At 69.8% G+C, this 55,668-nt stretch carries 50 protein-coding genes and 7 pseudogenes (1 of these 57 only partly in view); 24 read left to right on the top strand and 33 right to left on the bottom strand.

All coding sequences use genetic code 11. The features are described 5' to 3' along the window. Window positions 1–43 carry the 3' end of an NAD(P)-binding domain-containing protein gene (locus ACFYYH_RS18360; protein WP_388551793.1) on the top strand. It extends 1,208 nt beyond the left edge of the window, so only the last 43 of its 1,251 coding nucleotides appear in the window; its start codon lies beyond the left edge, outside the window; it ends in the stop codon at window positions 41–43. Next, complete coding sequence (locus tag ACFYYH_RS18355) at window positions 40–1,254, top strand: cytochrome P450 (RefSeq protein ID WP_388551791.1); 1,215 nt, start codon at window positions 40–42, stop codon at window positions 1,252–1,254. Before ACFYYH_RS18360 ends, ACFYYH_RS18355 begins: the two co-directional genes overlap by 4 nt. Window positions 1,255–1,544: 290 nt before the next feature. Here ACFYYH_RS18355 and ACFYYH_RS18350 read toward each other — a convergent pair whose 3' ends face one another. The 3 genes from ACFYYH_RS18350 to ACFYYH_RS18340 form a co-directional block, all read right to left on the bottom strand. Then, the gene (locus ACFYYH_RS18350; RefSeq protein WP_388551789.1) at window positions 1,545–2,087 is read right to left on the bottom strand and encodes an RICIN domain-containing protein; all 543 of its coding nucleotides are present in this window, start codon (window positions 2,085–2,087) and stop codon (window positions 1,545–1,547) included. 136 nt (window positions 2,088–2,223) lie between these two features. After that, window positions 2,224–2,721: a cupin domain-containing protein gene (locus tag ACFYYH_RS18345; protein WP_388551787.1), complete on the bottom strand. Its 498-nt coding sequence runs from the start codon at window positions 2,719–2,721 to the stop codon at window positions 2,224–2,226. A 310-nt stretch (window positions 2,722–3,031) separates the two neighbouring features. After that, window positions 3,032–4,786: a beta-galactosidase family protein gene (locus ACFYYH_RS18340; RefSeq protein ID WP_388551785.1), complete on the bottom strand. Its 1,755-nt coding sequence runs from the start codon at window positions 4,784–4,786 to the stop codon at window positions 3,032–3,034. 126 nt (window positions 4,787–4,912) lie between these two features. Here ACFYYH_RS18340 and ACFYYH_RS18335 point away from each other — a divergent pair, with 126 nt between their 5' ends. Together ACFYYH_RS18335 and ACFYYH_RS18330 are read left to right on the top strand one after the other, a co-directional pair. Further along, on the top strand, window positions 4,913–6,301 hold the full coding sequence (locus ACFYYH_RS18335) for a family 43 glycosylhydrolase (protein WP_388551784.1): 1,389 nt from the start codon (window positions 4,913–4,915) through the stop codon (window positions 6,299–6,301). A gap of 255 nt (window positions 6,302–6,556) precedes the next feature. Next, window positions 6,557–7,632 (top strand): annotated as a pseudogene (locus ACFYYH_RS18330) (glycoside hydrolase family 43 protein); the annotation flags it as partial. A 260-nt stretch (window positions 7,633–7,892) separates the two neighbouring features. Here ACFYYH_RS18330 and ACFYYH_RS18325 read toward each other — a convergent pair. Continuing rightward, entirely contained in the window at window positions 7,893–8,324 is a 432-nt protein-coding gene (locus ACFYYH_RS18325) for a VOC family protein (RefSeq protein ID WP_388551782.1), read from the bottom strand. 121 nt (window positions 8,325–8,445) lie between these two features. Between ACFYYH_RS18325 and ACFYYH_RS18320 the strand changes: the two genes are divergently transcribed. Beyond that, window positions 8,446–9,042 carry a TetR/AcrR family transcriptional regulator gene (locus ACFYYH_RS18320; RefSeq protein WP_388551780.1) on the top strand — a complete coding sequence of 199 codons (597 nt, stop codon included), beginning with the start codon at window positions 8,446–8,448 and terminating at the stop codon, window positions 9,040–9,042. 2 nt (window positions 9,043–9,044) lie between these two features. Here ACFYYH_RS18320 and ACFYYH_RS18315 read toward each other — a convergent pair. Then, window positions 9,045–9,444: pseudogene (locus ACFYYH_RS18315) on the bottom strand (transposase); the annotation flags it as partial. 171 nt (window positions 9,445–9,615) lie between these two features. Between ACFYYH_RS18315 and ACFYYH_RS18310 the strand changes: the two are divergent. After that, window positions 9,616–10,017, top strand: a complete 402-nt coding sequence (locus tag ACFYYH_RS18310; RefSeq protein WP_388551778.1) for a VOC family protein — start codon at window positions 9,616–9,618, stop codon at window positions 10,015–10,017. Between the two features lie 9 nt (window positions 10,018–10,026). On the opposite strand, the pseudogene ACFYYH_RS18305 reads toward ACFYYH_RS18310, so the two are convergent. Next, window positions 10,027–10,570, bottom strand: a pseudogene (locus tag ACFYYH_RS18305) (transposase). Between the two features lie 260 nt (window positions 10,571–10,830). After that, on the bottom strand, window positions 10,831–11,268 hold the full coding sequence (locus ACFYYH_RS18300; RefSeq protein ID WP_388551776.1) for a transposase: 438 nt from the start codon (window positions 11,266–11,268) through the stop codon (window positions 10,831–10,833). 280 nt (window positions 11,269–11,548) lie between these two features. Here ACFYYH_RS18300 and ACFYYH_RS18295 point away from each other — a divergent pair, with 280 nt between their 5' ends. After that, window positions 11,549–12,514 carry a GNAT family N-acetyltransferase gene (locus ACFYYH_RS18295; protein ID WP_388551774.1) on the top strand — a complete coding sequence of 322 codons (966 nt, stop codon included), beginning with the start codon at window positions 11,549–11,551 and terminating at the stop codon, window positions 12,512–12,514. 49 nt (window positions 12,515–12,563) lie between these two features. Here ACFYYH_RS18295 and ACFYYH_RS18290 read toward each other — a convergent pair. Continuing rightward, window positions 12,564–12,716: pseudogene (locus tag ACFYYH_RS18290) on the bottom strand (IS630 family transposase); the annotation flags it as partial. 541 nt (window positions 12,717–13,257) lie between these two features. Between ACFYYH_RS18290 and ACFYYH_RS18285 the strand changes: the two are divergent. From ACFYYH_RS18285 to ACFYYH_RS18275, 3 genes and pseudogenes are all read left to right on the top strand, one after another. Beyond that, a pseudogene (locus ACFYYH_RS18285) lies at window positions 13,258–13,692 on the top strand (LysR family transcriptional regulator); the annotation flags it as partial. A 573-nt stretch (window positions 13,693–14,265) separates the two neighbouring features. Next, a complete protein-coding gene (locus ACFYYH_RS18280; protein WP_388551772.1) occupies window positions 14,266–14,484 on the top strand; it encodes a hypothetical protein in 219 nt (72 codons plus the stop codon). Between the two features lie 41 nt (window positions 14,485–14,525). After that, a complete protein-coding gene (locus ACFYYH_RS18275) occupies window positions 14,526–16,229 on the top strand; it encodes a DUF6895 family protein (RefSeq protein ID WP_388551770.1) in 1,704 nt (567 codons plus the stop codon). Between the two features lie 144 nt (window positions 16,230–16,373). On the opposite strand, the pseudogene ACFYYH_RS18270 reads toward ACFYYH_RS18275, so the two are convergent. Next, window positions 16,374–16,478: pseudogene (locus ACFYYH_RS18270) on the bottom strand (transcriptional regulator); the annotation flags it as partial. A 120-nt stretch (window positions 16,479–16,598) separates the two neighbouring features. Here ACFYYH_RS18270 and ACFYYH_RS18265 point away from each other — a divergent pair. Together ACFYYH_RS18265 and ACFYYH_RS18260 are read left to right on the top strand one after the other, a co-directional pair. Beyond that, window positions 16,599–16,895, top strand: coding sequence for a hypothetical protein (locus tag ACFYYH_RS18265; RefSeq protein WP_388551769.1), 297 nt, complete (start codon window positions 16,599–16,601; stop codon window positions 16,893–16,895). Window positions 16,896–17,152: 257 nt separating this feature from the next. Next, window positions 17,153–17,692, top strand: a complete 540-nt coding sequence (locus ACFYYH_RS18260; protein ID WP_388551767.1) for a GNAT family N-acetyltransferase — start codon at window positions 17,153–17,155, stop codon at window positions 17,690–17,692. 24 nt (window positions 17,693–17,716) lie between these two features. Here the strand turns inward: ACFYYH_RS18260 and ACFYYH_RS18255 are convergent. Further along, window positions 17,717–17,818 (bottom strand): annotated as a pseudogene (locus ACFYYH_RS18255) (IS630 family transposase); the annotation flags it as partial. Between the two features lie 298 nt (window positions 17,819–18,116). After that, window positions 18,117–18,506, bottom strand: coding sequence for a MerR family transcriptional regulator (locus ACFYYH_RS18250; RefSeq protein ID WP_388552209.1), 390 nt, complete (start codon window positions 18,504–18,506; stop codon window positions 18,117–18,119). Window positions 18,507–18,585: 79 nt separating this feature from the next. Between ACFYYH_RS18250 and ACFYYH_RS18245 the strand changes: the two genes are divergently transcribed. Then, window positions 18,586–19,776 carry an MFS transporter gene (locus tag ACFYYH_RS18245; protein ID WP_388551765.1) on the top strand — a complete coding sequence of 397 codons (1,191 nt, stop codon included), beginning with the start codon at window positions 18,586–18,588 and terminating at the stop codon, window positions 19,774–19,776. A gap of 124 nt (window positions 19,777–19,900) precedes the next feature. Continuing rightward, a complete protein-coding gene (locus tag ACFYYH_RS18240; RefSeq protein WP_388551764.1) occupies window positions 19,901–20,236 on the top strand; it encodes an alcohol dehydrogenase catalytic domain-containing protein in 336 nt (111 codons plus the stop codon). Window positions 20,237–20,513: 277 nt separating this feature from the next. Here ACFYYH_RS18240 and ACFYYH_RS18235 read toward each other — a convergent pair whose 3' ends face one another. The 4 genes from ACFYYH_RS18235 to ACFYYH_RS18220 form a co-directional block, all read right to left on the bottom strand. Then, a complete protein-coding gene (locus ACFYYH_RS18235) occupies window positions 20,514–21,041 on the bottom strand; it encodes a DUF302 domain-containing protein (RefSeq protein ID WP_388551762.1) in 528 nt (175 codons plus the stop codon). A 26-nt stretch (window positions 21,042–21,067) separates the two neighbouring features. Then, window positions 21,068–21,877, bottom strand: coding sequence for a hypothetical protein (locus ACFYYH_RS18230; RefSeq protein ID WP_388551761.1), 810 nt, complete (start codon window positions 21,875–21,877; stop codon window positions 21,068–21,070). Between the two features lie 183 nt (window positions 21,878–22,060). After that, the gene (locus ACFYYH_RS18225) at window positions 22,061–22,414 is read right to left on the bottom strand and encodes a hypothetical protein (RefSeq protein WP_388551759.1); all 354 of its coding nucleotides are present in this window, start codon (window positions 22,412–22,414) and stop codon (window positions 22,061–22,063) included. Between the two features lie 516 nt (window positions 22,415–22,930). Continuing rightward, window positions 22,931–23,434 (bottom strand): winged helix-turn-helix transcriptional regulator, encoded by a 504-nt coding sequence (locus ACFYYH_RS18220; RefSeq protein WP_388552206.1) that lies wholly within the window; start codon window positions 23,432–23,434, stop codon window positions 22,931–22,933. Between the two features lie 125 nt (window positions 23,435–23,559). Here ACFYYH_RS18220 and ACFYYH_RS18215 point away from each other — a divergent pair, with 125 nt between their 5' ends. Then, window positions 23,560–23,859: a YciI family protein gene (locus tag ACFYYH_RS18215; protein WP_388551757.1), complete on the top strand. Its 300-nt coding sequence runs from the start codon at window positions 23,560–23,562 to the stop codon at window positions 23,857–23,859. 163 nt (window positions 23,860–24,022) lie between these two features. Here the strand turns inward: ACFYYH_RS18215 and ACFYYH_RS18210 are convergent, their stop codons facing one another. Beyond that, on the bottom strand, window positions 24,023–25,105 hold the full coding sequence (locus ACFYYH_RS18210; protein WP_388552203.1) for a protein kinase family protein: 1,083 nt from the start codon (window positions 25,103–25,105) through the stop codon (window positions 24,023–24,025). A 305-nt stretch (window positions 25,106–25,410) separates the two neighbouring features. Continuing rightward, the gene (locus ACFYYH_RS18205; protein ID WP_388551755.1) at window positions 25,411–26,115 is read right to left on the bottom strand and encodes a YoaK family protein; all 705 of its coding nucleotides are present in this window, start codon (window positions 26,113–26,115) and stop codon (window positions 25,411–25,413) included. Between the two features lie 238 nt (window positions 26,116–26,353). Between ACFYYH_RS18205 and ACFYYH_RS18200 the strand changes: the two genes are divergently transcribed. Beyond that, window positions 26,354–27,247, top strand: coding sequence for a LysR family transcriptional regulator (locus ACFYYH_RS18200; protein WP_388551753.1), 894 nt, complete (start codon window positions 26,354–26,356; stop codon window positions 27,245–27,247). Window positions 27,248–27,792: 545 nt separating this feature from the next. On the opposite strand, the gene ACFYYH_RS18195 is transcribed toward ACFYYH_RS18200, so the two are convergent. From ACFYYH_RS18195 to ACFYYH_RS18185, 3 genes are all read right to left on the bottom strand, one after another. After that, the gene (locus tag ACFYYH_RS18195) at window positions 27,793–29,316 is read right to left on the bottom strand and encodes an aldehyde dehydrogenase family protein (RefSeq protein WP_388551751.1); all 1,524 of its coding nucleotides are present in this window, start codon (window positions 29,314–29,316) and stop codon (window positions 27,793–27,795) included. After that, entirely contained in the window at window positions 29,313–30,929 is a 1,617-nt protein-coding gene (locus ACFYYH_RS18190; RefSeq protein WP_388552201.1) for an APC family permease, read from the bottom strand. Before ACFYYH_RS18190 ends, ACFYYH_RS18195 begins: the two co-directional genes overlap by 4 nt. Before the next feature lie 704 nt (window positions 30,930–31,633). Further along, window positions 31,634–33,103, bottom strand: coding sequence for an aldehyde dehydrogenase family protein (locus ACFYYH_RS18185; protein ID WP_388551749.1), 1,470 nt, complete (start codon window positions 33,101–33,103; stop codon window positions 31,634–31,636). Window positions 33,104–33,351: 248 nt separating this feature from the next. Here ACFYYH_RS18185 and ACFYYH_RS18180 point away from each other — a divergent pair, with 248 nt between their 5' ends. Then, a complete protein-coding gene (locus ACFYYH_RS18180; RefSeq protein ID WP_388551747.1) occupies window positions 33,352–34,395 on the top strand; it encodes an alpha/beta hydrolase in 1,044 nt (347 codons plus the stop codon). Between the two features lie 155 nt (window positions 34,396–34,550). On the opposite strand, the gene ACFYYH_RS18175 is transcribed toward ACFYYH_RS18180, so the two are convergent. From ACFYYH_RS18175 to ACFYYH_RS18160, 4 genes are all read right to left on the bottom strand, one after another. After that, the gene (locus ACFYYH_RS18175) at window positions 34,551–35,804 is read right to left on the bottom strand and encodes a GAF domain-containing protein (RefSeq protein ID WP_388551745.1); all 1,254 of its coding nucleotides are present in this window, start codon (window positions 35,802–35,804) and stop codon (window positions 34,551–34,553) included. A gap of 290 nt (window positions 35,805–36,094) precedes the next feature. Then, window positions 36,095–37,114, bottom strand: a complete 1,020-nt coding sequence (locus tag ACFYYH_RS18170) for an acetamidase/formamidase family protein (protein WP_388551743.1) — start codon at window positions 37,112–37,114, stop codon at window positions 36,095–36,097. Between the two features lie 189 nt (window positions 37,115–37,303). After that, entirely contained in the window at window positions 37,304–38,620 is a 1,317-nt protein-coding gene (locus tag ACFYYH_RS18165; protein ID WP_388551741.1) for an SWF or SNF family helicase, read from the bottom strand. Next, window positions 38,617–41,634, bottom strand: a complete 3,018-nt coding sequence (locus tag ACFYYH_RS18160; RefSeq protein ID WP_388552198.1) for a DEAD/DEAH box helicase — start codon at window positions 41,632–41,634, stop codon at window positions 38,617–38,619. The genes ACFYYH_RS18165 and ACFYYH_RS18160 overlap by 4 nt, the downstream gene beginning before the upstream one ends. A 285-nt stretch (window positions 41,635–41,919) precedes the next feature. On the opposite strand from ACFYYH_RS18160, the gene ACFYYH_RS18155 reads away from it, so the two are divergent. Together ACFYYH_RS18155 and ACFYYH_RS18150 are read left to right on the top strand one after the other, a co-directional pair. Then, window positions 41,920–43,002 (top strand): acyl-CoA desaturase, encoded by a 1,083-nt coding sequence (locus tag ACFYYH_RS18155; protein WP_388551739.1) that lies wholly within the window; start codon window positions 41,920–41,922, stop codon window positions 43,000–43,002. A gap of 65 nt (window positions 43,003–43,067) precedes the next feature. After that, window positions 43,068–43,250, top strand: coding sequence for a hypothetical protein (locus ACFYYH_RS18150; RefSeq protein WP_388551737.1), 183 nt, complete (start codon window positions 43,068–43,070; stop codon window positions 43,248–43,250). 108 nt (window positions 43,251–43,358) lie between these two features. Here ACFYYH_RS18150 and ACFYYH_RS18145 read toward each other — a convergent pair whose 3' ends face one another. The 4 genes from ACFYYH_RS18145 to ACFYYH_RS18130 all read right to left on the bottom strand — a co-directional run bounded on the left by ACFYYH_RS18145 (window position 43,359) and on the right by ACFYYH_RS18130 (window position 46,270). Next, window positions 43,359–44,249, bottom strand: coding sequence for a hypothetical protein (locus ACFYYH_RS18145; RefSeq protein WP_388551735.1), 891 nt, complete (start codon window positions 44,247–44,249; stop codon window positions 43,359–43,361). Between the two features lie 133 nt (window positions 44,250–44,382). Then, window positions 44,383–44,673: a hypothetical protein gene (locus ACFYYH_RS18140; protein ID WP_388551733.1), complete on the bottom strand. Its 291-nt coding sequence runs from the start codon at window positions 44,671–44,673 to the stop codon at window positions 44,383–44,385. 150 nt (window positions 44,674–44,823) lie between these two features. Continuing rightward, complete coding sequence (locus ACFYYH_RS18135) at window positions 44,824–45,426, bottom strand: class I SAM-dependent methyltransferase (RefSeq protein ID WP_388551732.1); 603 nt, start codon at window positions 45,424–45,426, stop codon at window positions 44,824–44,826. 160 nt (window positions 45,427–45,586) lie between these two features. Further along, on the bottom strand, window positions 45,587–46,270 hold the full coding sequence (locus tag ACFYYH_RS18130; RefSeq protein WP_388551730.1) for a CGNR zinc finger domain-containing protein: 684 nt from the start codon (window positions 46,268–46,270) through the stop codon (window positions 45,587–45,589). A 102-nt stretch (window positions 46,271–46,372) separates the two neighbouring features. Between ACFYYH_RS18130 and ACFYYH_RS18125 the strand changes: the two genes are divergently transcribed. Continuing rightward, window positions 46,373–47,074 (top strand): SDR family oxidoreductase, encoded by a 702-nt coding sequence (locus tag ACFYYH_RS18125; RefSeq protein WP_388551729.1) that lies wholly within the window; start codon window positions 46,373–46,375, stop codon window positions 47,072–47,074. 306 nt (window positions 47,075–47,380) lie between these two features. On the opposite strand, the gene ACFYYH_RS18120 is transcribed toward ACFYYH_RS18125, so the two are convergent. Next, window positions 47,381–47,809, bottom strand: a complete 429-nt coding sequence (locus ACFYYH_RS18120; RefSeq protein ID WP_388551727.1) for a PPOX class F420-dependent oxidoreductase — start codon at window positions 47,807–47,809, stop codon at window positions 47,381–47,383. A gap of 158 nt (window positions 47,810–47,967) precedes the next feature. Between ACFYYH_RS18120 and ACFYYH_RS18115 the strand changes: the two genes are divergently transcribed. From ACFYYH_RS18115 to ACFYYH_RS18105, 3 genes are all read left to right on the top strand, one after another. Next, window positions 47,968–48,381 carry a roadblock/LC7 domain-containing protein gene (locus tag ACFYYH_RS18115; RefSeq protein ID WP_388551725.1) on the top strand — a complete coding sequence of 138 codons (414 nt, stop codon included), beginning with the start codon at window positions 47,968–47,970 and terminating at the stop codon, window positions 48,379–48,381. A gap of 111 nt (window positions 48,382–48,492) precedes the next feature. Continuing rightward, window positions 48,493–49,758 carry a DUF6397 family protein gene (locus ACFYYH_RS18110; protein WP_388551723.1) on the top strand — a complete coding sequence of 422 codons (1,266 nt, stop codon included), beginning with the start codon at window positions 48,493–48,495 and terminating at the stop codon, window positions 49,756–49,758. Between the two features lie 31 nt (window positions 49,759–49,789). Next, window positions 49,790–50,140, top strand: coding sequence for a winged helix-turn-helix transcriptional regulator (locus ACFYYH_RS18105; protein WP_388551722.1), 351 nt, complete (start codon window positions 49,790–49,792; stop codon window positions 50,138–50,140). On the opposite strand, the gene ACFYYH_RS18100 is transcribed toward ACFYYH_RS18105, so the two are convergent. Beyond that, window positions 50,118–51,092, bottom strand: a complete 975-nt coding sequence (locus ACFYYH_RS18100; RefSeq protein ID WP_388551720.1) for a fibronectin type III domain-containing protein — start codon at window positions 51,090–51,092, stop codon at window positions 50,118–50,120. The two genes, ACFYYH_RS18105 and ACFYYH_RS18100, sit on opposite strands and share 23 nt — an antisense overlap. A 144-nt stretch (window positions 51,093–51,236) precedes the next feature. Continuing rightward, a complete protein-coding gene (locus ACFYYH_RS18095; protein ID WP_388551718.1) occupies window positions 51,237–51,977 on the bottom strand; it encodes a carbonic anhydrase in 741 nt (246 codons plus the stop codon). Window positions 51,978–52,213: 236 nt separating this feature from the next. Here ACFYYH_RS18095 and ACFYYH_RS18090 point away from each other — a divergent pair, with 236 nt between their 5' ends. After that, a complete protein-coding gene (locus ACFYYH_RS18090) occupies window positions 52,214–52,741 on the top strand; it encodes a GNAT family N-acetyltransferase (RefSeq protein ID WP_388551716.1) in 528 nt (175 codons plus the stop codon). Between the two features lie 189 nt (window positions 52,742–52,930). Here ACFYYH_RS18090 and ACFYYH_RS18085 read toward each other — a convergent pair whose 3' ends face one another. Together ACFYYH_RS18085 and ACFYYH_RS18080 are read right to left on the bottom strand one after the other, a co-directional pair. After that, window positions 52,931–53,962: a LacI family DNA-binding transcriptional regulator gene (locus ACFYYH_RS18085; protein ID WP_388551715.1), complete on the bottom strand. Its 1,032-nt coding sequence runs from the start codon at window positions 53,960–53,962 to the stop codon at window positions 52,931–52,933. An 18-nt stretch (window positions 53,963–53,980) separates the two neighbouring features. Continuing rightward, a complete protein-coding gene (locus ACFYYH_RS18080; protein WP_388552195.1) occupies window positions 53,981–55,453 on the bottom strand; it encodes a rhamnulokinase family protein in 1,473 nt (490 codons plus the stop codon). Window positions 55,454–55,668: the final 215 nt, after the last annotated feature.

Genomic DNA, 55,668 nt, shown 5'->3' with positions numbered 1-55,668 from the left:
GCACACCGCCGCCCATCCCCCCACCACGCAGGAGCGGAAATGACCGAGACCCTCGTCAACCAGCCCGTCACCCGCGATCCCCGCCACCCCCTCGACCCGCCGGCGGCGTACACCCGGCTGCGGGAGGACCAGCCGATCGTCAAGGTCCGCTTCCCCAACGGCTCGGCCGGCTGGCTCGTCACCCGCTTCGAGGAAGGCAGCCAGGTCTTCAGCGACCCGCGCCTGAGCGCGAGGCGTCCGCGCCACGACACCCCCGAGGGCGAGATCGACGAGGCCGACGAGGCCGCGCCGTTCGACGCGGGATTCGTGATGATGGACGAGCCCGAACACGGCGCATACCGCCGGCTGCTCACCGCCCGCTTCACCCCCAAGGCCGTACAGAACAAGCTCCAGCCCTACCTCGACCGGGTCGTTGACGAGCACCTGGACGCCATCGCCGCCGGCCCGGAGACCTTCGACTTCGTCCAGGCCATGGCGCTGCCCATTCCCTGCCTGGTGATCTGCGAGCTGCTCGGCGTCCCCTACGAGGACCGCGACGGCTTCCACGAGGCCACCGTGGACATGATGGACATGGGCAAGAGCCGGGAGGAACGCGACAAGGGCGCCCACTGGCTGATCAAGTACATCACCAACCTGGTCGCCGAGAAGCGCCGCACCCAGGCCACCGACGGCATCCTCGCCGAACTCATCAACAAGACCGACGGTGAGGACGCCGTGCTGAGCGAACGGCAGCTCATCGGACTCGGCGTCCTGCTGCTCTTCGCCGGACACGACACCACGGCCGCCATGATGGGCCTGTCCACCCTCACCCTGCTCACCCACCACGAGCAGCGCAAGGAGTTGTCGGAACACCCCGAGAAGATCGGCACCACGGTCGAGGAGCTGATGCGCTACCTGACCATCGTCCAGTTCGGCCTGGGCCGAGTGGCCAAGGAAGACCTGGAACTCGCCGGCGCCCAGATCAAGAAGGGCGACCTGGTCGTGGTCGCGATGAACGCCGCCAACCGCGACCCCCGCGTCTTCCAGGACCCTGACACCCTGGACATCGACCGCACGATGGTCCGCCACATGGGCTTCGGCTACGGCGTCCACGCCTGCCTCGGACAGAACGTCGCCCGCGCCGAGCTCAGGACCGTCCTGCCCAAGCTCTTCCAGCGCTTCCCCAACCTGCGGCTCGCCACCCCGCTGGAAGAGGTCCCCATGGACTTCACCGGCACCAACTACGGCGTCCGCAAGCTCATGGTCACCCGCTGACTCGGCACCGCACGAAGCCCAGGCAAAGGCCGGACCGCGTACAGGCGGGACGATCCTGGGAGGGCCAGTGTGTGAGCCAGGCCGCCTCCGAGTCGCGTGCGACCGGCCGGTGCCGGCGTACCGCATCGTTGACCTCGCTCAGATCGTGCGGCTCCTCCCCCTGACCCCGGACTGGGCTTGACGTGGTGGGTGGCGGTGTCGCTGGTCAGGTGATGCCGACGGCAGTCGGAAGGACGCCCCGCGGGCGAGTCGCCTGCGGGGCGTTCTGCGCGTGCGGGGATTGCCTGAGCTCAGGGGATCGGCGGAATATTGAGCTGCCTGAAATACCACACCTGGTTCGCGCGGTTCCATTCCGTGCCCGAGGTGATGCAGTTCCACTGCTGCAGGACCGACTGTTCACCAGGTTGGCCGGTGGAGGAGTTGACTTCGAGGCACCTTCCGGTCGAACGGTTCCTGATGATCGTGTAAGTGGTGGGGAAGCACATGCACGGTGCCTGCGGCGGAATGATCTGCTGTGTGTACCACTCGGACGGCGAGTACCCGGGGTTGCAGTACGGGTCCTGAACGATCGGTACACCGTTTGCGGTGCCGCCACCGAGGGCGGTCAGGCACTGACCGGAGTGACGTGCCTTGATACGGAAGGATCCGTTTCCGCTGTCGAGCAGCTCGAACTCCTGCGACCAACTGCCGACACCTCGCCGGGGCCGCCTGGACGACGGGGGCCACCGGGCTCCCCGACCGGCTGACAGCGAAGCAGGCGCCCGGTCCGACCCGCCCGCGGTCAGCTTCTCGCGGCCATACCCCGTACGGATCTTGCGGATCTCGAAAGCCATCGTCTCGTCCCCGAGGCCGGGTGTTGCGACGATCGCCGGCACTCAAGCCCACGAGGGCCAACAGAGGGCGCTGCACTTACGACACTGGGAGGGCCCGGTTCGCCATCGTCCCGATCTTCAACAGCCCTCAGCACCGTTATCCGCGTGTGGCGTCCCAGACCGCGCTGGTCCCGAAATAGGAGTCATACAGATCCTGGACCTCAAGGAGGCTCTCCGGCGACACCTTGCCGTAGCGGATGCGCTCCAGATGGCGGAAGTACTCGAAGCGCTCCACGCCGGGCGTGATGATGACGAGCATGTCCGCGATCTCGCCGGGCGCGGCGGCGAAGGCGTGTTGTGTGCCAGGCGGTACGACAACCACGTCCCCGCGCTCCGCGGTGACCACTTGATCGCCGGACAGTAGCTGGGCGGTGCCGTCGAGGACATAGAACATCTCGGCAGACTTGCCGTGGTGATGTGGGCGGGCACCGTTCGCGCCCCTACCGAGGGTGACGCGCATGGTGGAGAGCGCGCCACCCGAGGCGGGGCTATCGACGAGCAGTTGGTTGGTCACCGGGCTGCCCGTGCCTGTCACTTCGGCCTCAGCAGCGCGTACGACGACGGTTTCGTCGAAGTCGGGGATGAAGAGAGACATCGCTTGCTCCTGAAATGTTGATCGCGCCGAAACCTACGCCATGTTGCGCGTCAAAGGCCACAGCGTTGGCTTGTGGTTCATGTGACCTCCCTCGGCGCCCTGAGGCCGGCGCTGTGACGGTCCGTGGTGGCGTCCCGCGACGGGGCCCGCGACGGGGCCCGGGGAACGGCGACGACAGCGGCCTTCACCGTCTTCCGCGGTAGGCCACAGCCGCTGAGGCCGGGACGGGCGGGCGAGGCGGCCTTGACATGCGACGAATCCCCGGTCGCGTGAACCGGGGATTCGTCACTGTCCGGACCGCAACGCGGATTTACTCCTCGGCCGGCCCCAGATCCGGTGCGTCGCGCAGGTCCACGGCGCCGCGGCCGGTGGCGTGCAGTTCAAGGACGACCAGTTCGTTACGGCCCTTGCGCAGGGCGGGGCCGGGGACGTAGAGGCGGCGCTGCGGGCCGCGGGACCAGTAGCGGCCGAGGTGAAAGCCGTTGACCCAGGCGGCGCCCTTGGTCCAGCCGGTCAGATCGAGGAAGGTGTCGGCCGCCGCCTGGAGATGGAAGTGCCCCTGGTGGAAGGTGGGCCCAGGTCCTGCGGGGTCCGGTCCCGCGGCGAAGACGAGGCCGTCGAGCGAGTCGAGAGGCAGTGGCCGGCTGGTCCAGCCGGTGAGCTCGTTGCCGTCCAGGGTGACGGGACCCGTGATTCCCTTGGGATCACGCAGCGCCCTGCCGTAATTGACGCGCCCCTGGTTCTCGACCAGGACCTGAAGTGTGGCGTCCCTTCTGTCCACAGTGAACGCCAGGACATGCTGGTGGCTCTCACGCTCGAGGACCCCGACGGGCCTGCCGTCGACGAAGACCTGAGCGCGGTCGCCGTACGCGGTGATGGCGAGGAGTGCGTGGCCCGGTGTGGTCAGGGTGGTCTCGTACAGGACGAAGCCGAAGTCCTGGCCGAGCTGTTCCATCCTCAGCGGGCGCTCGTCCGCGACTGCCTCCCGCCCGAGCCGGGCAGCGTTACCGAGCAGCGGTGCGCGATTCGGCAGATGTATGTCGAGGAGGTTCAGCTTCTTCTCGGCCTGGAGGACCGGCTCGTCGGGCACCGGGGCGTGGCGGGCGATGACGTCGCGGAACGCCGTGTATTTGGGGGTGGGGTCACCGGCCTCGTCGAGTGGGGCATCGTAGTCGTACGAGGTGACCGTGGGCCGGTAGGTGTGTTTGTCATTGGCGCCGTTGGTGAATCCGAAGTTGGTGCCGCCATGGAACATGTACATGTTCACACTTGCGCCCGCGGACAACAGAGCGTCCAGGTCCGCTGCCACGTCCTCGATGTCCCGGGTCACGTGGATGCCGCCCCAGCGGTCGAACCAGCCGATCCAGAACTCCGTGCACATCAGGGGACCTTCGGGCTGGTGGCCGCGCAGGGTCGCCAGGTTCGCCTTGACATTGCTGCCGAAGTTGGCGCTTCTCAGGATGCCCGGGATGCCACCGTTCGCCAGGTCTCCCGGCTGATCACAGGTGAACAGCGGCACGTCGACTCCATGGTCGCGCAGCAGTTGCGCCGTGGCCTGGAGGTAGGCGGTGTCGTCACCGAAGGCGCCGTACTCGTTCTCGACCTGCACAGCGAGAACCGGACCTCCGCAGGTGCCCAGGTACGGGTTCACCCGGGGGAGCAGCCACGAGAAGAAGTCGGTGACAGCGTCCATGAAACGGGGGTCGAGGGTGCGTAGGGGAAGATCCGGGTCGGTCAGCAGCCATGAGGGCAGCCCACCGCCCTCCCATTCGGCGCAGATGTAGGGACCGGGACGCAGCAGTACATGCAGTCCCTCGTCCCGCGCGCACTCGAGGAACGCCGGCAGGTCCAGCCCACCGTCCATGCGGAACTCGCCGCGCGTAGGCTCGTGCAGGTTCCACGGGACGTACGTGTCGACGGTGTTGAGGCCCATCAGGCGGGCCTTGCGCAGCCGGTCGCGCCACTGTCCGGGATGGACGCGGAAGTAGTGCAGACCACCGGAGATGATCTGGAACGGAGCGTTGTCGAGACGGAATCCTTCCGAGTCGATGCGCAGTTCGGGCATGGGAAGGGCCTGTACGAGGCCACCGTCTACGGCCGATAGGCAGCTCCGGGGCGGGCCGCGGGCGTCACATCGCACCTGCCGCCCGCCCCTTCACCTACACCACCACGATGAGAGAAAGGCACGCTCATGGCAGTTGCCCCGTGCCACGGAACCGGCATCTCCCGACGTCAGGCCCTGATGGGCGCCGCGGCTCTGCCGCTCGGTGCGCTGCCGCTCGTCGCCTCCCCGGGCAGGGCGCGAGCCCAATCCCCAGCGGGCGGGGCCGCGACCGCCACGGCCTTCCGCCTCGCTGACGAGACGCGCGCCACCAACATCAAGGTGCACTGGCAGGCCGTGACCGGCGCGGACAGATACGAGGTGTACCGAGCATGCGCGGGCCACCCCGCCCCCGTCCGTGTGGCGACTGTTCCCGGCACGACGCTCGACGACTACGCGCTGCCCGCGGAGCGCACCTATACCTACCGGATCAGGGCACTGGACGTCTCCGGCGCCGACTTGTCCACCTCAAGCACCAACACCTGCCGCACCTTTACCCCGGACGGCGCCTTCGCCTCGTACGACAACACACGGAAGTCATCGCTGAGTCTGAAGGCCGGTCTCGAAGCGGACGGGATCTACTACCGCTACGACTTCCGCAGCGACGCCGACGGATTCTCGCAGGTCGTGGAGGAGACTTCCGCCGACGGCTACACGTTCACGGGCAACACCGTGGTGCTCAGCCGGGATGCGACGCCCGAACTCCAGGACTCCAAGCTGGAGTCGGTGAACGTCGTCAAGAACCCGGCCACCGGCCAGTTCGTCATGTGGGCACACTACGAGAACCGCAGCGACTACACACTCGCCGAGACAGCCGTCGCGGTCGCCCGACCGGGCGGAGCCTTCACCTTCCTCGGCCATTCCCGCCCCCTGGGCCACGAGTCGCGTGACCTCACCTTCTTCACCGACACCGACGGCACCGGCTACGTCATCTCCGCCGCACGCAACAACTCCGACCTCAATCTCTACCGCCTGACCCCGGACTGGCTGGCCGTCGCAGAGCTGAGCGCCGTCCTTTTCCCCGACCAGCACCGGGAAGCCCCGGCGCTCGTCCAGGCCGGCGGCACCTATTACCTGTTCAGCTCAGAGGCGGCCGGGTGGTATCCGAGCCAGGGCAAGTACGCCTCCGCGCCGAGCGTGGCCGGCCCATGGTCCGGGTTGCGGGAGATCGGCAACCCGGCGACGTTCGGTGCCCAGTCCGGCGGCATAGCCGAAGTCGGCGACCGGCACGCGATGATGGCGAACCGCTGGAGTGCCCAGTGGCGCTACCCGGAGCCGGCCAATCAGCAGCGCATGTTGCCGGTCACCTTCCATGACGGCTATGCGTCCTACGACCTCTTTGAGACAGTCGACTACGACGCCGAGGCCGGCACCCTCGTCCCGGTCCAGCGCGGCCGCGTCGTCTCGGCCGGATCGTCGGCTTCAAGACCCACCGCGTCACCGACACCGCCCTGTACCGGTATGTGCGCCTCACCGTGACGCGGATCGTGAATATCCACAACGGGAACACGGCGGACTGGGCACGCGGGATCAATGAACTGACCGTATTCGGGACGAGCTGACCACCGGGCACGGGCGCGCCCACGTCTCGACGACCCGGATACGACGGCCCAAGCCGTCGTATCCGCGCCCGACGAGACCGAACCCGACACCTTTGTGAAGGACGTGAATGGCCTGGACCTCTCCATCACGCCTTGATACAGCGGATTCCATCTCACCTGCCCAGGACGTGCCATGCCAAGACGACCAGCGCGCGCGTCCCTTCTGTCCCTCTTCTCGACCGCCGGCGTGTTCTCCAGAGCACTCACAGCACCCGCCCGCCGTGCCCAGACCGCGGCGCACCACGGGGGCGAATCCCACAAGCCCCACTACGCCGGGTACCTCTTCACCTACTTCACCGGTGAGGGCCCCCCGACGGCGAGCAGATAAGGATGGCCCTCAGTCAGGGCAACGACCCCCTGCACTGGGGCGAGCTCAACAGCGGCAATCCAGTGCTCTGCTCCACACTCGGCGAGAAAGGGCTGCGCGACCCGTTCGTCATTCGCTCTCCTGAGGGCGACAAGTTCCACCTCATCGCCACTGACCTGCGCATGTACGGAAAGAGCAGTGGCGGCTGGGACGATGTTCAGAGGCATGGCAGCCGATCCATCGTGATCTGGGATTCCACGGACCTCGTCCGCTGGACCGATCAGCGCCTGGTGGAGGTCGCCCCGGCGTCCGCCGGCAACGTCTGGGCCCCGGAGGCGTACTGGGACGACAGCCGCGGCGAATACGTCGTGTTCTGGGCCTCGAAGATGTACGCCCACGACGACCCCGACCACATCTTCGATACCTACAACAAGATGCTGTACGCCACGACGAAAGACTTCCGTACTTTCAGTGAGGCGAAGGTGTGGAACGATCCCGGCCACTCGGTGATCGACTCCACGGTCATCAAGGACAAGACCACTTACTACCGTTTCACCAAGGACGAGCGTGACCCGTCGCCCTCATCACCCTGTGCCACGTTCATCACCATGGAGAAATCCAATTCACTGACCGACCTGTCCTACGAGCTGGTGGCCGACCGCGTCGGCAAGGGCACGATTACCCAGGGCGAGGGACCAACGGTCTTCAAGTCCAATACATCCCAAAAATGGCACCTGTTCGTCGACGAGTACGGCGGCCGCGGATATATCCCCTTCGAGTCCACCGACCTGAACTCGGGCCGGTGGACTCCGTCGGCCGACTATCAGCTCCCGGCCGGTCCGCGACACGGATCTGTCACTCCGGTCACCCGGGCCGAGTACGACCGACTGCTGCGCACCTACGGTGGGCCGGGGGAGTAGCCGCGGCTTCTTGAGGGCTGCGCGTACGCGGGCATGGCTCCGAGGGGAGGAGGGGGGCGCGTGGATCATTCAGCGCAGCCGCGCCGATCTGCTGGCCGCGATGCACACGATCACGCCCATCCCATGCGTCGTGGAGCTCCCGCAGCAGGTGCGACGTGTGTAGGACTGCCCTGCGCGACGCGTTCGCGGCCGTCGCCGCACGCGAGGAGTCTTTGAATGAGGTCGCCGTCGGCTCTCGGGATTCAGGCGGCGGCCGGGGGCTGGATGAGCTCGATGAGGTTGCCCTCCGGGTCTTTGACGTAAGCGAAGCGGGCTCCGGGCTGGACGGCGTCGGCCGGCGGCCATACGGATCGCGCTCCGGCAGCGGTCAGCCCGGCGAACGCCGCGTCCAGGTCATCGACTTCCAGGGCCCAGTGGCCGTAGCCCTGCTCGCGGCAGGCGTCCAGCGGGTCGGTGAAGACGCGCGTACGTGTGGAGCCGGCGCGCTCGATGAGCTCGACGCGTGTTCCCGTGCGGGTCTGCAGCACTGCGGTGCGCACGGGCGGCTCGGGGACTTCGTACTGCTCGATGATCGTTTCGAAGCCGAGGACCTGCTGGTACCAGATCGTCTGGCGGTCGAGGTCCGCGACCGAGAGGCTGACGTGATGATGGCGCGGGGTGATTGTCGAGGTCATGGGTCGGGCTCCTGGTTCGGGAAGGGGCTTGCACCCTTCCAGGGCAGTCGGTGAAAACGTTGTAGTCAACGACTACATTGCCAGTGTAGGCGCTGTCAACATTGCTGGTAGAATGCTTGCCATGCCGACCGGCCGGAATCAGTACCACCATGGAAACCTTCGCGCGGCCATCCTCGCCGAGGCGCAGACGATGCTGTCGGAATCCGGGGCCGACGGCCTTTCGCTACGTGAGGTTGCCCGGCGTACGGGCGTCAGCCATGGCGCCCCGCGTCGGCATTTCCCGGACAGGCAGGCGCTGCTGTCCGCACTCGTGGAGCGGGGTTACGAACAGCTCGGGGCCCGGATCGAATCGGCCCTGGCCGACACAGGCGGCAACTTCACCGGCCGGCTCACGGCGTTCGCCTGCGCCTATGTCGACTTCGCCCGTCGCCACGATGAACTGATGACCCTGATGCTCTCGTCCAAGACGTGGCCCGACGCCGGACACCTGATAGCGGCGAACGACCGGGCCTTCGCCCCGGCGGTCGAACTCTTGCGGCAGGGCGCCGAGGACGGAGACATCGCGACGGCCGACGCCGACACCGTCAATATGGCCGTCCTCGCACTGCTGCACGGGCTCGCGTTCCTGGCCGGGCACGGTCTGGCGGGAACGAAACCCACGTCCGACCTGGTCGCAGGCGTGGTCAGGGCCTTGGTCGAGGGAATCCGCCCGCGCTGACCTCAAGCTCTGGCGGTCAGTTGGCCCGCAGGGCGCAACGATGTTGGTGCGAAAGCCGGCTGCCCCGTAAGGCGCCTGGTCATCAGGGTGATCGCGGCAGGTGATCAGAGTCTCGGAATGCTGGATGAGCCGTTCGTAAGTCCAGGGCATGGTTGAGATGGTGTTTGGCCCGGGTCACGAGCTTTCCCGCATAGACCGGGTCGGCCCGGACGATGGTGACCTCGGGGTGCATCAGGCGGAGGCGGAAGAGAACTTCCCTCGCTGCGGCGGAGTCGTGCAGGTCCACCGGGGTGACCATCACCAGCAGCGGCAGGCCGCGGGTATGACCACGAGATGTCGCTTGCGGCCGTTGGTCTTCTCGCCTGCGTCGTGACCACGGCTCTGCGCTCGGTGTCTACTCGCGAGCATGTCCACGTGACGGGAGTCTCACCGCCTCTCGGTGGATGAAGTGAGGCCGTAAGGGAGTTGGGTGTGAATGAATCCGGAACCTGCCCAGACACAACGACTACACGACGTCGCTCAAGAGGCAACACACCCTATCTGCTACGCCCTGCTCTGTGGCAAAATAGCCTGATGCTACAGCTCTTGGGTTTCATCATCGACTGCCCGGACCCGATGAAGCTGGCAGCCTTCTACTCCGAGGTGACAGGCCGCGCCATCATGGAGGACAGCCACGACAACTGGGCCGGTATCACCTTCGGCGAAGTCGACCTGGCCTTCCAGCGGGTGGAGGACTACCGCCCTCCCCGCTGGCCCGGCGACGAACACCCAAAGCAGTACCACCTCGACTTCGAAGTGGACGAAATCGAGCCCGAACAGCGCCGCGTCGTCAAGCTCGGCGCGACACTGCAGAAGGACTTCATCGACCCCGAGGGCTACGGCTGGCAGGTCTACACCGACCCGGTCGGGCATCCCTTCTGCCTGTGCCGCCACAAAGGGGTCACGTGGACCGACAAAGGGGTGGTGTGGCCCTAACTGATTGTTTCAGAATGACGTTCGGAGTCGTCGCAAGCAGATGATGCCGCAGGCCAGTTGGAGCAGGCCGAGGTGGAGGTCGGCGCGTATTTCGTGGCGGGTCCGCAGCCGTTTGAAACGGCAAGGGGTGTTCCGTTCCGGTCGGTGATCAGGTGGTGCTTGCTTCCCGGACGGGCGCGGTCGACCGGCGGCGGTCCGGTGTGAGCCCCCCTTTGAGGGCTCGGACGTGTGAGCCGTCGACCGCCGCGTCGTCCATCTCCAGCAGTCCCGCCTTGCGCAGGTCTGCCGGCAGGACCTCGTGCAGACGCGGCCAGACGCCGGCCTTGGTCCAGTCCCGCAGCCGCCGCCAGGCCGTCACGCCGCTGCGGCCGATCCGCTCCGTGGGCACATCGGCCCAGCTCACACCCTTGCGCAGTACGTAGATGATGCCGCGCAGGGCGGCCCGATCATCCACCGGCAACCGTCCCGGACACCGGCGGCGACGCGGCGGACGAGGAGGGAGCAGCAGGGCCACACGGTCCCACAGGTCATCAGGCACAAGATCATCCGGCAGCCGCAGAAGTTTGCCGTCGACTCAGCCCACAGCCAAGCCCTCCAAGCTCATTCTGAAATGATCAATAAGGCAAGGCCACCGCCCAGACACCAGACAGGGGACCGGCTCCATCCCAGGCTGACCCAGCGGGCCGCCTGGTTGGACCACGACGGCCCGCTGCCGATCATCGAGAATTCGGTCGGGGTGGGTGAGATCGACGTTCCAGAGACCGTCCGGGCGCTGTTGATACCTCCTCGCGCGAGGGCCAAGATCCTCACAGGTCAGGAGTCAGCCGAACCGGAGGGCAGTTCCTTGGCGATCTTGACTGCTCGCCGTAGGTCGTCGGTGTAGGCCGACGGTTGTTCCCAGGCGGCGAAGTGGCCGCCTGCCGGGTGCTCGACGTATGCGACGACGTTCAGGAAGATCTCGGCGTAGCTACGTGGCGTCGGGATGACCCGCTCGACGTCGGCATCGCTGATCTTCCGTGGGACACCCGGCCGCGGCTCGTCGCACAGCCCGTCGAGCCGACGCTCCAGAAACCGCCGACACCAGGTGCGAACCGTGTCCGTCGTGGTCGCCAGCCGCCGCGCGACCTCGGCGATCGCACGACCGTCCGCGCTCTCCAGCACGATCCGCGACCGCAACACCAACGACTGAGCACTCGAACGACGACGCACCCACGACTGCAACAACTCCCGCTCGGCATCGGACAGCACCACCGGCGGAATCTCCGGTCCAGGACGACTCACACCAGACCAACGATGAACCTTCGACTTGGGATACTCGGGCCGCATCAGCCAACGTTCGCCCTGTAGATGCGCCTTGGTTGATGTCCGCAGTAGGTCGGCCTATCGAGGAACACGGCTGCTCGGCCTGCCATTGGCTCGGCCGCCGCGACGATGCGCTTCGCGCATTGCACTGCTGGCTGCTGGCTGCCGCGGTCGGCGGCCCCGGAAATCGGTTCGACGGCTTTGCGGAGTCCTGGCACAGTGGCGCACCATGACGGACTTCGAGCTCTTGACGGCTGCGGACATACCGCTTATGCAGGGTCTGGCACAGCGCGTCACCGCCACTCGCCCGGACCTGATCAGCGCCGGCGCTTCGTTCGGGGAGCTGGCCTGGATCTGGGGCAAGGGGCGCGCCCCCTACGGGGCAACCTGGCCGCGTCGGCTGTGGTTCTCCGGTGGCGACTTGGTGGCGTGGGGCTGGGCCTTCCTCCCGCACCAGGTCAGGCGTAATGACGGGTCGGTCACGAACGTCACCGACGCCTTTCTGAGTTATCAGGTCCACCCCGACCACACCGAACTGGTCGACGAAGTGATCGAGTGGTACGACGGTGTGGCGGCCGACCTCGAACGCACGGCGTTGCCGACGGCCGCCGAGGAGTTCGCCCTGAAGCGATGGGTGGCGCACGGCTACGAGAGCGACGTGGAGGCGCTCGGCGACACCGGCGACTGGACCCAGCTCAACGAGCGGGATCTCACCGATGTGGAGCAGCCGGTGCTGCCGGACGGATTCCGGTTCCGCACCGCCGACGAGGCCGGACCGGAGGCCGCGGTCCGGGCCCATCTGAACGCCTGGACTCCCTCGGCGTATACGGCCCAGAGCTACGAGGACGTCCGGCAGACGGCGGCCTATCGCGGCGACCTGCACGTCCTGGTGGAGGCACCGGACGGAACCATGGCATCCTCGACGATCATGTGGCTCGACAAGGCGAACAAGACCGTCGAGTTCGAGCCGGTCGGAACGCATCCGGACTACCGGCGGCTCGGGCTGGCAAGGGCGATGGTGCTGCACGGGATGCATCTGGCGCGGGCGGCCGGGGCGACTCATGCGACGGTCGTCTGCCTCGGTGCGCCGGGGCATCCCAAGGCGCGCGGGCTGTACTACGGCCTCGGGTTCCGGGAGCTCTCGCGGGACGCGCCGCTCATCAAGACCAAGACCAAGACCAAGACCACGGGCTGAGGACTGGCCGTTCGGGCAGTCGCCGGTCACGCCACCTTGGCGCGGGGGCGACCTGACGTAGGTACTCGTCGGCGGCGTGTTTGTTCCGCCAGATGATGTGGCGCCGCATCATGCTGCCCTGGGCTTTGTGGCCGGGGCGGTCGGTGCCGTCGAGGGCGAAGTAGCGCAGGCCGGTGAGCTGGGCCTCGACGTGGTTGAGCCAGTCCGGTCGCCAGGCTGCGGCACCTCCTTCGTGGATGGCTTCGGTGCTGGATGCCTTGTGGCTGCTGAGCTGGAGGCGGGCTCGTGGAATGGGGAGGCCGCTTTTTTCGTGGCGTTGGTTCTCGCTGGGGCCGCCTGTGCTGCCCGGGGCGGCTGCGTCCACCGAATTTCGGGTTTCGCCAGGGCGCGGCCGATCCGCCGTGTCCGATGTTGCGGCGGCCGTGCTGAGGTAGTCCCACCGGAGCGTTTTGAAGTGCGGGTCGAAAAGCAGCTGGTAGGTGATCCGGTGGCTCGTGGCCAGACGGATGCCGTCGACCGTCCGCGTGGCGAACATGTTCTCCCACTGGCGGAAGTGACGGGTCCGCCATTCCAGTCCCGGCGGCGGGGTCGCGGGCGTGGCGGCGAGGGACCGCGCGGTCTCCAGCGCCCGCAGGGCGTCGGCCCGTGTGAGATCACCGAAGTGCCGGTCGTCGGCCAGGCGCGAGGTGAGCCACCGGGCGAACTCCTCGGCGCCCAGTTTGCGGCTGATGGCCGAGACAGCCGTCAGCGAGGACCAGGTGCCTCAGCTCGACTACTACCGGGCCAAGACCCTCCAGGAGGAACTGCTCCGGCAGGGGCCCACGCCGTACTCCGTCGTGCGCGCCACTCAGTTCTTCGAGTTCATGGACGCGGTCCTGTCCTGGACCTCCGACAGTAACGCCGTCCGTCTGCCTGCCACCCGTATTCGGCCGATGGCCGCCGCGGACGTGGTGGACGCCGTAGTCGAGGTCGCCACGAGCACGCCGCTCGAAGGCATCCGGAACACCGCGGGCCCGGACGTCTTCCCACTCGCCGAACTCGGCGGGGTCACTCTGGCGGCACAGCACGACGGCCGGACCGTCATCACCGACGACCAGGCCGGCATGTTCGCGGTCGTCACCGGCGACGTGCTCATCGCGGGACCGGACGCACACCCTGCGCCCACGCACTACCAGGACCAGGGCCTCTCGTTTGGATCTTGCTGGGCTCGCGTGCCCCGGCACCGCGCCTCGCGGTGTTGGTCGGCGGAGGGGGGAGCCGAAGCTCCGCGTGGGCTCCCTCCTCCGCCTCGCGATCCACGGCACCGGACCCCGCTCCCTGGCCCAGCCAGATCCAGACGAAAGACCCTAGGCGCAGAAGGCCCGGTAACCCCTCGCCGGACAGGGCTGCGGCGTGTGTACCGGCGCGCCCGGCGCTCCCAACGGTGCACGTACTCACCTTGCCGGCGCCGCGCCGTCCATTCGGGTGATGTGGCGTCAAAGTCATTGCTGGCGCGTCCACCCCGATGGGTTACTGATGGGGTCCAATCCGGTGGGCCGCCCTTCCTGTCCGGGAGCGGCGGCCTGCCTGCCTGCTGTCCAGCCTGCTTGCCCTGGCAGCCAGCGACGGCGTGACTGTGCTGCCGCGATGGACTTGGCCTATTACGCGGGGACAGACGACGGGGCCGACATCTCCCGGCTGGAAACGGTGACTCCTTTCTGACGGGAAGCGATGCCCGCCGCAGCTCCCCTCCCCAACAGCAGGAGTACGCCATGACAGCAACATGCCCCCCGAGCGACGCCCGCAAGGCCCTGGAGTTCCTGAGGACGAGCGGTCTTGTCGATCTCTCGCTTCCGCTGGAGAGCGTTGTCGACCGGATCAGCCAACTCGACGACGTGGCGGGATACGTACTCGCGTGGGAGCGCTATGTACTCGTCGTCGCCAACGAGATCGCGGATGCCGCGGACCCCGAGCCCGGAACCACCCGCTGATCCCGAATCCACGGTAGTCGTCGATCGCCGGGAGGCATCTGATGAACACAACGCAGCCCGGCAGCGGATCGGCCCAGAGGCGCGCGGTGGAGGACCGGGCCGTGGCCTGGCTCGCCGCGCGCCGCACACTGATCGATCCCGGCAACGCAGGCCCGGACGGTGTGCTGTTCGCACGCAAGGCCCTGATCGAAACGGCGTTCCTTGTGGGCCTGCGGGCGCGCCTTGACCCCGATCCGCTGGACGGTGACTACGCCACGCTCCTCGATCAGGTCCAGGACATCACCGCCCGCCCCTCCTACCGGGAACTCATCGCCCGGGACGAGGCCGCTTTCCTGCTCTACGCCGGCACCTACGCGGCACTGCGGCTGTGCGGACGCGACGACCCCGAGTTCCGTCGCATCGTCGAGCGGATCGCGGCGAGCGGCTACGCGACGGTCTTCGAGCGGATCCCGTACCGGCAGCTCGATCTCCTCCACACCCTGCACCTCTGCCAGATCGAGCACAGCCTGCCCGCCCTGGATGACGTGCTGCCGTTCACACTGCTCTGCAACAGCCCGAACATCATCAAACTCACCGACCGCGATATCTACGCCATCACCCACACCATCTTCTATGCCACGGATTTCGGGCTGCGCGTACCGCGCTGGCCGCACGGATTCGATCCGGGTGAAGCGGTCGAACTCCTTGAGGCACTGCTGTTGCTCACCCGGGGGCGGGAGAACGCCGACCTGGTGGGGGAACTGCTGTGCTGCCTGCTGTGTCTCGGCGTGAGGGAATCCAAGGAAGCCGAGCGAGCCTGGAACTTCATCGCGTCCGTGCAGGAACCCGATGGACGGGTGAACGGTCCGCAGGGGGTCGTCCACCCCAAACTCGCCGACGGCGACGACGCGTATCAGCACTGGGCCACCGGCTACCACACCACCATTGTCGCCGCCTTGGCCGCTCTCCTGGACCGCAGCCCCAGAACGGTGCGCGGGCGGCGTCCCGCCGAACCCCGGACCCGCCCCGAACTGGAACGGCCGATTCGCCACGCGGCGATGTGGCTCAGCAACACGGGCATGCGCCAGGAACCCGGTCGAGGGCTGCCCGCCGCGGCTGCTGCCGCCTACGGTGCCGCGGCCGTGGGCGAACCTGATATCGCCCGCCCGGTGCTCCTGCACTTCGCGGAACTGCTCGCGGACGCGGACCCTGATGTATGGCAGGCAGGCGGGATGGAGGTCGCGGGGGAGTTCGCGGCCGGTCTGAGTGCGCTGGGGATCACCTGTCCCTCACTGGACAAGTTTCTCGCGTTCACCGCGACGGTCGTCGGCCGCCTCGAATCCGTGCCTCCGCAGGCGGCGCGCAATGTTCAGCGCCTCGCCGAGCTCGGACTGATCCCGCCCCAGCGCGCCATTGCCCTGACCACCGGCGCGTCCGCGGAGCAGAAGGCACCCGAGGCCGCCGCCGTACTTCTGCCCGATGCCTGGCGGGAGTACCGACTGGGGCACGTCGCCGGCACCGTCCGCGAACTCGTCCGAGCAGGATGGGCCGGCCACCGCGTCACCAAGGACGCCATCACGTTCGTCCTCGCCCAGCAGAGCCCGGACGGCGCCTTCGGGCACCCCGCCTGTGACGACCCGGCAAGCCGCGAACGAGCGAGGCTGTCCTGGACACAGAGCATCGTCACGGCCCTCGCCGGCGCACACCTCGACCCCGGCACACCACACAGCGGCCAGGAAGCGACAACCCCCGCCGTCCTTTCCTGATGTCCGCACTGTCAGCGACCTGCAGGGAATCCTCGACCGGTCGGCCTCATCGAGTCGCGCGGCTGTCCTGCGCGTCGAAGCGCCCTCGGGCCGCCTCGATTTCGTCCAGGTACCGGCGGGTCCACTCGCACATGCCGTTGACCGTAGCGCCCACTTGTCGGCCACACCGGAGAAGATCTCGCGGGCCAGAGAGTTGGCGCGCGTTACGTCTCCGTCCTCGGACGAGTGTCTGACCTGCTGGGTAACCACGGGGTCCCTCTCCGGCTACTGCCTCGTGCCGGCGACCAATTCGCCGGCCAGCAAGGCGCGTACCGCCTCTTCGACCGTTTTGCCGTACCCCTGGACGAGTTACGCCAATGCCTGGCCGGGATGAACCTCGGCGCCGGGACAGCCGCCATCAACGTCAAGACGCAGCTTCCCTCCAGCGTGACGCTCGTTGGCGGCGCCTGGCTCGCAGGCCAGCCGCTCGTGGCCGGTGCCGTCGCCGCCGGGTTCGGGCTGCTCGCCATCGGCCACACCTTCCGCCAGGCGCGCAGCACGGCCCTGGCCACCGCGGGCCCGGCCGCGTATCTTCTGCACACCGGGAACGCCCTCAGCCAGCGCCGCCTGCTGTCCCGCACCCTGCACCAGATGACCGGTATCGCGGGCCCGGCGGCGCGCGGCTGACGCCCGGCGCCCGCAGGAGCGGCCGCGCGGCAGCCGCCGGGCCGGGCGTACCGCCCAGAGGGGTGGCCGTGCCTGTTCGCAATGTCCGCCCGGATCCTGCGGCGGACGTCGCCGCCTTGCCAGTGCTGTGACCGCATAGGTTCGCCGGGTCGGTGTCGCTTCGTACACCCCAGGAGCGATCCGTGCTTCCGGGTGGCGGTGCCACCCGGAAGAAAAAGGGATTGCCTCGGGGCCAGAGCTCGCGTTGGCTGGGCAGCATGGCTGAACTGCGTACCGATCGCCTCGTCCTGCGCCGATGGCGTGACTCCGACCGTGAACCGTGGGCGGCGATGAATGCCGATCCCGAAGTTCGAGAGCACTTGGGCGACCTGCTTACCCGCGAACAGAGCGATGCCTCCGTGGCGCGATTCGAGACCGAGTTCGACCAGCGAGGCTACGGGTGGTGGGCGGTTGAGGTGCAGGCCACGGGCGAGTTCATCGGCTTCGCGGGCTTGGACGAAGTGGACGACGACGTGCCGTTCACAGGAGTGGAGATCGGCTGGCGGCTCGCCCGCTCGGCCTGGGGCCAGGGCTACGCCACCGAGGCCGCGCTGACAGTCCTGGCCCACGGCTTCGACACTCTTGAGCTTCCTGAAATCCTCGCTGTCACCACAGCCACCAACCTTCGTTCGCAGGCGGTGATGCGCCGGATCGGCATGACCCGGGACCCGGCTGACGACTTCGAAGACCCCACCGAGCCCGAAGGGCCACTGCGTTCGAACGTGCTGTACCGCATCGCCCGCAGCACGAGGATCTGAAGTTCTCACGCTGGGGTCGTTCCATCAGGCCGCGGGTGCGAGGGGGCGTCCACCCCAGCGGAGGCCCTTCTCGCTGCGTACGCGGGCGCGTTCCCTGCTCTGAGCGGCGAGCACGTCGGGGTGGCGGTATGTCGTCGGCAGCCGGTCGGGCTTGCCCTGCTTTGCCGGGTACAGCGTTTCGCCCGCGACGGGCCAGGGGACGACCGCGGCGATGGTCGGCGCGTATGTGCTGACCGGCGAACTGGCTGCCGACCGAGAAAACCTTCTGGCCGGTATCGTTCGCTACGAGGGCGAATTGCGCGACATGGGCGCAGCACACCGCCTGCTACAGGGGTTCATTGCCCTCTCGATCCGGTCCGGAGGGGCTTCCCGGCCTTCAGGTGATCCTGCTCGGGCAAAGGGTCGCTCATGAGAACCGTTTCTTTCATACGCCGAGCGAGGTCAGTGCCCGGCGAGTGACGTCGGCCGGGGCCGCGGCGATGACGTCATTGAGCGCGGCCATGGAGCACTGAAGGTCGCTGATGGCCTGGGCGATGCGGGCACGCTCCCGGTGGAGGTCGGCGAGCAGGTCCGAGCAGGTGGGGACGAGACGGTCGCCGGTGTCCCGCAGGCACGGCAGGACCGTGGCGATTAGTGAGGTGTTCAGGCCGGCGGCCAGCAGGCTGCGGATGCGGCGGACGACGGCAACGTCCTCTTCGAGGTATTCCCGGTAACCACTGGGGCGCCGCTGCGGGTGGAGCAGACCCTGCTCCTCGTAGTAGCGCAGCAAGTGCACGGCCACGCCGGTCCGCCGGGACAACTCACCGATACGCACATGGACCTCCTGATGATCGCGCGGACACTGCTTGCTCGACTTGACTCTCATACCGATATGAGACTTTAGCGTCTGCGGCATGAACGTGAACAAGCGTTTCGCGACGCTCGCCGCATTGTGCGCAAGCGTTTTTGTCGTGGGTACCTCGGAATACCTGATCGCCGGGCTGCTACCCCAGGTCGGCGAGGATCTGGACGTCTCCGTGGGCACCGCCGGGCAAGCGGTGACCGCATACGCGCTCGGAGTCGTGGTCGGAGGGCCGCTCGTGGCCCTGCTGACCTCGCGACTGCCGCGCAAGGGGCTCGCCATCGGCCTGATGCTGCTGTTCGCGGCGGGCAGCGCGATCAGCGCCGCGGCACCGTCGTTCGGTCTGCTCCTGCTGGGCCGTGTGGTGTCCTCACTCAGCCACGCCGCCTTCCTGGCCCTGGCGCTGGTGACGGCGACCCGGGTGGTCCCGGTCGAGAAGACGGGCTCGGCCATCGCCACCGTGGCCTCCGGCTTCACCGTGGCCACGCTCCTCGGAGTGCCCCTGGGGGCACTGCTCGGGCAGGGTGCCGGATGGCGGGCTCCGTTCGCCGTGCTGACCGTTCTGTCCCTGGTGGGCACCATGCTCCTGGCCGCCGTACTGCCCCGGCAGGAGGCACCGTCCACGCGACTGCGTGACGAGGTACGCGTGGTGGCACGTCGGCAGGTCATGCTCGCCGTCGCCACCACCGCGGTGGGCTTCTCCGGGGTCGCCACGGTGTTCACCTACATCGCCCCGCTGCTGACCCGCGTCTCCGGTTTCTCCGCCGGGGCGGTCTCCGGTCTGCTGCTCGCCTACGGCGCGGGCAGTTTCCTCGGCAACCTCACCGCCGGCAGGCTGACCGACAAGTCGATGAGCGCAACCGTACGCGGGGTCTTCGGCGGGTTGGCGGGGACTCTCTTGCTTGTCCCGTTCGCCGTGGTGTGGCAGCCCACCGCCGTGGCCGCCGTCCTGGCACTCGGCCTGCTCGCCACCGCGACCATCGCCCCGCTGCAGGGACTGATCCTGCACCACGCCGGCACCGCCCCGACCCTGGCTGTCTCCGTCAACGTGGGCGCCTTCAACCTCGGCGCCGCAGCCGGCTCGGTCATCGGCGGCGCGATTGTCGCCGTCGGCGCTCTGCGCTGGACCGGCCTGGCGGGGGCGGTGCTGAGCCTGATCGGACTGGCCCTCACCTATCTCGTCCTGCCCCGGACACGGACGTCGGCCCAGGACGCCGGACCCGAAGGCCCGATCGCCGCCTGATCCCTGTCCACCCACCTCGCAAAGGAGGTCGCCATGCACGCGATCCAGATCGCCCGCCACGGCAGGCCCGAAGTCCTGTCCATCCGGGAGGTTCCCCAGCCCGGTTCCAGGAGCCGACGAGGTAGTGATCCGTACCGCCGCCAGCAGCCTCCGCACCGCCGCCAGCAGCCTGAACCCGGTGGACTGGAAGACCCGCGCAGGGGAGGCCGGGTCCGAACTCCCCGCCACCCCGGGGTGGGACCTGGCCGGAGTCGTCACCGTCACCGCCACCGGCTACCCCGGCTACCGCCCCCGGAGACCATGTGTGAACGGCGCGACGCACGTGTCCGAGATGTGGTGGCAGGCGATGGCGCCCGGCTTGCCGTACCGCACAGACGTCGCACCGGACAGTTCCCACGCCCTGCGGTCATCCGCCATGCGGTGTAGGGGGCGGCTGCTCGGTGGGCTCACCGGCCGGTGAGCTGGCCGACAATGACGATGGGGCCTGGCGGGCCCTGGGTGAGGGGTTCGAAGACTGCCACGATGTGCAGCATCCGCCCCCTGGGGATTTCCCTCAAATCCGCCCTCGGATACGTAGCGACCTTCCTGCCCGCAGACCTCCTGCGGGCTCCTGAGCCCGCAGCCGAGAGCACACCGTTCAAGGGGCCGGCAGGAAACGGGGATTGCCCTACTGAGCAACTCACCTCGAGCGGTAGTGATTCCTTCCCTTTCTCTTTCCCTGACGTTCCTGTTGGTCGTCACACAGGCACGCTGCCCTTCAGCAGATCGGGCACCTCTGCCCCCAGGAGCGCCAGCAGGCGGGCGAGCAGTCCGTCCAGGTAGAGGCCGACTTCGGTCACTTCGGGACGGCCGTAGGAGGCGAAGTGGGACGAGGGCTGGTCGACGGCGAAGTGTGTACGGCCCTCGGCGTCGGCGTACAGGACCGTGCGCAGCGGCGCGTGGAGTGTCACGGCCGGGTCGTGGTGGTACATGCGCTGGGCGATCACCTGGTTGCCCATGAGGTATTCGGAGCATTTCCAGCCGGAGGGCGATGTGGCCATCAGGCTGGTCACGTCGACCTTCGAGAAGATCATGAAGCCGTACGGGGCGTTGATCTCGGCCTGTTCGCGTACGGCGTCCCAGCTCCCCAGCACGCCGAACCGGGCGAGGTCGATGGCGGGTACGAGTTCCTCGTAGCGGCGTACGGCGTCGTCGTAGGGCTGGGGGAGGAGGACGTCGATGCGTCGGGCGGGGTATTCGGTGTACTGGTCGGACGGAGTGCTCATCGAAGTCACCTGCTTTCTTTCTTGCGTCAACCGCTCTCGGGCATCGGCCTGCCCGCGGCGGCTGTGTCGGCCTCGTCGGCCTTGACGCCGTGGACGTCGATGGTGATGGAGGGGAGGTTGAGGTTGGTCGTGCCGTCGGGGTTACGGCGGAAGGTGCGTCGGCGGGTGGGGAAGACCAGGCCGTCGAAGGAGTGGTGATGGCCGCTGTAGTGGCCGACCAGAGCGCTGCCCATGACCTCGTTGACGTAGTCCATGCGCCGTTGCAGGCCGTCGGCGTCGAAGTAGAAGGTCTGCTCCAGGCTGTGTGTGGCCAGGGTGCTGGGATACAGCACGCGGAGACGGCGCCAGGTCTGGCCGGCCTCGTGCCACGGTTCGATCTCCCACGTCCGCACATCAGGACGGAGCAGGAGAATCGGTGTGGTGAAGTAGTTCCACAGGGCGTAGCCGAGGAAGTAGCCGAGGTGCAGCGCGTCCCACGGTGTGGAGCGCAGCATGCCGGTGAAGGCGGCACGTGGGTCTGGGCGTTCTTCCACGATCCGGCCGGCCTCGTCGCGCAGCACTACGCGTTCCGGCTCCCCGGTGGCGGGCACCCCGTCGAGCGCGGTGCCACGTGTGTTGTCGAACTCCACACTGAGGCCGGGTGCGGTGAACGGTGTGATCACGGCGTACTGCCGCCGGGTGTCCACGGTGATGGTCAGGTCACGCAGGGCATCGGACCAGCCTTTGGCGGCCCAGATCGGACCGCCGACGGACACGTCCGCGGTGACGGTGGAGATCCTGGACCACAGGTCCAGGCCGCCGTTCGCGTCGATGACGCGGTTGAGCAGTGCGTTCATAACAGGGGCCTTCCTTTCCCGCTTTCTGCCAGCCGCCGGCCTGCTCGCGGGGCGACCAGTTCCGGGGCGACCAGTTCCGGGGTGGCCAGTTCCGGGGTGGCCTGACCGAATTGGGTGGCATTCACTGCGGTGTGATGTCACCGGTCTACAGGGTGGGCCCGCGGAAAGTGCGTGCATTCGTTGTTATGGGTTTCTCGCCGTGTTTTTTTGCGAGGCGACTTGACGAATGCGTTGCCCACCCTCACAACGGTCGGCCTGTGGTTGAGCCGGGTTGCCGAAGCCGGCGAATGCGGTGCTGGGCTGGTCGGTCGTGAAGGCGGTGTGGTCATCGGCGTCCTCGTGGAGCGTGATCCGCAGGGCGCATATCTCGTCCCAGGTGGCCCGCGCCTCGGACAGCTTGGCCATCCGCTCGGTGCCGAGCGGCGGCAAGCCGAAAATGGCCCCTTCACACATCGAACGTAACCCCGTAACTTTCAATACGCAACCCACGCCCAGCCATGCCCGGACGCCAAAAAGACAACACACCCAGGCGCGCACCGGGCAGGGTCAGGACTGTGGTCGTGGGGGCCGGTAACGCAGGCCGTCGAGGAGGAGATCCAGCATGCGGGACGTCTGTTCACTTCGAGCGCTTTTGCGGGGTGCCGCCGACTGTGGGAGCAGGGATCCGCCCCCGAGGAGAGGTTTTGTCATCGGCCATTCCGTTTTCCACCCGGGCGACGCACTGACCCTGCCGTTGCGGCCCGTGGATAAACTGATCCTGCTGATCGGCTACTCGTCCCTGACCCGGACACCGGTAGCCGTACCCGCAGCCGATCTCGTCTACCGCGAACCGGGCGTACGCGGGTTCTGGATTGTCAACTGGATCCGAAGCGCTCCGCGACGGGAGATCGAAGCCGTCTGCGCCGAGCTCGCCGAACTTGTCGAACAGGGCAGGCTCTGCACCCCAGCCGAAGCGTTCTTTGCGTTCACCGACTACCGCAAGGCTTTCGGCCGGCCCGTAGACCGCAACGTGCCGTTAAGATCCTTTTCGACTTCGCAGGACGGGCTGACGCCTTACGGAGCCGGTTCGCGCACGGCGTCCGCGATGAGAGCAGGCTCCGGAGAGCGCCAAGGGCGCAGCCAGGCGATCTCACCACGTACGACCTGCCGGTCGCAGTTCTCGCAGAAGTGCCGCGCGTCAAGGGCGTGTCCGCAGAGGGAGTGCAAGACTCTCATGGGCTCGGCCGGTTCCGCAGGGGAGGTGTGTGCCTCGCCCCAGACAGCCAGCGCGTTCAGTACGGGAAGCAGATCGGCGCCCGCCCTGGTAAGGCGGTATTCGTGGCGCCCGCGCCCGTGCTCGTCACGGTAGGGCGTCTTGGTCAGCAGGCCCGCCTCAACCAGACGGCCGAGCCGATTGGAAAGAATGTTGTCGGCAATACCCAGCTCCGAGCGGAACTCCTCGAACCGCGTCATACCCAGCGTGGCATTACGCATGATCAACAGAATCCACCTGTCCCCCACCGCTGAGGACGCCCTTCCGATCGGGCACGGAACGCCTGAGTGGGGTGACTGCTGCATACTCATGTCCACTTCCTCGCGTGGCGACTTACTCTGACTTTCACAGTACAAGTCAGCGCTATGATCCTACGCCTTGTGCGGGCTTTGCTGGCGATGCATCCGGGGGTCGAACAGGAGGCTGGGCGATGAAGGTCGTCAACATCGCGACATATGTCCCGGACCGGGGAAAGATCGCAGCCGCACGCCCGAGCCATCGCCATTATGTGGCGCGGCTGATGGAACGCGGAAAGCTAATCGCCGGCGGCCCCTTCGCGGACGGCAGCGGCGCGCTGTTCCTCTACGAGGTGGCCTCGCTCGCAGAGGCTCAGGCAATCGTAGCGGCCGACCCCTACACCGCGTTCGGAACGTTTGCGAACTGCGAGCTGAAGCTCTGGGAAATCGCGGGAGCGCGTCCCGATCTGTTTCCAGCGGGCCCAGTGGCCTGAGACGCGACAACAGGCGAAGGTCAGATGGACAAAGGAAGCCTCAAGCTCACCCACGTGGGGCAAGGTGCCCCGAGCTACTGCCGGATGGGTGTAGAGCCCGGGAAGGGGCACCGGGAGGCCCGTCGGTGGACAGCGACCGTGGCAGCCGAGGCGAGGGCGTGGATCAGCTCGGGGTTGGGGCGCCGGCGTCCAACTGCCGCTCGATCTCCGCGGCCGGGAACGGCGTCTGCTTGCTCTCGGTGAACAGACGGCGGAAGAAGGAGTCCACGACGATGGTAGGGCGTGCGTGCCGGTCGATGATGGCCGTGATCTCGGGCGGGATGTCGCCAGGTCGCCGGCCCGCGATCCAGTCGTGCAGGAAGACTTCGCGTTCCGTGTCACCGCGGACGCCGTCGAGCAAGTGGTATTGGAGCAGGTGGCTCGCGGTGTAGCAGTGGTCGTACGCGAGGTGGTCCGCGAGGAAGTTGGACTCGTCCGCCGTAAGGTCGAAGCGGGAGCTCAGGGCAAGTCCGAAGTCGGCGAAATAGAGCTGGCGGCCATCGGTCAGGATGTTGTCGAAGTGAGCATCGAAGTGGACAAGTCCGCGAGAACTCATGAAGGCGGCTCCGTCCATCAGAGCTTCCTCCACCCAGCGGAAGGGCGAGCCGTCCCTGCCGTCCGGCCCGGCGGTTTTGCGGTGGTCGGCCAGCCATCCGGCGAGTGTGTGTGGCACGTGCTCCAAGAAGACAACCAGGCTGCACGAGGACTTGCCGATGGCCTCCAGCCGGTCACGAACGGCGGGCGATCCCTCCCAGTGAGTGACGGCCCCCTCCAGGCCCCCGAACTCGTCGGTGAATCCTTCGGGAGGGGAGTCAGGCAGAACCCGCCAGTGGTACATCAAAGGGAATCCCGCATACTCGCCGCCGAGAACCCAGTTCGTGGTCATGGTGTGCACGGCAAGCTCCCGCCAGGCGCCGAACCCGGCCGAGCCCACACCGTATTGGTAGAACATCGGCAGTACGAAGACGTTCGCCGTCGACCGCATGTTCTCCGGGCGCAATTCGGTGTCCGTCAAAGGGATCCGTTTGACGAAGACGCGCGTTCCGTTGACGTCCAGCTCTGCCGACCTGCCGCCGATGCCCGTCCCGAGAGGGGTAGCGGCTGCCACGACCTCCCCGAGCTGGTGGTCGCTCAGCAAGGAGAGCTGAGTGCTCACGGTCCCGTAACCGGCCAGGCGCGCGGCGCGCTGCAAATCCTGGTCCAGCATCGACGGCTCCTCGGTGCCCGAACCCAGGGCTTCGGCAGTCACACGTACGGCACCGACCCTATGTTGAAAAGGTCAGCGAAGTTCGGCCGTGCCGGGATCCGCAGGTTGCCGGCGCGGGCGACGGCGTGGTTGAACATGTCCGGCGGGCTCAGCTTCGGGCCCGGGACCTCGGGGATCGCCAGACTTTTGTGGCGGCGACGTTGACAGGCGGCTCGGTAGCTCGCTGGGCTCAGAACCCAGAGGTCACGTGGTTCAAACCCCGCCCCCGCCACCACGGGTAGTTCACAGAAATGCCCAGGTTGGCTTCACGGAACTCCCAGCACGGATTCGGCCGTGCCGGGAGTTCCCCCGGCGGCGAAGGCGCCGGCGGCCGACGCCACCAGGACCGTGGCGAGCGCGACGACCGACGTGGCCGACACCGGGAGCAGGGCCGCGCCGACCACGGCGCCACCGAGCATCGCGGCGACCGAGCCGAGCCGGCGACGGGCTTTCGCCCCGGGGCCACCGCCGAGGGCGCTGTCGGCGGTCAGCCCGATAAGGGTCACCGTCAGCACAGAGGTGTTGAGGTCGGGTACACCGAAGTGGCGGACCGTGCTGTTCTGGAGCCCGGCCGTCAGAGCGAGCAGTGCGATGGAAACGTACGCGCCACGCCCGCCCGGCGTGGCCTGCCCGCCGACGGTGAGCAGAGCGACGAGGGCGAGCATGACCGTCTCGGTGGTGAGGGCCGCGACCAGCCAGCGGCGCGGCCGGTGGGACAGCTGTGCGGCGATACGGCCGCCGGTGAGCGATCCCAGGACGAACCCGCCGACGGCGGTGGCCGAGGCGGCTACCAGCAGGTGGGCACCCGGTTGCAGGCCGGCACCAAGAAAGATGATATTGCCGGTCATATAGGCGACGAATACGTGTCCGAGGTGGAGATAGCTGAAGGTATCAATGAGTCCGGTCACCGCGGTCAGCGCCAGCATCGCGGCGACCGTCGGGCGGTTGCTGAGAGGGGAGGGGATGGCCATGGTGGCTTTCGTTTCGATGGACCACGGGGCAGGGAGGGCGGCGGGCCCCAGGAACCGGCGGGGCGACCGACGTCCAGGGGCCCAACCGCGCACGGCGGGCCACTCGCTCGGGTGCCCCGTCGGGCGGTGCGCCTCGTCGAGTGGCGTTCCAAGCGTCCGCCTCGCTCCTCATCATGTCCAACGATCACAAGTGTTGGACCCCATCGATTTGATCGATGGCTCTCCGTAGACTCACGCCATGGAAATCCGTGAGCTGGAGTACTTCCTCGCCTGCTGCGAGACCGGGAGCTTCACCGCCGCCGCCCGGAAGGCGCACATCGTGCAGTCCGCGATGTCCAGCGCGATCGCCCGGCTGGAGCGGGACTTGGGCGTAGCGCTGTTCGACCGCTCGGTCACACCCGTCGCTGTGACCGAGCACGGGGACGCCCTCCGCACCGCCGCCCAGCGTGTGCTGAACGCCGTGCGGAGCGCGCGGGACGAGGTCCACGCCGTCTCGGGCCGGGTACGGGGGACGGTCGTGCTCGGCAGTACGTTCAGCACGGGGCCCCTCGACCTCGCCATGGTGCTCACCGGCCTACGGACGCGCCATCCGGAGGTCGTTGTCCAATTGCGCCAGTCGTCGGCCGGCTCCACAGGCAACCTGCGGGCGATCCTGGACGGTTCGCTGGATGTCGCGCTGACGGCCAGCGGCGAGCGGCCGCCCGACGGGATCGTGCTCAGACCCCTGATCGAGGAGCCGTTGGTGTTCGCCTGCCGTGCGGACCACCCAATGGCCGGGCGGGCCACGATCACACCGTCCGACCTGTCGGCCGCGTCGATCCTGCGTTTTCCGCCGGGCTGGGGAGTGCGGCACACCGTGGACCGGGTGCTCGGCCCGGCGCAGGTGGCGACCGAGGTCGCCGACTACGGGCTTATGGCCAAGCTCGTCGGCGCCGGTTTCGGCACGACCCTGATGCCCGCCTCGGCGGTGGGCACCGGCGACGGCCTGTGCGTGATTCCTCTCCAGGCGCCGGATCTGACGTGGCAGCTGTCCGCGGCCGTCAGCGCCCGTCGCCGCCCCGCGGCGGCCACTGAAGCTCTCCTCGACGCGCTCGGCGCCGCGGCGAACCATGCCGCCAACTCCCGTAAGTGAACGGCTGTCCCGCAATCCGTGGCCGACCGCGCTCGGCGTCGACTCTGCTGCGCAATTCCCGGGCCATTTTCCCCCGGCCGGAGCGTCCCTGCCCGTCTCCTACGCCTCGACCCGCAATTCCGGCAAAACGCATAAAAGCGGATCTGCTCGACGTCTTCCAGGAGACCCGGCGCGACATCGTCTGCACCCATTTCCCCGCCGACCAGCACCTCGGCCACAGCGCCACGGCACGGGAGGTAACGACGGTGGCCCTGCGGAAGACCCGCAATCTGCCTTACGCCGGCAGCTCGTTCTGGCCGGCCTCCGGAGTCGAGCCTGCGGAGTGCGCCCGCAGAGCCGGGCAGGCATCCAGGTCCTGTTCCGCTACTACGCCAAGTCCCTGGCGGAAGCGCGCAACGCCGGAAATGCCCCGGAACTGCTGGTCAGAACTGGGATATCGGTGGGAGATACGGGGAGTTGGGGAGCGTTTCGACTCCCCGCTCAAGCGTTCGTCGTGAAGGGCGCCTGACAGGCATCTGCCCTGGTCAGACGCCCTTCTTCGGCGTCTAGAAGAAGCCGAGCTTCTTCGGTGAGTACGACACCAGCAAGTTCTTCGTCTGCTGGTAGTGATCCAGCATCATCCGGTGGTTCTCGCGGCCGATGCCCGACTGTTTGTAGCCGCCGAACGCTGCGTGTGCCGGGTAGGTGTGGTAGCAGTTGGTCCAGACCCGGCCCGCCTGGATGGCGCGGCCGGCGCGGTAGGCGGTGTTCATGTCGCGGGTCCAGACGCCCGCGCCGAGTCCGTACAGTGTGTCGTTCGCGGTCTTGATCGCGTCGTCGAAGTCACTGAACGATGTGACCGCGAGTACGGGGCCGAAGATCTCCTCCTGGAAGATCCGCATACGGTTGTGGCCCTGGAAGATGGTGGGCTGGACGTAGTAGCCGCCGGACAGTTCGCCGTCGTACTCGATCCGCCGGCCACCCGTCAGGACCTTCGCGCCCTCCTGTCGGCCGATGTCCACATACGAAAGAATCTTCTCCAACTGGTCGTTGGAGGCCTGTGCGCCGATCATCGTCGCGGTGTCCAGGGGGTTCCCGGGCACGATCGCCTCGGTGCGGGCCACGCCCGCCTCCAGGAACTCGTTGTAGTGGCCGTCCTGGATCAGTGCCCGGGACGGACAGGTGCACACCTCGCCCTGGTTCAGCGCGAACATGGTGAAACCTTCGAGCGCCTTGTCACGGAAGTCGTCGTCGGCGGCCCACACGTCGTCGAAGAAGAGGTTCGGGCTCTTGCCGCCGAGTTCCAGGGTGACGGGCTTGATGTTCTCCGAGGCGTACTGCATGATCAGCCGCCCCGTCGTCGTCTCACCGGTGAAGGCGACCTTGGCCACACGCGGGCTCGACGCCAGCGGCTTGCCTGCCTCCACACCGAAACCGTTCACGATATTGACGACGCCCGGCGGCAGCAGATCGGCGATCAGGCTCATCCAGAGGTGGATGGAGGCCGGGGTCTGTTCCGCGGGCTTCAGCACGACGGCGTTCCCCGCGGCCAGTGCGGGCGCCAGCTTCCAGGTGGCCATCAGGATCGGGAAGTTCCACGGGATGATCTGGGCCACCACACCGAGCGGCTCGTGGAAGTGGTACGCGACGGTGTCGTCGTCCAGTTCGCTGAGCGAGCCCTCCTGGGCGCGCAGCGCGCCCGCGAAGTACCGGAAGTGGTCGATGGCGAGGGGGATGTCGGCGGCGAGGGTCTCACGGACGGGTTTGCCGTTCTCCCAGGTCTCGGCGACCGCCAGCTCCTCCAGGTGCTCCTCCATCCGGTGGGCGATCCGGTTGAGGATATTGGCGCGCTTCGCCGCGGGGGTGGCTGCCCAGCCGGGCGCCGCGCCGTGCGCCGCGTCGAGGGCGCGCTCGACGTCCTCGGCCGTGCCACGGGCGATCTCGGTGAAGGGGCGGCCGTTGACCGGGCTGGGGTTCTCGAAGTACTGCCCGCGGGCCGGCGGGACGTACTCACCGCCGATCCAGTGGTCGTAGCGTGACGCGTACGAGACGATCGCGCCGTCGCTGCCGGGTGCGGTGTAACGGGTCATTTCGGTGGCCTCCCGGTTTCCGCGCCGCCCGCCGTTGGACGCCGCACGTCGACGGTAGGAAGCACTACGTTGCAATCAGGTTGCTGTGGGTTCATGTGTGCGGGTGCGGGTGCGGGTGCGGGTGCCGGGGTGCTTGTGCGGGTGCGTGTGCGTTGGACGAGCCAGTAGTAGGTGAAACCGCCGACGGCGACGATGCCGACGAAGAGGAGCACACTCCAGCGCGCATACCAGGGGAAGGGCGACTCCGCGTTGGAGACCGCCGGGCGCGGCCGGACGAGATCGACCGACATGCCGATTCCCCAGAGCACGGCGAGGAGATTGACGGGCAGCCCGAACCGGCCGAGTGAGAAGCGGCCTTCCTCCGGCCGCCAGGTGCCGCGGAGCCGTTGCACCAGCATCGGGAGGGTGACCATCAGATAAGCCATAGAGATCATGGTGATCGCGATGCTGGTGATGACCGAGAAGATCCGCGGCTGATTGATGTTGATCACCAGGACGCCGACGGCGACCAGTCCGATGACGATCGTGGGGATCACCGGGGTTCCGAAGCGCGGGCTGACCCGCGCGAGCCACGAGGAGGCAGGCAGGCAGTTGTCGCGGGCCATCTTGAAGGCCAGCCGGATGCCGGCCGCGTGTACCGCCAGCGCGCACACGGTGATGGCGATGACCACGCACCACAGCACGATCTCGCCGATGGCCGGATCGAGGGCGGAGACCATCACGAACTGGAGTCCGTCCACGGACAGCCTTCTGGAACTGAGATCGGGTACCGCCAGCAGCGCGAAGAGGAGGATGAGCCCGCCGATCAGGAAGGAGGCGATGAGCGCCCGCAGGATCGCGCGCGGTGCGCCGCGGCTGGGGTCGCCGGATTCCCCTCCGGGCGATGACGTCGTGTCGGATCCGGATCCGTACATCACATAGGCGGAGGCGAGCAGGGCCGTGAGACAGGCGCCGGCATAGCCGAGCGACTCGCCGACGCCGTAACCGGCCGTGCCGGTGCTCACCCCGGGACCACGGGTGAGCAGGGCGGCCAGGAGCGCGATCAGAGTGACGGCGGCGATCAGTTCGACCAGCGTCCCGGCCGAGTTGATACGGGCCATCAGCGTGACTCCGAACGCGTTGACGAGAGTGGTGAAGACGATCAGCCCCGAGCCGAGCAGTACGGCGTTGGCCGCGGCGTCGGTCCTGCCCGTGCCGGTCCCCACGAACTGGAAGAACGGCGAGATCTGCGGCAGCGTCATCTGGTACGCGAGGGCGACCGCGGAGAGGGAGACCGTCGTGGCCGTCAGCATCATCCAGCCGCCCAGCCAGCCGAGGTGCGGACCGCCGAGTGTCGCCGACCAGCCGTGGACCGGACCGGCGACGGGATGGCGGGCGGCCAGCTCGCAGAAACACAGTGCGACCATGAGCTGGCCGAGGAAGACCAGGGGCCATGACCACCAGTGGCCGGACCCGGCGAATTCGACGCCGAAGTAGAAGAGCAGGAAGGTGCCGGTCAGGATCGAGATGTAGCTGATTCCCGCGGCGGTGGTGTGGAAGTTGCCCGAGATGCGCTTGAGTTCCGGCTCACAGCTCAAAGCCTTGAGCGGGTCGCCGTCGTGCCGGCTCCGGATCTCCTCGGCGGTACGGAGGCTATGGGCGGGTCCTGCGGGTCCTGCGGGTCCTGCGGGGACGGTGGCTGCGGCGGGCGCGGCGTGCGCCCCTGGCGCGGCGGGTGCCGGGGCCTCGGTGGGCGGCGTGGGCAGGGATGTCTCCGTCGGCGAGGAGACGTCCGGGGGCACAGCGGGCCCGGGATGCGTGGGGCGCGGGGTCGGGCGGACGGGCGGAGGGTGGGCGGAGGCTGTCTCCGGGGTCGCCGGACCGGGCTCGGGAGATGCGGGGCTCGCGGCTTCCGTGGGGACAGGGTTCGGCTCAGGGGCCGACGCACCGGACTCGGGCTCGGGCTCTGGCTCTGGCTCCATGAGGGCCGGCTCGGGGGCGGACCCGCCGGCCTTGGCGGACCCGTCAGCCTTGGCGGACCCGTCAGCCTTGGCGGCCTTGGTTCCCGGCGCCGGAGGACTGGTCTCCGTATCAGCAGTTCCGGACTCCGCGCCTGCCGTGCCTGCCAGACCTGACTCCGTTTCTGCCGGACCTTCCGGACCCGCCGGGTCTGACTCCGCGTCTGCCGCGCCTGCCGGACCTGCCGTCTGTGACTCTGTGCCTGCCGTGCCTGCCGTGCCTGCCGTGCCTGCCGTGCCTGCCGTGCCTGCCGTGCCTGCCAGGCCCGGCTCCGTGTCCGCCGGGCCGGACTCCGTCCGGTCCTGCCCGGGTTCCGTGCTCACTCGAACCACCCCAGCGGCCTCGGCGAGAGATTGCGCCACACGTGCTTGGCCTCCCGGTACTCCGACAGTCCCGCGGGCCCGAGTTCACGTCCGAAGCCGGACTGCTTCATCCCGCCCCATTCGGCCTGCGGTACATACGGCTGGAAGTCGTTGATCCACACGGTGCCCGCGCGCAGCCGGGCGGCCACCCGGTGCGCCCTGCCCACGTCCTGGGACCAGACCGCCCCGGCGAGCCCGTAGACGGTGTCGTTGGCGAGTGCCACGGCCTCCGCCTCGTCGCGGAAGGTCTCGACGGTGAGGACAGGACCGAACGACTCGTCACGCACCACGGTCATGTCGGGAGTGCACTCGTCCAGCACGGTCGGCAGATAGTAATAGCCCTCACTGAGAGCCGGATCGTCCGGACGCGCGCCGCCGCAGCGCAGCACCGCGCCCTCGGCCAGCCCCGCCGCGACATACGCCTCGACCTTGGCCCGGTGCGCCGCGGAGATCAGCGGCCCGGTACGGGCGCGCTCGTCGAAGGGGCCGCCGAGCGGGATCGCGCGTGCCCCGGCCACCACGTCCTCGACGAAGGCGTCGTGCAGTTCCTCCTGGACCAGGAGCCGTGCCCCGGCCGAACAGACCTGGCCCGAGTGGAGGAACACGGCGGTCAGCGCGTAGTCGACGGCGGCCTCGTAGTCGGCGTCGGCGAAGACGACATTGGGGTTCTTGCCGCCCAGTTCCAGGGCGATCTTCTTGACGGTCGGGGCCGCCGCGGCCATGATCCGACGGCCCGTGGCCAGACCGCCGGTGAACGACACCATGTCGACCCGCGGATCCTCGCCGAGCGGCGCGCCCACGGTCGGGCCGGCGCCCAGGACGAGGTTCGCGACGCCATCGGGCAGCCCGGCCTCGGTCAGCAGCCGCATCAGGAAGACGGCCGTGTGCGGGGTCAGTTCGCTGGGCTTGAGTACGAAGGTGTTGCCCGCGCCGAGGGCGGGGGCGACCTTCCAGGAGGTCTGGAGCAGCGGATAGTTCCATGGGGTGATCAGCGCGCAGACGCCCACCGGTTCGTGCACCACCCTGCTGTCCACCCCGGGGTTTCCCGTGTCGATGACCCGGTCGGTGCCGCCGGTGGCCGTCAGCGCGCCGAAGTAGCGGAAGCAGCGGGCGACGTCGTCGATGTCGTACTCGCTCTCCACCAGCCGTTTCCCGGTGTCCAGGGACTCGGCGCGGGCCAGGACCGCCTTGTCCCGTTCCAGCAGATCCGCGACGCGCAGCAGCAGCCCGCCCCGCTCGGCGGCCGGGGTGGCGGGCCAGGGGCCGCGGTCGAAGGCGTCACGAGCCGCGACGATCGCGGCGACGGCGTCTTCCGGCCCGGCCTCGTCCACGGTCGCGATCAGAGTGCCGTCCGCCGGGCAGCGGATCTCGCGCACCTGCCCGCCGACGGCAGTGGTCCACCTGCCACCGATGAACAGCTCCGGCATGACGGCTCCTCCATATGGACACCCTTCGTGGTGCCCCGTGAACCGAGAGTAAGGAGATCGAGCCCACTCCGCAGTGCGAGAGACAGCCACGGGGAAACCGACAGAAAACGCTTCCTATCCACTGAACTGGGGGAAGGGGCCCCGTCGGCCCTTCCTGAGTGAGAAGCCTTTACACGCCCGGAGCACCGGCGTAAGACAAACCAAGAGATTGTCATGGTCCGCACAAATCTGGAGACGGAGAAGACACCGTGCCCCCACCGCCCCGCTCCGCCCGAGACGTGCCCGCCCCGTTCCCCCTCACCCGGCGGCGCGCCGTGTCCGCGCTCGCCGCCGTCGGCGCCGGGGCCCTGGTCTCCGGATCCGTGGCCTCCGCTTCCGCGGCCGTGGCCTCCGCCTCCGCCTCCGCCACGCCGCCTTCCTTCCGCCGCAGAGCACGCCTCCTCGGCGCCGAGCGGGTCGACGAACGCACCGTGAACCTGCGGATCGAGTCACCCGCACTCGGCCGCACCGCCAACGCCACCGTCCTGCTGCCGCCCGGCTGGGATGCCTCGCCCACCCGTCGCTGGCCCGTGCTCTATCTGCTCCACGGCTGCTGTGGCGGGGCTGGCTCCACCGGGTGGGGCAACGCCGCCGCCATCACCGCCCGCACACCGGCCCTGATCGTGACACCGGAGGGCGGTCCGGCCGGCTTCTACGCCGACTGGTGGAACCAGGGGCGGTACGGGGCCCCCGCCTGGGAGACGTTCCACCTCGGCGAGGTCCGCCGGATCCTGGAGCAGCAACTGCGGGCCAACGACCGGCGGGCCGTGGCCGGGCTGTCCATGGGCGGACACGGCGCGCTGTACTACGCGGCACGGCACCCGACGCTCTTCCGCGCCGCCGCGTCCTTCAGCGGGCTCATCAACACGGCGCGGTACACGACCGGCATCCAGAACATCGTCAGGGGCCAGGGACTCGATCCGCTCGATCTGTGGGGCGATCCCACCGCCCAGGCCGCCCTGTGGCGGGAGCACAACGCGTACGAACTCCTCTCGCGCCTGCCCCGCGGCTTTCCCGTGTACATCAGCAGTGGCAACGGCGAGCCCGGCCCCCTCGATCCGCCGGGCCGCACCCCCGACGCCCTGGAGGCGGTGCTCGATGTGATGGCGGGGGACTGCGTCACCCGCGCCCAGGCCCTCGGCCTGAATGTCACCGCCGACCGTTACGGTCCCGGCACCCACACCTGGCCGTACTGGGAACGCTCCCTCACCCGGGCGCTGCCGATGCTCGCCGCCGCCATCGGGGCGGCCTGACCGGCACGAGGTGGACCGGTACGGAGCGGTCCGGCGGCGGGCGGGCCGGTGCCGAGCGGACCGGCGCCGAGCGGACCGGCGCCGACCGGACCGGTGCCGAGCGGTCCGGTGCCGAGCGTCCGACGGGCGCGCGGGCCGGCGGCGCACGGTCCGCGTCACTGCCGCTGCCACGTGTCCAGTTCGCGTACGCGCGCGAGCGCGGCGGGGCGCTGCCGCACGGGCAGTACGGACGCGAGCGCCCGCCAGACCGGCAGATCGTCCTCGCCCCAGGGGCTGTACGCCCAGTCGGCCAGCAGCCCCGGATCGCCCCGGGCGATCAGCGCCGCGCGGAGCTGGTCCGCCAGACGCCGCCGCAGCCGTACCACGGTGGGCGCCTGCGAGCCGGGCAGCAGCGGCCCGTCGTACGCGCTCATCGCGGCGGCCACCGCCCCCGAGGCCAGTCGCCGTGTCACGGTGTCGAAGTCCGCGTCGACGCGCGCGGCCAGCCGGTACGGGCGGGAGCGCAGCAGCCCGGGGCCCAGCAGTCCGCGCAGCCGGGAGAGTTCGGCGCGCAGGGTGACCGGGTTGACGGACTCGTCCTCGTACAGTTCCACCAGCAGCTCGTCACCCGTCGCGCCCTCCGGACGCCGTGCCAGCAGGGTCAGGATCTCGCTGTGTCTGCGGCTCAGCCTGACCTTGCGGCCGGCCACCGCCAGCAGCGCCTCGTCGCGCCCCAGCGCCGACAGCCGCAGGGAGTCGGCGCCGGGCGGTGGCGCGAGCAGCGCGAGCTGCGACTCGGCGGCCCGCGCGACCGCGCCGACGAACGCCAGACTGTGGGGATGGGCCAGTCGGTCCCCGCCGGTGATGTCCACCGCGCCGAGCAGGCGCCCGGTGTACGGATCGTGGACGGGCGCCGCCGCACAGGTCCAGAGGTGGACGGGCCGCTGGAAGTGCTCGGCGGCGAAGACCTGTACGGGCCGGTCCACGGCGATCGCCGTACCGGGCGCGTTCGTTCCGGTCACGGCCTCCGACCAGCGGGCCCCGGGAACGAAGTTCATCCGGTCGGCCCGCAGGCGGGTCGCCGGGTGCCCCTCGACCCACAGCAGCCTGCCGTGTGTGTCGCACACCGCCATGAGATGCTCGCCGTCCATGGCGTACGCACCCATCAGTTCACGGAACAGCGGCATCACCCGTGAGAGCGGATGCGCGTCGCGGTACGCGGTGAGCCCGTCGTCCGTCAGCTCGACGCTCGCCGTGCCCTCGGGGCTCACCCGGGCGCGGGCGGAGCGCCGCCAGGAGGCGGCCACCACGGACCGTACGGGCCGCTCGACCCGTCCCGCCGTCGCGAACGACTCGTGCGCCCGGCGCAGTACGCCCCGGCGCTCGGCCGGATCGGCCCCCGCTTCCAGGGCCACCCAGGTGTCGGTCAACACAGCCTCCCCGGTCGGACGCGCCGGACCCGACCATCGTCGCCCCGGCCGCACCGCCCGGCAAGCGTCCTGGCGGCCGACAGTTGGTCTGTTGGTCTGTTGGTCTGTTGGTCTGTTGGTCTGATGCGTCCCGCGGGCCGTGGCGAGGCCACCGGCGGCCGGGGCATGGTCAGCCAGGGCACGGGAGCCGGGAATCGGGAGCCGGGGGCCGCGAGACAGGAGCCGCGAGCCCTGGAGCGGTCAGGGGACCGACGGGCCGCGTGGCCGCCGGGGCGGCCTGGCCGGTCGGATCAGCCCGTGGGCAGCACGGCCGCCGTCTCACGGAGATGGCGGTGCAGCCCGCGGTGCGGCTCACCGGCGGGCGGCAGCCACTCCTTGCGGATCTTCGCCACACAGGTGTAGTTGGTGTCGCAGACATTGGCGAGCGGAGCCTCACCGGCCTGGCTGACGAGCTGGTACGCGTCCAGCTCCGACAGTCCGTAGTCGCGGTTCAGCCACTGGACCAGATCGAGTTGGGAGATACGGAACGCGTCCTCCAGGGGCCGTGCGGAACCGGTCGACATGATGTGCGTGTCGGACTCGATACGCGGCCAGGGGGTCGCGACCCCCTTGAGCAGTTCGACGATCACCACCGTGTTCACGGCGCATTCGACGGCGACCCCGCAGGTCTCGCCCTCGCCCTGGCGGGCGTGCCCGTCCCCGAGACTCAGCAGCGCGCCCTCGACATTGACCCCGAGATAACAGGTCACCCCGGCGCGCATCTCCGGTGTGTCCATATTGCCGCCATGCGCGTCGGGCACGAGAGCGGACCGCACCTCCAGATTGGCCGGCGCCACCCCGACCGTGCCGTGCATCGGGTCCATCGGCAGCTCGATCTCGACATCGCTGTCGCGGGCGCTGAACAGACAGGTGCCGCGTGCCCGGTCGAGCTGCCACATCCAGACGACCTCGGGGAGCGGCGGCTGAAGCGTCGCGGTCGTATGGGTGGAGGTGAGCGCGCCGAAGAGCGGCACGGTCGTCGACGCGGCCCAGTCACGGGCGGGGCGGATCGACACGAAGTGCACGGCGAGCGTGTCGCCCGGCTCCGCGCCCTCCACATGGAAGGGGCCGGTCTGCGGATTGAGGAAGGGGAACTCGCAGACCTCGGACACCAGGTCGTTCTCGGACCGTACGCGGCCGGCGAAGCAGTCCTCGGTGAACAGGTCCAGGACCGTGCCCGGTGTGATGCGCGCGACGGGCGGGGCGCCGCCGAACGTCCAGGCGTACTCGCCCTTCTCGGGGCGTACGGTCAGGATCCTCGGGTCACTCATGGGCGGGCTGCTCCCGTTCTCGGCCGGCGGAGATGCGCGGCCCTCACCGTACGGCGACGGCGCACGGGGACGGAAGCAGGTGCGACCAGGGATTTCGCCCGGCCGCCCGCTCGCCCGCCACATGCCCCTCGACGCTCGAACGCCCCGTCCGTCTCATGAGCCCGCTGTCCGGTCCGCTCCAGCTCTCGTTCAGGTCTCGTTGAGCGCTTCCGCGAGGGCCGCCGCCGGATCGTGCTCGGCGGGACCCGCCGGGACCCAGCGGCCGCGTTCCTTCCGGTAGGGCCACCAGCGCCCGTCGTGTCCGTAGCGCAGTTGCGCCGGCGCGTCGGCGACGGACCAGCGGCCCGCGCCCATGGCGCGCAGCCGGGGCCGGTCCCCGTCCTCCCAGGCGGCGCCGAGAGCCGCCTCCGCCCGCGCGAGGGCCTCCGGCTCCGGACCCCGGTCGTCCTCCAGTACGGCGAGGGCGGCCGCGCCGCCGTACCGCCAGGCGCGTACGGCGAGGTCCAGCTCCGCACGCCGGCGACCGGTGCCGACGGCGAGCCGTGCCAGGAGGCGGGTGTCGGACGTCGCGGCGGCCAGCCGGACCCCGTCCTGATGGAGCGTCAACTCCCCTTCCAGGGGCTGCTGTTCATGATCGGGCGCGAGAGCTTCGGACAGCAGGCGCAGGGCACGCGCCGCCGCGTCCGCCGCCAGGAACTCCAGCGCGTCCGCGTCGACCCCGGACCCGGACGGCGGACCGGTCTCGGAGTACAGCGTCGGCGGCTGTCCCGGGGCCTGCGGTACGGGCGGGGGAGCGGGCAGCGGTGGCAGGAGGTCCTCGGCCGCGAAGGCCGTCACGGCGGGCACGCCCACCGCGTCGGACGCCGGCCCCTCGTGGTCCGGCGCCTCCTCGTCCGTACCGGCGGCCCGCGAGGCCCGCGCCACACTGCGCACCTGGAGTTCGTCGAGCAGCCGGCGCTCGCTCCTGCCGCGCATCAGGAGCAGCACGAACGGATCCTGGTCCAGCAGTCCGGCCATCTGGTAGCAGAGCGCCGCGGAGTGCGCGCAGTGGTCCCACGCCTCACAGCCGCACTCCGGCTCCAAGTCACCTATGCCGGGCAGCAGTTCCACCCCGGCCGCCGCCGCGTCCTCGACCAGGTGCGGGGGCATCTCCCGGTCGAGCAGCGCCGCGATATGGCCCGCCCGGTCCACCGCCATGTCCAGGAAACCGTCCCACTCCTCGTCACTCAGCGGCTGCCACAGCACATCGCTGCGGTAGCCCGTGCCGTCCCGCTCCTGTATGACCGCGGTGATCCTTCCCGGCCGTACGGTCACGGCGCCCACGGCGCCCGCGCGGGCATGCCTGCGCCCGTTCCTCAGCGGCTCGCCGTCGAGGGCGGTCTCCTCCAGCGCCTTCAGCCAGGCACGGCCCCACCAGGTCCGGGCGAAACCACGCCCAGGGGCGGTCGCCGGCGCGGTGAGGGTGCGCTCGGCATCGCCCTCGCGCTCCCGCGCGCTCCCGCTCATCGGACGCTCCCTCGCAGCTCCACCAGATCCGCCAGTTCGGCGTCGGTCAGTTCGGTCAGGGCCGCCTCGCCGGAACCGAGCACCGCGTCAGCCAACGCCTGTTTACGCGCCAGCATGTCGGCGATCCGGTCCTCGACGGTGCCTTCGGCGATCATCCGGTGCACCTGCACGGGACGGTCCTGGCCGATGCGGTACGCGCGGTCCGTGGCCTGTGCCTCGACGGCGGGGTTCCACCAGCGGTCGAAGTGGACGACGTGTTCGGCGCGGGTGAGATTGAGCCCGGTGCCCGCCGCCTTCAAGGACAGCAGGAACACGGGCACTTCACCGTTCTGGAAGCGGTCCACCATCGCCTCGCGCTCGGGGATCGGCGTGCCTCCGTGCAGAAACTGGGTGGCCACACCGCGCGCCGCGAGATGCTGTTCGAGCAGCCGCGCCATCTGTACGTACTGCGTGAAGACCAGCACACCGGCGCCCTCCGCCAGGATGGTGCCGAGCAGTTCGTCCAGCAGCTCCACCTTCCCGGAACGGTCCGCGATACGTGGCCGCTCCTCCTTGAGGAACTGCGCCGGATGGTTGCAGATCTGCTTGAGCCCGGTCAGCAGCCTGACGATCAGCCCGCGCCGCTCCATGCCGTCCGCCTCCGCGATCGCGGCGAGGGTCTCCCGTACGAGTGCCTCGTACAGCCCCGCCTGTTCGGCGGTGAGGGAGACGGCGCGGTCGGTCTCGGTCTTGGGCGGCAGCTCCGGCGCGACGCCGGGGTCGGACTTGCGGCGGCGCAGCAGGAACGGACGGACCAGTGCCGCGAGCCGCTCGGCCGCCGCCGGGTCGTCACCGCTCTCGACGGCCCGCGCGTACCGCGTACGGAAGGTGCCGAGGCGGCCGAGGAGTCCGGGTGTCGTCCAGTCGAGGATCGCCCACAGCTCGGAGAGATTGTTCTCCACGGGGGTGCCGGAGAGCGCGACCCTGGCCCTGGCGCCGATCGTCCGCAGCGCCTTGGCCGTGGCGGAGTACGGATTCTTGATGTGCTGCGCCTCGTCGGCGACGACCATGCCCCAGTCGGTGCCCGCGAGCCTCGCCGCGTCCAGTCGCATCGTGCCGTAGGTGGTGAGGACGAACTCGCCTGCCTCCAGGGCCTCCAGGTCGCGCGTGGCTCCATGGAAGCGGCGTACCGGCGTGCCGGGAGCGAACCGTTCGATCTCGCGTTGCCAGTTGCCCATCAGCGAGGCCGGACAGACGACCAGCGTCGGGCCGGCGGCCGACGCATCGGTCTGCCGGTGCAGATGGAGTGCGATGAGGGTGATGGTCTTGCCGAGGCCCATGTCGTCGGCGAGACAGCCGCCGAGACCGAGCGATGTCATCCGGTGCAGCCAGTGGAGACCGCGGAGCTGGTAGTCGCGCAGAGTCGCGGCGAGCGCCGCGGGCGCGCCGATCTCCTGTTCGTCGTCGCCCGCCCGCTCGGGGTCGGCGAGACGGTCGCGCAGGCGGGCGAGCCAGCCGGTGGCCGCCACCTCGACCCGGCGCCCCTCGACCTCGGTGGAGCCGGTCAGTACGGCGCCGAGCGCGTCGAGCGAGGTGATCTCGCGGTCCTGGCTCTCCCGGGCGCGCCGGGCCTCCACGGGATCGATGAGCACCCACTGCCCGCGCAGCCGGACCACGGGGCGGCTGGCCTCGGCGAGCTGGTCCAGCTCGGCGCGGGTGAGCCGCTGATCGCCCAGGGTGAAGAGCCAGTTGAAGGAGAGCGGCGCGTCGGCCGAGAGGGAGGCGGGCAGATCCGTACCGGTCCGGTACGGGCCGCCCCGGCCGCGGGCCGCTCTGTCGGTGGGGTGGGTGCCGTCGGTGTGTCCGGTGTTGCTGTCGCTGTCGCTGTTGCTCTCGGCGTCAGCGGTGGGGTCGGTGGGGCCGGTGTGATCGGTGGTGCTGTACTTCTGTCCGTCGGGGCCGGTCGCCCGGTTGGAGGGGCCGATGACCGCGCGTGCGGTCAACGTGCGGGCCAGTTCCCTGGGCCAGTGGACCTGGACGCCGCTCGCGGCGAGCGCCGTGGACGCCTCGCCCAGCAGATCGGTGACATCCTCGTCCGCGAGTTCGACGACGTCCGGGACGGCGGCCGAGAGCAGCGGGGCGAGCGGGGGCCAGGCACGGGCGGCCCGGCGCAGGGCGAGCAGCGCGTCCATCCGGGCGCGCGGGCCGAAGGCCGTACCGGTGGATCCCGTGCCTGACCACACGGCGCCGGTGTCGGCGACGACCGTGGGATCGCTGACGCTGTGCATCTGGAGCACGGCACGGAAGGCGGGCCCCGCGTCCGGTGCTCGGGCGTCCGCGAGGCCGGGCAGTTCGACACGCAAGGAGAGCCGTACCCCCGCGTCATGGCCGGCCGTCACCTCGGCCGTCCAGTCGCGCAGCCCGGGGAACCGATGCGCCGGCTCGGCGGCGAAAGCGGGCCCCGCGGCGGCGAGTTCGGCGGCCGGCGTACGGGGCAGCCCATCGACGACCGCGTCGAGGAAGTCCCTCAGCAGCCGCTCGGGCGCGGGCAGCAGAAGCGGCTCGGCGGGTGCCGTGGCGAGGGGGACGGCGTGGGCGGAGGGCGGCATCGAGGCGGCGAGCGTACGGATCCGCTCCAGATCCTCCCCGGTCAGCGGTCCGGCCCGCCATGCGTCGTGGTCCGTGGCGGTGAGACCGGGCAACAGCTTTCCCCGGGCCGCGAGTTGCAGCGCCAGCAGGGCGGCCGCGCCCCAGAAGGCCGTCGACGGCGACACGTCCGCGCGCACGCGGGCCCTGGTCAGCAGCGGAAGCGCCGAGGACACGGGCATCACGAGCGCCCTGACCGTGAGAGGGTGACCACAGGTGTCGACGACAACCAGTTCCTCCACGGAGCCCGGTGCGGCCGGCGGCTCCGCGCTGTCGGGATGCCAGTGGGCGATCCGGCCGGTGCGGGCGGGGTCCGCGGCGAGAAAGACCGTGGAACAGCGGGCGAGTTCGGAGATCCGGGAGAGCGTTGCCGCGGGGAGCCTGTGCACAGCGAGACGCATTCCTCAAGTTTGACTACTGCGGGTCGGAGCCGCCGAGGGTACCTCACCGCGAAGCCACGCGGGAGCGGCGCCGCCGTGACCCGACTCACGCCTTGGCCTACCGGGTGTAGCCAGCACCACCGTCGACCCCCGGGAGGCCCCCGTCTTTTCCGGGTGGTGGCCTCATGGCCGCAGGCGTTCCCTCCCCGTACGTTTCAAGAGGTCAGCGCAGTCTGCGCGGCCTTCTTCCCCCTCGACCTTCCCCTCGACATCGGCTACAGACCGGAGACCGACATGCCCCCAGCCGCCATCGCCCCGCTCGCGGAGCCCATACCCGACCCCGTGGCCGGCCGTGCGGGCGGCGGCAGCGACTTCGCGCCCCTGCTGCGGACGGTCAGGGAACAGGGCCTTCTGGAACGCCGGGTCGCCTGGTACGCCCGGGGGATCACCGTCAATGTCCTGTTCCTCGGCGCGATCGTCACGGGGATGGTGCTTCTGGGCCCCTCCTGGTGGACGCTGCTCCTCGCGCCGCCGCTGGCGGTCGTGTCGGGACGGATGGCGTTCGTCGCCCATGACGCGGGCCATGCCCAGATCACCGCCGACCGCGGAAAAGGCCGTCTGATCCAGCTCGTCCACGCCGACCTGCTGCTCGGAATGAGCCAGGAGTGGTGGAACGACAAGCACAACAGGCACCACGCCAACCCCAACCACATCGACAAGGACCCGGATGTCGCCGCCGACATCCTCGTCTTCACCCAGCACCAGACCGCGGGACGGTCCGGTCTGCGCCGCTGGCTGACCCGTCACCAGGCCTGGCTGTTCTTCCCGCTGACCACGCTGGAGGGCATCGCCCTCAAGGTGTACGGCTTCCGGGCCGTCTTCTCGGGGCAGGACGACGCCATGCCCGCCCGCAAGCGCGTGGTGGAGGGCCTGCTGCTCACGGCCCATGTCGCCGCCTATCTCACCCTGCTGCTGACCACCCTGAGCCTTGGCCAGGCCATCGTCTTCGCGCTCATCAACCAGATGCTTCTCGGTCTCCACCTGGGGATGGCCTTCGCGCCCAACCACAAGGGCATGGAGATGCCCGACCCGGAGGACGGCGAGAACTGGGGGCATCTGCGCCGGCAGGTCCTCACCTCGCGCAACGTACGGGGCGGGCTGCTCACGGACTGGTTCCTGGGCGGGCTGAACTACCAGATCGAGCACCATCTCTTCCCGAGCATGCCCCGCCCGCATCTGCGGCTCGCCCAGCCCCTGGTGCGTGCGCACTGTCTCGCGCTGGGCGTCCCGTACACCGAGACGGGGCTGATCGAGTCGTACCGGCAGGCGCTCGCTCATATGCACTATGTCGGCGAACCGCTGCGCGCGGGCGCATAGTGGAACTGGCGGACCCCGCCGCGCGTTCACCCAGCAGGAGCGGCCATGCCGCGGAGGAGGCGTCGATGTCGACAAGGACGAAGATCATCATCGGGGGAGTGGCCGTAGGCGTTCTCCTGTGGCCACTGATCGGATTCTGGTTCTCGCTGCTGGTGGTGCTCGGGGTGCCGGTGGCCGCGTATCTGATGCTGGACCCGTCGCAGCGCCGCAGGCTGCGCAGGATCAACCGCAAGGAGATAGGCCGCTGAGCCGGGCGCGCGGACGGAGCCGGGCCCGGTGCGGAGCATCATCTGCCGGGGCAGGGCGCTCGACCGTGCGCACAGCGCCCGACCGCGTGGGGCCGCCCGACAGTGCCCCTAGGCCGGGCGTACGGCCATCTCGTCGAGCGCGGTGAGCAGTGCGGGCAGTTCGGTGCCCCGGCCGACCGGCAGCACCTCGCCCGGCTCCTCGTCCAGCAGGACGAAGGCCATGTCGTCCGTCCTGGCGACGAACGACCAGCCGGGGCCGTCGGCGCGCAGCGTCCTCGCCTCGCCCGGAGCGAAGCTGGACCGGACCCGTCCCAGCGGCGGGGCCGTTTCCACATAGCCGCGCAGTTCCTTCAGCACGCGCCGCACCCCCTCGTGCGAGGGGGCTGCCGTTTCCCCGCGGTCGTGTGCGCTGCCGTCGCCGGTGCTCACGTTCTCGGTGCCCGCGTGCGCCGCGGCGGGGGCCGTCGTCGCCCCGTCATCCACCGCCCCGTCCAGCCGTTCCCGCCATGCCGCCCACTGAAGGGCTATCTCGTCGGCGCCGAGTCTGCGCTGCGCGGGGCCCCAGCCATCGGTGTCGGGCGGTGCGAGCGGGCGCCAGGCCCCCTCGCCGTTCTCGGATTCCCCGGAGGCGGGCTCCGGCTCCGGGTCGTGCGGGGCGGGCACGCCGGGCGCGCGCACGGCCAGGGCGACCGGCCAGCCCGGCAGCGCGCAGACCACGGTCCGCTCCCCTGGTGACAGGTCGTACTCGATCCCGCAGTCCCAGGACGCGATCGCGACGGCGACCAGCGAGACGTCGTCGACCACCACCGTCCAGCGGGCTCCGTCCCCGTCCTGGCCCATGACCAGGCCGTATCCCCGCTCGTAGGGGTCCAGCCCGAGGGCGGCGCAGGCCTCCGGATAGTCGTCGCCGAGGACTGCGGGGAACCGCGCGGGCGTGAGCAGCGCCGCGGTCAGCACGTACAGCGGGTCATCGTCCACGGAGTCGTCCGTTCCGGCCACGGCACCTCCCCATCCGATCCGTTGTCGGCGCACCCTAGCCAGTGGGCGACCCGGACGTCGAGAGTCCGGAACCAGCCGTGCGTCGCGGAGCGCCATCCGTCACAGAGCGCTGTGCGTCGCGGGACGCCGTCCGTCACAGGGCGGGCAGACCCAGCAGGCTCCGTGCGACGGTCTGCGGGGACTCGTCGCGCTCCCGGGCGAGCGCGATGACCGCCCGGCAGGCCAGTTCGCCGACACCGAAGCAGAGCGCCTCGGGCGAGACCCAGCCCGCCGCCTCGTCCGCTCGCTGCTGATCGTCCTCCACGCTCGCGGAGACATAGGTGGCGGCGGCCTCGAACAGATTGTGCTGCCGGGGGCGTGGCCGTGCGGCGGCCGGAGCGGCGGCACGGTCCGAACCGAGGAGCCTGCGTACTTTCTCGAACACCGGGTCCACCTTCCCCCTGCTGTCTGGCCCTGTCCGGCCGCGCCGTCTTCCGCGTCCGTCCCTCCGGTCCTCCAACGTACGTTCGGCTGCGCCTTCGCAGAAGACCTCGCGGCCTTTAACCCGCCCCGCCCGGCCCCGCCGGGCCTCGCGTCAGTCCTCCTGGCGGACCGCCAGAGCCAGAAAGCGGGAATCCTCGTCGGTGTACGACTCCAGCCGCCACCCGGAACTCGCCAGCAGGGGACGGAGCCGGGGCTCGGCGCGCAGATCGTCGTCCGTGATCCGCCGTCCCTGCCGGGCGGCCAGCGCGGCACGGCCGAGAGGATGGAACAGCGCCAGCCGGCCGCCGGTCCCCACCACCCTGGCCAGTTCCCGCAGATTCTCCGCGGGGCGGGGGAGATGGGCGATCAGCCCGGCGCCGAACACCGCGTTCAGCGAGCGCGGGCGCAGCGGCAGCCGGCCCACATCGGCGAGCAGCAGCCGCCCGCTCCGGTCCCGCCCGGCCCGTACCGCCTCCGCCAGCATCTCGGGGGTCAGATCGATGCCCAGCACCGTGCCCCGGGGGCCCACGGCGGACCGCAGCGGCTCCAGCGCGCGTCCCGTCCCGCATCCCGCGTCCAGGACCGCGTCGCCGGGACGCAGTCCGAGGCTGGTGACGGCGGCGGCGTAGGCGGGAGCGTCGTCCGGGAAACGGGTGTCCCAGCCGGCCGCCCTCGCACCGAAGAAATCCCGGACCTGTGTGTGATCGTGGGCCATGGCCGCATGATCCCGTACGGTCGGCCGACCCGCGAGGCGCGGGGTGTGGGAATCGCGCGCGGGGTGCGGAAATCGTGGCGGCCCCCGGTCGGCGGCGTCCCCCCTGCCCCCTGCCCCCTGCTCCGCCCCTGCTCCGGGCGTCCACCGGTCCTACGTGTGTTCATCCCTCGGCGGGACCGGCACCGGGACCGAGGGCGGTGCGGGGAGCGGGACCGGCGAGGGGATCGGCGGCGGGGGCGGCGGGACCCGTGGCGGGGTCGCTCTCCCGCGCCCGTCTGCGTTCCCGTGAGGCGCGGAGATTGGCCGCGTTGCCGCAGACGCGTACGTCGTGCCAGACACCGCTGTTGTTGCGTGAGGTGTCGTAGAACGCCGACCGGCACTCGCTGTTGCGGCACAGCTTCAGCCGGGCCCAGACGCCGGCCCGCTGGGCGAGCAGCGTCTCCGACCAGAGCGCCGCTTCGAGCCACTGGGCCCCCCGGCCGGACGGGATCATCCGCACCTGGCCCCGGGAATCGGGGGCGAGCCGCACCCTGGCATCGGGCTCCGCCCGGCCGGCGGCCGGCGTGCCGTCCCCCGCCATGGCGACCAGCTCCTCGAAGACGGACCTCAGGTCACGGAGCGTGGCCGGGTCAGACGCCGACAGCGAGCAATCGGGTACGTCGAGCCCCCGGACGCGGGCCCATGCCTCGGCGGCGCCGGTCAGCCACTCCTCGGCGGACTCGTGGCCGGCCAGCAGATCAGGTGCGTACTCCTTGATCCCCCGTGTGTTGAGGAGCTCCTGCACCAGCGCGAGTCCGTCGGGAGCCTGACGTACGCGATACCGCTCACTGGCTACCCAAGACATAGCCGAACTCTACTTGACTATGTCGCGAGAGGCGAGCACGCTGAACGACAGAAGCAAACCGATTACGCCTATGTCATCGTGAACGCATGCGAGGAGAACGTCATGACCACCGTCAGTGGAGCAACCGTCCTGGTCACCGGCGGCCAGCGCGGACTGGGCCGCGCCTTCGTGCAGGAACTGCTGGAGGCGGGGGCCGCCAAGGTGTACGCCACCGCCCGCACTCCCGTCGCCGATCCCGACCCCAGGGTCGTCCCCGTACCGCTGGAGGTCACCGACGCGGACTCGGTCGCCGAGCTGGCGCGCATCGCGGACGATGTGTCCATCGTCTTCAACAACGCCGGGATCGGGGGCGCCGGCCCGCTGGTCACGGTCGACCTGGACAGCGTGCGGACGCTCTTCGAGGCCAATGTGTTCGGTGCGCTGAGGGTCGCTCAGGCCTTCGCCCCGATCCTGGCGGCCCAGGGCGGCGGCGCGCTGGTCGACATCCACTCCGCGCTGTCCTGGGCGGCCGGCAGCGGCGCCTACGGGGCGACGAAGGCGGCCTTCTGGTCGCTGACCAACTCGCTCCGGGTGGAACTGGCCCCTCAGGGCACCCAGGTGGTGGGTGTGCATCTCGGCTTCACCGACACCGACATGATCCGGGCGCTGGACGTGCCCAAGGGTGATCCCCGGGCGGTGGCGCGCGAGGTCCTCGCCGCGCTGGAGAAGGGGGAGAGCGAGGTGCTGGCGGACGACACCAGCCGTGCCTTCAGGGCCGCGCTCGCGGGTCCGGTCGAGGGGCTGAGCCTGCCGACACTCCTGTGAGGTCCCTCGGTGAGGCCTCTTCGGCGGACCGGGCAGCCGGACCGGACGCCGATACGGCGGACGTGGCCGACGTGAGGCTCCTCGGCCGGTGACGGACGGCTGATGGCCGAGGAGAGAGTGGGTCCCGGCCCCGGCGGAATGCGGGGCCGGGACCCGCCTCGTTCTGTGTCGTGCGGCCTGTCCGGCCCGCCGGTCTGCTGTCCGGCCCCCCGCTGTCCGGCCCGCCGTGCGGGTCCGCCTCGGCCGCACGGGGCCACTGCCCGGTCCGCCTCGGCGGGCTCGGGCTCGCCGACGCGGTGCGCAGGATCAGTCCGCCACGGCCGCGTAGGCCGAGACCTTGTCGGCCTTGAGGCGCACCACCAGCTCACCCGGAACGCCGTTGCGCTCCCCGAACTCCTCCGCGCGCTCCTCGCCCATGTACCGTGCCGCGATCCGCGTGGCCCAGGCGCGCAACTGCTCCGGCTCCTCGTCGATTTCGGCCCGGCCCTGGATCACCACGAAGGCGAACGGCGGACGTTCGTCGTCCACACACAGGGCTGCCCTGCCGGTACGCAGCAGATTGCGTCCCTTCACGGTCTCCCTGCCGGTGTTGAAGACAAGATCGTCTCCGTCCAGTACGAACCAGACGGGCGCGATGTGCGGGCTCCCGTCGGCCCGTACGGTCGACAGTTTCGCGGTGCGTGTCCCCTCGGAGACGAAGGCCTGCCACTCGTCCTTGCTCATGTGTGTCGCCATGACCGCATTTTCCGTCGGGCACGCGCCCCGCGCGATACGACGCCCCGGGTGTGCGCCGGGGCCCCGAGGAGCGGGGAACGCTTGCCCGGGAGCGGCGGGTGCGGAAGGCTACGGGGCGTTGCGAGCCATGGCGAACATCTGAACGGGGAGGAGCGGCAATGCCACTCGAAAAGGGACTTGACTGGCTGTTGGACGACCTGACCGCGCGGGTCGAGCACATACAGCACGCGCTGGTCCTGTCCAACGACGGTCTGGTGACGGGCGCCAGCGTGGGCCTGGCGCGTGAGGACGCGGAGCATCTCGCGGCCGTCTCGTCGGGACTGCACAGCCTCGCCCGTGGGTCGGGGCGCCACTTCCGGGCGGGACAGGCGCGCCAGACCATGGTCGAGTTCGACGAGGCCCTGCTGTTCGTCACCGCGGCCGGGGACGGCAGTTGTCTGTGTGTACTGGCCACGGCGGAGGCCGATGTCGGCCAGGTCGCCTATGAGATGACGCTGCTCGTCAACCGTGTCGGCGAGCATCTCGGAGTCGCGGTCAGGCAGTCGGGACACACCAGTCTGAGCGGCCTCTGAGCTGCGTCTTTCCGCTCGGCCCGGGAAGTTGTCCACAGGCCGGACGGGAATCGCGGCTGTCGCGCTACGGTCGTCACCGAGAGTGATAACGACTCACGGGGGAGGACCACCATGTCCGTCAGCGATGCCCAGGGCGCCCTTTCGATCCGGCGCCGGGGCCACGATCAGAGGCAGCACCGGAACCGGGATCAGGATCAGGCTCCGAGCCGGGTCCCTCACGGCTCCATGGAGGGCGGCCCGCCGAAGGGCGACCCACGGAAGGGCGACCCGCTGGAGAGCGGCGGCCCGCCGGCGAGTGGCGCCGCGGAGGGGCCGACGGCGACCGCGGCCACCGAGGCCACGGCCGGAGCGGTGCGGTCCGCGGAGAAGAAGCCACGCACCGTCGGTGTCGTACGGGCCGCGCGGGAGCTGGAGCTGAAGCGCGGAGAGTTCGAGCTCGCCGCGCAGTTGGGCCATATCCGCACCCTCGCAGGGCCGGGCGCCGGACGGCGACAGGTCAGCCGGCAGGAGATCGACCGCCTGCGGGCGGCGGAGGGGTTTCCGGAGGCGCTCCGCGAGCGGGCGCGGACGGTGGGGACGGCGGAGGGCGCGGAGCTGCTGACGGTCAGTCCGGGCCGCTTCACCCGGCTGGCACGGGCGGGCTTCATCGTGCCGGTGAGATTTTATCTCAACCGGTATCGCGCGATCGTCTGGCTGTATCCGGCGGACGAGGTGCGGACGTTCGCCACGAGGGAACCGGCCCTGCTCACCGGCCGGCTGCCACGGCCGCTCCGCCTCGGTGCCGATCCGGAGGAGGACCGGCGTCCGCGCACGTGGCGGGGCAGACGCATCGGCCATCTGCTGCGCGAGAGCGGGGATCCCTGGGAGCGCGCGGCCGTCGTGGGCTGTGTGCTGGATCCGGCCCTCCTGGCCGAGCTGGTGCCCGATCCGCACGAACGCGCCTATGTGAACCGGCTGCGGCCCGACCTCGCCCCCGGCCGGCCGGAGTCGGACGCCGCACGGGCGACGGTCCGCCCGCTGCTGGTGGCCGAGCACCCGGACGAGATCCGATGGCACCGCGCGAGCCTGGACACCTTCCTGGCGGAGGCCCGGCGCACCCGTCCGGCCCCACGTTCCGACGGTCCGGGCGAGGACGGGGCACCGCCGAGGGCGGAGAGGGTGCCCGCGCCATCGGGCGGGGACGGCCGCCGGGGTCTGCTGGGCCGGCTGCGGATCGGCGGGGAGCGCCGCCTCCGATTCAGAAGGACGGATACTATCTCCAAGGAAGCATGCAGTTCAGCTCGGTCGGACCTGTCAGATCTGGCAGAGCTGTCAGGTTCGCGGGACGGGGGACAGAGTGGCCAAGAGTTGCACCACGGGCCGGCACACCGAGCATGATGTCTACGCGGCACAGTGTCCGTGCCGTGAAGTGCTCGATCTGCTGGCCAACAAATGGGCCGCACTCGCCATCGGCGCGATGGAGGACGGTCCGCAGCGCTTCGGCGCGCTCCAGCGACGGCTTCAGGGGGTCAGCCCCAAGGTGCTGACCCGTACGCTGCGCCGGCTGGAGGACCACGGATTCGTCGACCGCACCGTGTATCCGGCTGTTCCACTCCATGTCGAGTACGCGCTCACCCCGCTCGGCCACAGTGTCGCCGAGCCACTCGGACAGGTGCGTGCCTGGGTGGAGAACCATCTCGACGAGACAGGCCCGTCCGGTGCGGAGGACCGCGCCGATGCCACGGACAGCGGGGCGGTCAGGGCCGGGCCTCGCCGGTGACGACGGTGCGCTCCGGGGAGAACTTCCCCCAGTTGCCGTCGGGCAGCTTGGCGCGGAGCTTCACCCGGTAGGTTTCGCCGGCCTTCTTGCTCAGAAACACGCTGTAGGTGGCCCGGCCCTTGGGAGCCTCACCGCCCCAGATCAGGGTCGTCGCGAACGTGCCGTCGAGATAGATCTGGTACGAGGGGACGTCGGTGCCGGTCTCCGGCGCCAGCCAGGACATATCGACATAGTGCGCGCCGTCGGCGGCGTGTGTCCCGGCCCGGAAGTCGATCGGGGCGGTGTCGGGATCGTCGCCGGGGCCGCGGGGGGTGGTGATCTCGACGGCGCTGCTCTGGGGAGAGGCGTTGTCCGCCGCGTCCCGGGCGGTGACCGTGAAGCGGTAGTGGGTGCCCGGCCGCAGACGGGTGATGTGCGCCGTGGTCGCGTCGCCGGCCACGCTGTGGATCTTGGAGCCGCCCTGGTAGATGTCGTAGGAGGTGATGCCCTGGTCGCCGGTGGCCTCGGCCCAGCTCAGCCGTGCGGCCCGCGCGCCGTCGCTCTTCCCCGCCAGCTTCTCCGGGCGGGCCGGTGCTTCCTTGTCCTCCGCGACCGCCGCGGGGGTGGTGACGGCTATCTCGCCGCTCCGCGGTGAGAAGGCACCGTTCTCGGTCCTGGCGCGGACGGAGAAGGTGTACGCGGTCGACGGCTTCAGCCCGGTGACATCGATCATGGTCTTCTCGGCCGGGACATCCTTGATCTTCGTGGCGCCCCGGTAGACCTCGTAGCCCTTGATCCCGGCCTTCTCCGAGGGCTGGTTCCACATGACATGGACCGAAGTGGCGCTGCCCGCCTGGACCGTGAGCCCGGCGGGTGCCGAAGGCGCCTTCTTCTCCTCGTTGTTCGAGCCGCAGGCGGCCAGTGTGAGTACGACGGCGGACGTGAGCGCGGCAAGACTGACGAACCTGGACATGGCCGTGTCCTCCACCCGGGGGCAATGGTCTAGACATATATGGCACAGGTGTCGCGACCACATCAAGGGGGAGGGATGCATTCGTTCCCTGACCGGGGTGTACTCCGACCCCGGTCAGGGGCGTTCATACGCTCGCGAAACCGGTTATATCCGGTGGACGAGCTGGGTGCCGAGTTCGTAGCGGGCGCCGACGATGGCCAGCTTGCCCTCGGCGACCTTGGCCGCGAGGTCGGGCTCCGCGGCCAGGAGCCCGGTGACGCGGCTGACATTCGCGGTCACGGTCGCGTCCACGCGGGCGTCGCCCTCCTGGGCGTGCACGATCGCGGGGCGGATCTGGTCGGCCAGATACTGTATGTGGGACGGGAGTTCCTCGCCGGACTCCTCGGCGTGGACCGCCGCGGCCACGGCGCCGCAGGACTGGTGTCCGAGGACGAGGACCAGCGGGATGCCCAGCTCCAGGACGCCGTAGGCGATGCTGCCGAGGACGGCCTCGTCGAGGACCTCGCCGGCCGACCGCACGGTCATCAGATCGCCGAGACCCTGGTCGAAGACCAGCTCCGGGGGCACCCGGGAGTCGATGCATCCGAGGACGAGGGCGAAGGGGTGCTGTCCGGAGACAAGCGCCTGGCGCACGGTCTCGGTCTCGTGCGGGTGCTGCTCCCGGAAGGTCCGCCAGCGCCGGTTGCCGTCGGAGAGTTCGCGGAGCGCCTCCTCCGGGGTGGTCGGACGAGGGCGGGGCGCGGGGCGGCTCGTGGCACCCGCGGAGGGTGCGGCGACGGCTACGCCCGCGGTGGCCGCGCCACCGGCGAGGGCCGCACGGAGCAGTGTGCGGCGGGGTGTTCCGGTGGACGCGGTGGCGTTATTCGCATGTCTGGTCGATATCACGGCCGGAGACTATCCAGGGCATCCTTGGGCATTGGCTTGGCTTGGCGCACTATTGACCCTCTCTTGAATCAACTGCACCAGATGTATCGGGGATTGTGCGCAAATGCGGACGTAGTTCAGTCGCTGTTCAGCCATTCTCCTTGAATCGAACAGGCGGTCTCGTGAGCATGGTTGCTCCGGGTGTGGCAAGGATTCACGGCGGGCTGTGATTGCATGGTTCGGTGAATCGACAGACGATGCCGAAAGCCGAAGACATCCCGATCTGCGATGTCCGGCGGCGCGGCGAGGGCGATCTGGGCGATTGCCTCCAGGTGCTCGCCGATGTGCATAAAGTTGACGGATATCCCGTGAACTGGCCCGAACGTCCCGCCGACTGGCTGGCGGGGCCCGCGCAACTGGCGGCCTGGGTGGCCGAACTGGACAGACAGATCGTCGGCCATGTCGCTCTCGCCCCGGCCGGCGCGCACGATGTGGCCCCCGCGCTCTGGAGCAGCCGGGCGGGGACGGCCGTCGCCGACACCGCGGTGCTCAGCCGCCTGTTCGTCTCCCCGTCGGCGCGCGGCCACGGGATCGGCGGTCTGCTGATGTCCCAGGCCACGCGGGAGGCCCGTGAACGCGGGCTGCACCCCGTACTGGACGTCGTGGCCTCCGACTCCGCCGCGGCCGCGCTCTACGAGCAGCTCGGCTGGAGCCTGCTGGCCGTCGTCGACCAGCGCTGGACTCCGGACCAGACGGTCAAGGTCCACTGCTACGCCGCGGCCTAGGACGCCATCGGCCCAGGCCGCCATCGGCCCAGGCCGCCATCGGTCAGGACGACTTCCGCGGCTCCCGGTGGGCTCCCCGGCGGGTTCCGGCGCGGCTCGGGCCGGTGCTCCGATGCTCCGTCGCAACCATGTCGTCGCCGCTCCGGTGGGACGGGACCGCGCGGCCCCCCTCCGAGGGCCGCCCTCCGGTCAGCGCCCGCGCCGGTCCAGGCGGCGTGTCGAACGACGGACCACCAGTTCCGGCTGGAGCACGACGGAGTGGTGCCGGTGCCGCTCCGCGTCCGGGCCCGTCTCGTCCATCAGCATCTCCGCCGCCGCGCGCCCCATCGCGTCGGCCGGCTGCCGCACGGAGGTCAGCGGTACGACGGCCGCCGCGGCGAACTCGATGTCGTCGTAGCCGACGATCGACACATCGCCCGGGACATCGACCCCTGCCCCGTACATCGCCTGGAGAACACCCAGCGCGAGCAGGTCGTTGGCGCAGAACACGGCGGTGGGACGCTCCGCGAGACCCAGCAGCCGCGCCCCGGCGTCGATGCCCGAGGCGACATCCAGGCGCGCCGACTCGACCTGGCGCAGGGCCTGTTCGGGCAGACCGGCCTCACGCAGCGCGGCCAGCGCGCCGGTACGCCGGTCCCGGCACTGGGGAAGGGACATCGGACCGCTGATATAGGTCACGGACCGGTGCCCGGCCGCCAGCAGATGCCGGACGGCGAGCGCACCGCCCGCCACATCGTCCACCGAGACGGAGCATCCCTCGGCGGCGGGCACGGCCCGGTCGACGTGCACATACGGAATGCCCTGCCGCGCGAACTCCCGTACGGTGCTGCCGGACGTGTCGGTCGGGGTGAGCAGCACTCCCCGTACCCGCTGCTCCGCGAAGAGCGCCAGATACTCCGCCTCCTCGGCCGCGCTGCCCGCGCTGTTGCAGAGCATCACCCCGAGTCCGGCCTCGCGCGCCGCGCGCTCGGCGCCCTTGGCGACGGCGACGAAGAACGGGTTCGCCATGTCCAGCACGAGAATGGCCAGGATCCGGCTGGTGCCGACGCGGAGCTGGCGGGCCGTCTCACTCCGTACGAAACCGAGCTGTTCGATGACGGCGCGGACCCGGACGAGAGTGTGTTCCGACACCTTCTCGGGCCGGTTCAACACATTCGAGACGGTCCCGACCGAGACTCCGGCCAGCCGGGCCACGTCCTTGATGCCGACCGTCTGCGCCACGCGTTCCTGCCTGTTCCGTCACATCCTCTGGGGACCTCTGTCCGGTAGGACCATCATATGCGGGGTATGCCCCTCGATCAGTGCCGCGGCCCGGTCCCAGTCGGCCCGGCCGCCGGCCGGTTCGAACCGGCGCGGCTCCAGCGTGGCGCGCAGCAGGGCACGCAGTTCCGGGAGACCGCCGCGGACCGCTCCGGCGGCACGTGCCTGTACGAGCACATTGCCGAGGGCCGCCGCCTCCGCGGGCCCCGCCACCACCGGCAGGCCGCAGGCATCGGCGGTGAGCCGGCAGAGGAGTTCGTTGCGGGCCCCGCCGCCGACGACATGCACGGTGTCCACGGTCCGGCCGGACAGCCGCTGGGCGTCCTCGATCGCACGCCGGTGCGCGAGGGCCAGCGAGTCCAGGACACAGCGGGTGATCTCGGCCGGCCCTTCCGGCGGCGGCACACCCAGGCGGCGGCACGCGTCCGCGATCCGGCGCGGCATGTCGCCGGGTGCGAGGAACGCGGGGTCGTCGGCGTCGACGTAGGACCGCAGGCCCGGCACCTCGGCGGCCTCGCGCAGCAGCCGGTCCAGCCGCCGCGGTGTGCCGGCGGCCTCCCAGGCGCGCAGGCACTCCTGGAGCAGCCACAGGCCCATGATGTTGCGCAGATAGCGGACGGTGCCGTCCACGCCCAGCTCATTGGTGAAGTTGGCCCGCCGGCTCTCCTCGGTGAGAACGGGCGCGTCCAGTTCCAGCCCCGCCAGGGACCAGGTGCCGGTCGCGACATACGCGAACCGGTGGTCCGTGGCGGGGACCGCCGCGACCGCGGAGGCCGTGTCGTGCGAGCCGACCGCCGTCACCGGCACAGGGCCCGGCAGCCCGGTCTCCGCCAGCACCTCGGGCAGCAGCTCACCCGCCGGGTCACCCGGTCCGCGCAGGGGCGCGAAGAGCGTGAGATCGATGCCGAGCGCGTCGGCGACGGACCGGGACCAGCCGCGGGTACGGGGGTCGACGAGCTGGGTGGTCGAGGCGTTGGTGAGTTCGGTCCCGGCTTCACCGGTGAGCCAGTACGCGATGAGGTCGGGGATCAGCAGCAGCCGGCGCGCGGCGCCGAGGGCGGCGGTGCCCCGCGCCGCCGTGAGCTGGTAGAGGGTGTTGAACGGGAGGTACTGGAGGCCGGTCGCCGCGTACAGCTCGGCCGGCGTCAGCACCGCGCCCACGAGCGCCGCCTGGCCCTCCGTGCGCCCGTCGCGGTAGTGCACGGGATTGCCGAGCAGCGCGCCGTCCGCGTCGAGCAGTCCGTAGTCGACGGCCCAGGTGTCGACGCCGACGCCCGCCGGCGCCCGCCCCAGCGCCGTACCCGCGGCCCGCAGCCCGTCCAGCACGCCTCCGTACAGGGACAGGATGTCCCAGTGCAGTGTGCCGGCGGTCCGCACCGGGCGATTGGGGAACCGGTGCACCTCCTGGAGGCGCAGTGTGCCCGCACCACGGTCGGAGACATGGCCGACCATGACACGGCCGCTGGACGCGCCCAGGTCGACGGCGGCGAAGGGGAGCGGTGCGAGGGGTGATGACACGAAGGACCTCGTTGATCGGCGGTACGACCGGTGGACGACCGGTGGACGGGCGGGGGGGGGTGCCTCTATGTCTTTCGTCAAGGCGGCCCTGTGGTTTTGAGGTAGTTCGGGCTTGCTGGGGTCATGCGGTGAGTTGGATGTCTTTGGGG

The organism is Streptomyces sp. NPDC002018 (genome assembly GCF_042890865.1).
In the GTDB taxonomy this organism is placed as follows: domain Bacteria; phylum Actinomycetota; class Actinomycetes; order Streptomycetales; family Streptomycetaceae; genus Streptomyces.
This window is presented reverse-complemented; position numbering and strand designations above follow the sequence as displayed.

Excerpts from the sequence above, each read along its gene's own strand:
- ACFYYH_RS18355 (WP_388551791.1), top strand. The coding sequence starts at position 40 with ATGACCGAGACCCTCGTCAACCAGCCCGTCACCCGCGATCCCCGCCAC.
- ACFYYH_RS18350 (WP_388551789.1), bottom strand. The coding sequence starts at position 2,087 with ATGGCTTTCGAGATCCGCAAGATCCGTACGGGGTATGGCCGCGAGAAG.
- ACFYYH_RS18345 (WP_388551787.1), bottom strand. The coding sequence starts at position 2,721 with ATGTCTCTCTTCATCCCCGACTTCGACGAAACCGTCGTCGTACGCGCT.
- ACFYYH_RS18340 (WP_388551785.1), bottom strand. The coding sequence starts at position 4,786 with ATGCCCGAACTGCGCATCGACTCGGAAGGATTCCGTCTCGACAACGCT.
- ACFYYH_RS18335 (WP_388551784.1), top strand. The coding sequence starts at position 4,913 with ATGGCAGTTGCCCCGTGCCACGGAACCGGCATCTCCCGACGTCAGGCC.
- ACFYYH_RS18325 (WP_388551782.1), bottom strand. The coding sequence starts at position 8,324 with ATGACCTCGACAATCACCCCGCGCCATCATCACGTCAGCCTCTCGGTC.
- ACFYYH_RS18320 (WP_388551780.1), top strand. The coding sequence starts at position 8,446 with ATGCCGACCGGCCGGAATCAGTACCACCATGGAAACCTTCGCGCGGCC.
- ACFYYH_RS18310 (WP_388551778.1), top strand. The coding sequence starts at position 9,616 with ATGCTACAGCTCTTGGGTTTCATCATCGACTGCCCGGACCCGATGAAG.
- ACFYYH_RS18295 (WP_388551774.1), top strand. The coding sequence starts at position 11,549 with ATGACGGACTTCGAGCTCTTGACGGCTGCGGACATACCGCTTATGCAG.
- ACFYYH_RS18280 (WP_388551772.1), top strand. The coding sequence starts at position 14,266 with ATGACAGCAACATGCCCCCCGAGCGACGCCCGCAAGGCCCTGGAGTTC.
- ACFYYH_RS18275 (WP_388551770.1), top strand. The coding sequence starts at position 14,526 with ATGAACACAACGCAGCCCGGCAGCGGATCGGCCCAGAGGCGCGCGGTG.
- ACFYYH_RS18265 (WP_388551769.1), top strand. The coding sequence starts at position 16,599 with ATGAACCTCGGCGCCGGGACAGCCGCCATCAACGTCAAGACGCAGCTT.
- ACFYYH_RS18260 (WP_388551767.1), top strand. The coding sequence starts at position 17,153 with ATGGCTGAACTGCGTACCGATCGCCTCGTCCTGCGCCGATGGCGTGAC.
- ACFYYH_RS18245 (WP_388551765.1), top strand. The coding sequence starts at position 18,586 with ATGAACGTGAACAAGCGTTTCGCGACGCTCGCCGCATTGTGCGCAAGC.
- ACFYYH_RS18235 (WP_388551762.1), bottom strand. The coding sequence starts at position 21,041 with ATGAGCACTCCGTCCGACCAGTACACCGAATACCCCGCCCGACGCATC.
- ACFYYH_RS18230 (WP_388551761.1), bottom strand. The coding sequence starts at position 21,877 with ATGAACGCACTGCTCAACCGCGTCATCGACGCGAACGGCGGCCTGGAC.
- ACFYYH_RS18220 (WP_388552206.1), bottom strand. The coding sequence starts at position 23,434 with ATGCAGCAGTCACCCCACTCAGGCGTTCCGTGCCCGATCGGAAGGGCG.
- ACFYYH_RS18215 (WP_388551757.1), top strand. The coding sequence starts at position 23,560 with ATGAAGGTCGTCAACATCGCGACATATGTCCCGGACCGGGGAAAGATC.
- ACFYYH_RS18210 (WP_388552203.1), bottom strand. The coding sequence starts at position 25,105 with ATGCTGGACCAGGATTTGCAGCGCGCCGCGCGCCTGGCCGGTTACGGG.
- ACFYYH_RS18205 (WP_388551755.1), bottom strand. The coding sequence starts at position 26,115 with ATGGCCATCCCCTCCCCTCTCAGCAACCGCCCGACGGTCGCCGCGATG.
- ACFYYH_RS18200 (WP_388551753.1), top strand. The coding sequence starts at position 26,354 with ATGGAAATCCGTGAGCTGGAGTACTTCCTCGCCTGCTGCGAGACCGGG.
- ACFYYH_RS18195 (WP_388551751.1), bottom strand. The coding sequence starts at position 29,316 with ATGACCCGTTACACCGCACCCGGCAGCGACGGCGCGATCGTCTCGTAC.
- ACFYYH_RS18185 (WP_388551749.1), bottom strand. The coding sequence starts at position 33,103 with ATGCCGGAGCTGTTCATCGGTGGCAGGTGGACCACTGCCGTCGGCGGG.
- ACFYYH_RS18170 (WP_388551743.1), bottom strand. The coding sequence starts at position 37,114 with ATGAGTGACCCGAGGATCCTGACCGTACGCCCCGAGAAGGGCGAGTAC.
- ACFYYH_RS18165 (WP_388551741.1), bottom strand. The coding sequence starts at position 38,620 with ATGAGCGGGAGCGCGCGGGAGCGCGAGGGCGATGCCGAGCGCACCCTC.
- ACFYYH_RS18155 (WP_388551739.1), top strand. The coding sequence starts at position 41,920 with ATGCCCCCAGCCGCCATCGCCCCGCTCGCGGAGCCCATACCCGACCCC.
- ACFYYH_RS18150 (WP_388551737.1), top strand. The coding sequence starts at position 43,068 with ATGTCGACAAGGACGAAGATCATCATCGGGGGAGTGGCCGTAGGCGTT.
- ACFYYH_RS18135 (WP_388551732.1), bottom strand. The coding sequence starts at position 45,426 with ATGGCCCACGATCACACACAGGTCCGGGATTTCTTCGGTGCGAGGGCG.
- ACFYYH_RS18130 (WP_388551730.1), bottom strand. The coding sequence starts at position 46,270 with ATGTCTTGGGTAGCCAGTGAGCGGTATCGCGTACGTCAGGCTCCCGAC.
- ACFYYH_RS18125 (WP_388551729.1), top strand. The coding sequence starts at position 46,373 with ATGACCACCGTCAGTGGAGCAACCGTCCTGGTCACCGGCGGCCAGCGC.
- ACFYYH_RS18120 (WP_388551727.1), bottom strand. The coding sequence starts at position 47,809 with ATGGCGACACACATGAGCAAGGACGAGTGGCAGGCCTTCGTCTCCGAG.
- ACFYYH_RS18115 (WP_388551725.1), top strand. The coding sequence starts at position 47,968 with ATGCCACTCGAAAAGGGACTTGACTGGCTGTTGGACGACCTGACCGCG.
- ACFYYH_RS18110 (WP_388551723.1), top strand. The coding sequence starts at position 48,493 with ATGTCCGTCAGCGATGCCCAGGGCGCCCTTTCGATCCGGCGCCGGGGC.
- ACFYYH_RS18100 (WP_388551720.1), bottom strand. The coding sequence starts at position 51,092 with ATGTCCAGGTTCGTCAGTCTTGCCGCGCTCACGTCCGCCGTCGTACTC.
- ACFYYH_RS18090 (WP_388551716.1), top strand. The coding sequence starts at position 52,214 with ATGCCGAAAGCCGAAGACATCCCGATCTGCGATGTCCGGCGGCGCGGC.
- ACFYYH_RS18080 (WP_388552195.1), bottom strand. The coding sequence starts at position 55,453 with ATGGTCGGCCATGTCTCCGACCGTGGTGCGGGCACACTGCGCCTCCAG.